Annotated in this window: 56 protein-coding genes, 3 tRNA genes, 1 rRNA gene, 1 CRISPR repeat array, 1 riboswitch and 1 other annotated feature (1 of these 63 running past the window's edge); of the genes, 25 read left to right on the top strand and 35 right to left on the bottom strand. The window is 34.8% G+C overall.

The genetic code is table 11. From position 1 onward, the window contains the following. Window positions 1-141, top strand: the final stretch of a protein-coding gene (cls, locus tag F5ESL0233_RS00615) for a cardiolipin synthase (protein ID WP_122058248.1). The gene continues 1,317 nt to the left of window position 1, outside the view; the window shows 141 of its 1,458 coding nt (coding positions 1,318-1,458); its start codon lies beyond the left edge, outside the window; its stop codon occupies window positions 139-141. Window positions 142-173: 32 nt separating this feature from the next. Here cls and F5ESL0233_RS00610 read toward each other — a convergent pair whose 3' ends face one another. Beyond that, window positions 174-650: a hypothetical protein gene (locus F5ESL0233_RS00610; RefSeq protein WP_090093957.1), complete on the bottom strand. Its 477-nt coding sequence runs from the start codon at window positions 648-650 to the stop codon at window positions 174-176. 128 nt (window positions 651-778) lie between these two features. Further along, window positions 779-1,017, top strand: a binding site (T-box leader). 57 nt (window positions 1,018-1,074) lie between these two features. Between F5ESL0233_RS00610 and asnA the strand changes: the two genes are divergently transcribed. From asnA to F5ESL0233_RS00580, 6 genes are all read left to right on the top strand, one after another. Beyond that, window positions 1,075-2,088 carry an aspartate--ammonia ligase gene (asnA, locus tag F5ESL0233_RS00605; RefSeq protein ID WP_090093958.1) on the top strand — a complete coding sequence of 338 codons (1,014 nt, stop codon included), beginning with the start codon at window positions 1,075-1,077 and terminating at the stop codon, window positions 2,086-2,088. A 113-nt stretch (window positions 2,089-2,201) separates the two neighbouring features. Next, window positions 2,202-2,906: an NAD-dependent protein deacylase gene (locus F5ESL0233_RS00600; protein WP_122058246.1), complete on the top strand. Its 705-nt coding sequence runs from the start codon at window positions 2,202-2,204 to the stop codon at window positions 2,904-2,906. 124 nt (window positions 2,907-3,030) lie between these two features. Beyond that, a complete protein-coding gene (locus F5ESL0233_RS00595; protein ID WP_090093961.1) occupies window positions 3,031-3,795 on the top strand; it encodes a TerC family protein in 765 nt (254 codons plus the stop codon). Window positions 3,796-3,928: 133 nt separating this feature from the next. Further along, window positions 3,929-4,570: a DNA-3-methyladenine glycosylase gene (locus F5ESL0233_RS00590; RefSeq protein ID WP_090093963.1), complete on the top strand. Its 642-nt coding sequence runs from the start codon at window positions 3,929-3,931 to the stop codon at window positions 4,568-4,570. A 373-nt stretch (window positions 4,571-4,943) separates the two neighbouring features. Then, on the top strand, window positions 4,944-6,563 hold the full coding sequence (locus F5ESL0233_RS00585; protein WP_118895786.1) for an ABC transporter substrate-binding protein/permease: 1,620 nt from the start codon (window positions 4,944-4,946) through the stop codon (window positions 6,561-6,563). Continuing rightward, entirely contained in the window at window positions 6,563-7,312 is a 750-nt protein-coding gene (locus F5ESL0233_RS00580; RefSeq protein ID WP_090093966.1) for an amino acid ABC transporter ATP-binding protein, read from the top strand. Before F5ESL0233_RS00585 ends, F5ESL0233_RS00580 begins: the two co-directional genes overlap by 1 nt. A 105-nt stretch (window positions 7,313-7,417) precedes the next feature. Here F5ESL0233_RS00580 and F5ESL0233_RS00575 read toward each other — a convergent pair whose 3' ends face one another. Further along, window positions 7,418-7,792, bottom strand: a complete 375-nt coding sequence (locus tag F5ESL0233_RS00575) for a hypothetical protein (RefSeq protein WP_122058245.1) — start codon at window positions 7,790-7,792, stop codon at window positions 7,418-7,420. A gap of 217 nt (window positions 7,793-8,009) precedes the next feature. Between F5ESL0233_RS00575 and F5ESL0233_RS08210 the strand changes: the two genes are divergently transcribed. Then, window positions 8,010-8,210 carry a helix-turn-helix domain-containing protein gene (locus tag F5ESL0233_RS08210; protein ID WP_199692566.1) on the top strand — a complete coding sequence of 67 codons (201 nt, stop codon included), beginning with the start codon at window positions 8,010-8,012 and terminating at the stop codon, window positions 8,208-8,210. Window positions 8,211-8,568: 358 nt separating this feature from the next. Here F5ESL0233_RS08210 and F5ESL0233_RS00560 read toward each other — a convergent pair whose 3' ends face one another. The 4 genes from F5ESL0233_RS00560 to F5ESL0233_RS00550 form a co-directional block, all read right to left on the bottom strand. Then, on the bottom strand, window positions 8,569-8,832 hold the full coding sequence (locus tag F5ESL0233_RS00560) for a hypothetical protein (RefSeq protein WP_122058242.1): 264 nt from the start codon (window positions 8,830-8,832) through the stop codon (window positions 8,569-8,571). Window positions 8,833-8,934: 102 nt separating this feature from the next. Next, complete coding sequence (locus F5ESL0233_RS08205; RefSeq protein ID WP_158593110.1) at window positions 8,935-9,087, bottom strand: hypothetical protein; 153 nt, start codon at window positions 9,085-9,087, stop codon at window positions 8,935-8,937. A gap of 268 nt (window positions 9,088-9,355) precedes the next feature. Beyond that, a complete protein-coding gene (locus F5ESL0233_RS00555; protein WP_122058241.1) occupies window positions 9,356-10,219 on the bottom strand; it encodes an Rgg/GadR/MutR family transcriptional regulator in 864 nt (287 codons plus the stop codon). A gap of 815 nt (window positions 10,220-11,034) precedes the next feature. Beyond that, the gene (locus F5ESL0233_RS00550; RefSeq protein WP_122058239.1) at window positions 11,035-11,529 is read right to left on the bottom strand and encodes a thioredoxin family protein; all 495 of its coding nucleotides are present in this window, start codon (window positions 11,527-11,529) and stop codon (window positions 11,035-11,037) included. Window positions 11,530-11,639: 110 nt separating this feature from the next. Between F5ESL0233_RS00550 and F5ESL0233_RS00545 the strand changes: the two genes are divergently transcribed. From F5ESL0233_RS00545 to F5ESL0233_RS08160, 3 genes are all read left to right on the top strand, one after another. Then, window positions 11,640-12,149, top strand: coding sequence for a hypothetical protein (locus F5ESL0233_RS00545; RefSeq protein ID WP_122058237.1), 510 nt, complete (start codon window positions 11,640-11,642; stop codon window positions 12,147-12,149). A gap of 15 nt (window positions 12,150-12,164) precedes the next feature. Beyond that, window positions 12,165-12,455 carry a hypothetical protein gene (locus F5ESL0233_RS00540; RefSeq protein ID WP_122058236.1) on the top strand — a complete coding sequence of 97 codons (291 nt, stop codon included), beginning with the start codon at window positions 12,165-12,167 and terminating at the stop codon, window positions 12,453-12,455. Window positions 12,456-13,208: 753 nt separating this feature from the next. Continuing rightward, complete coding sequence (locus tag F5ESL0233_RS08160; RefSeq protein ID WP_133158296.1) at window positions 13,209-13,388, top strand: hypothetical protein; 180 nt, start codon at window positions 13,209-13,211, stop codon at window positions 13,386-13,388. A gap of 123 nt (window positions 13,389-13,511) precedes the next feature. Next, window positions 13,512-13,966: direct repeats of the CRISPR family, unit length 28 nt; unit sequence GGATCACCCCCACATACGTGGGGAACAC. Between the two features lie 29 nt (window positions 13,967-13,995). On the opposite strand, the gene cas2e is transcribed toward F5ESL0233_RS08160, so the two are convergent. From cas2e to cas3, 8 genes are read right to left on the bottom strand one after another with little or no spacing between them, the layout of a single operon-like run. Next, on the bottom strand, window positions 13,996-14,892 hold the full coding sequence (cas2e, locus tag F5ESL0233_RS00535) for a type I-E CRISPR-associated endoribonuclease Cas2e (RefSeq protein WP_122058234.1): 897 nt from the start codon (window positions 14,890-14,892) through the stop codon (window positions 13,996-13,998). Continuing rightward, window positions 14,889-15,842, bottom strand: a complete 954-nt coding sequence (gene cas1e, locus F5ESL0233_RS00530; RefSeq protein ID WP_122058233.1) for a type I-E CRISPR-associated endonuclease Cas1e — start codon at window positions 15,840-15,842, stop codon at window positions 14,889-14,891. The genes cas2e and cas1e overlap by 4 nt, the downstream gene beginning before the upstream one ends. Continuing rightward, window positions 15,835-16,491: a type I-E CRISPR-associated protein Cas6/Cse3/CasE gene (gene cas6e, locus F5ESL0233_RS00525; RefSeq protein WP_122058231.1), complete on the bottom strand. Its 657-nt coding sequence runs from the start codon at window positions 16,489-16,491 to the stop codon at window positions 15,835-15,837. Before cas6e ends, cas1e begins: the two co-directional genes overlap by 8 nt. Window positions 16,492-16,503: 12 nt before the next feature. Continuing rightward, window positions 16,504-17,205: a type I-E CRISPR-associated protein Cas5/CasD gene (gene cas5e / locus F5ESL0233_RS00520; protein WP_122058230.1), complete on the bottom strand. Its 702-nt coding sequence runs from the start codon at window positions 17,203-17,205 to the stop codon at window positions 16,504-16,506. Beyond that, window positions 17,186-18,292 (bottom strand): type I-E CRISPR-associated protein Cas7/Cse4/CasC, encoded by a 1,107-nt coding sequence (gene cas7e, locus F5ESL0233_RS00515; protein WP_122058228.1) that lies wholly within the window; start codon window positions 18,290-18,292, stop codon window positions 17,186-17,188. The genes cas5e and cas7e overlap by 20 nt, the downstream gene beginning before the upstream one ends. Window positions 18,293-18,297: 5 nt before the next feature. Further along, complete coding sequence (gene casB / locus F5ESL0233_RS00510) at window positions 18,298-18,915, bottom strand: type I-E CRISPR-associated protein Cse2/CasB (protein ID WP_122058227.1); 618 nt, start codon at window positions 18,913-18,915, stop codon at window positions 18,298-18,300. A gap of 8 nt (window positions 18,916-18,923) precedes the next feature. After that, window positions 18,924-20,636 (bottom strand): type I-E CRISPR-associated protein Cse1/CasA, encoded by a 1,713-nt coding sequence (locus F5ESL0233_RS00505; RefSeq protein ID WP_122058225.1) that lies wholly within the window; start codon window positions 20,634-20,636, stop codon window positions 18,924-18,926. Then, entirely contained in the window at window positions 20,629-23,376 is a 2,748-nt protein-coding gene (cas3, locus tag F5ESL0233_RS00500; protein WP_122058224.1) for a CRISPR-associated helicase Cas3', read from the bottom strand. The genes F5ESL0233_RS00505 and cas3 overlap by 8 nt, the downstream gene beginning before the upstream one ends. 591 nt (window positions 23,377-23,967) lie before the next feature. On the opposite strand from cas3, the gene F5ESL0233_RS00495 reads away from it, so the two are divergent. Continuing rightward, complete coding sequence (locus F5ESL0233_RS00495) at window positions 23,968-25,458, top strand: SLAP domain-containing protein (protein ID WP_122058222.1); 1,491 nt, start codon at window positions 23,968-23,970, stop codon at window positions 25,456-25,458. Between the two features lie 58 nt (window positions 25,459-25,516). Here F5ESL0233_RS00495 and F5ESL0233_RS00490 read toward each other — a convergent pair whose 3' ends face one another. The 4 genes from F5ESL0233_RS00490 to F5ESL0233_RS00475 form a co-directional block, all read right to left on the bottom strand. Continuing rightward, window positions 25,517-27,343 (bottom strand): BspA family leucine-rich repeat surface protein, encoded by a 1,827-nt coding sequence (locus F5ESL0233_RS00490; RefSeq protein ID WP_122058221.1) that lies wholly within the window; start codon window positions 27,341-27,343, stop codon window positions 25,517-25,519. 45 nt (window positions 27,344-27,388) lie between these two features. Next, window positions 27,389-28,306: an HNH endonuclease gene (locus tag F5ESL0233_RS00485; RefSeq protein WP_122058219.1), complete on the bottom strand. Its 918-nt coding sequence runs from the start codon at window positions 28,304-28,306 to the stop codon at window positions 27,389-27,391. 123 nt (window positions 28,307-28,429) lie between these two features. Next, on the bottom strand, window positions 28,430-28,570 hold the full coding sequence (locus F5ESL0233_RS00480; protein ID WP_090094091.1) for a hypothetical protein: 141 nt from the start codon (window positions 28,568-28,570) through the stop codon (window positions 28,430-28,432). Window positions 28,571-28,727: 157 nt separating this feature from the next. Then, window positions 28,728-29,090: an iron-sulfur cluster biosynthesis family protein gene (locus F5ESL0233_RS00475; RefSeq protein ID WP_118895811.1), complete on the bottom strand. Its 363-nt coding sequence runs from the start codon at window positions 29,088-29,090 to the stop codon at window positions 28,728-28,730. A gap of 184 nt (window positions 29,091-29,274) precedes the next feature. On the opposite strand from F5ESL0233_RS00475, the gene F5ESL0233_RS00470 reads away from it, so the two are divergent. The 3 genes from F5ESL0233_RS00470 to htpX all read left to right on the top strand — a co-directional run bounded on the left by F5ESL0233_RS00470 (window position 29,275) and on the right by htpX (window position 31,941). After that, a complete protein-coding gene (locus F5ESL0233_RS00470; protein ID WP_122058218.1) occupies window positions 29,275-30,375 on the top strand; it encodes an SLC13 family permease in 1,101 nt (366 codons plus the stop codon). A 92-nt stretch (window positions 30,376-30,467) separates the two neighbouring features. After that, entirely contained in the window at window positions 30,468-31,028 is a 561-nt protein-coding gene (locus tag F5ESL0233_RS00465) for a LemA family protein (protein ID WP_090094095.1), read from the top strand. 16 nt (window positions 31,029-31,044) lie between these two features. Next, window positions 31,045-31,941 carry a zinc metalloprotease HtpX gene (htpX, locus tag F5ESL0233_RS00460; RefSeq protein ID WP_122058216.1) on the top strand — a complete coding sequence of 299 codons (897 nt, stop codon included), beginning with the start codon at window positions 31,045-31,047 and terminating at the stop codon, window positions 31,939-31,941. 49 nt (window positions 31,942-31,990) lie between these two features. Here htpX and F5ESL0233_RS00455 read toward each other — a convergent pair whose 3' ends face one another. Both F5ESL0233_RS00455 and F5ESL0233_RS00450 read right to left on the bottom strand, forming a co-directional pair. Further along, complete coding sequence (locus F5ESL0233_RS00455) at window positions 31,991-32,914, bottom strand: MucBP domain-containing protein (RefSeq protein WP_199692564.1); 924 nt, start codon at window positions 32,912-32,914, stop codon at window positions 31,991-31,993. Between the two features lie 166 nt (window positions 32,915-33,080). Next, the gene (locus F5ESL0233_RS00450) at window positions 33,081-34,010 is read right to left on the bottom strand and encodes a helix-turn-helix transcriptional regulator (RefSeq protein ID WP_090094098.1); all 930 of its coding nucleotides are present in this window, start codon (window positions 34,008-34,010) and stop codon (window positions 33,081-33,083) included. 138 nt (window positions 34,011-34,148) lie between these two features. Next, a riboswitch (TPP riboswitch) is annotated at window positions 34,149-34,238 on the top strand. Window positions 34,239-34,289: 51 nt separating this feature from the next. Here F5ESL0233_RS00450 and F5ESL0233_RS00445 point away from each other — a divergent pair. Together F5ESL0233_RS00445 and F5ESL0233_RS00440 are read left to right on the top strand one after the other, a co-directional pair. After that, window positions 34,290-35,645, top strand: a complete 1,356-nt coding sequence (locus F5ESL0233_RS00445) for an ATP-binding cassette domain-containing protein (protein ID WP_122058213.1) — start codon at window positions 34,290-34,292, stop codon at window positions 35,643-35,645. Between the two features lie 10 nt (window positions 35,646-35,655). Continuing rightward, window positions 35,656-36,309, top strand: coding sequence for an energy-coupling factor transporter transmembrane protein EcfT (locus F5ESL0233_RS00440; protein ID WP_122058211.1), 654 nt, complete (start codon window positions 35,656-35,658; stop codon window positions 36,307-36,309). Between the two features lie 71 nt (window positions 36,310-36,380). Here F5ESL0233_RS00440 and F5ESL0233_RS00435 read toward each other — a convergent pair whose 3' ends face one another. The 8 genes from F5ESL0233_RS00435 to yycF all read right to left on the bottom strand — a co-directional run bounded on the left by F5ESL0233_RS00435 (window position 36,381) and on the right by yycF (window position 44,568). After that, a complete protein-coding gene (locus F5ESL0233_RS00435; protein ID WP_158593109.1) occupies window positions 36,381-36,515 on the bottom strand; it encodes an IS3 family transposase in 135 nt (44 codons plus the stop codon). A 257-nt stretch (window positions 36,516-36,772) separates the two neighbouring features. Next, the gene (gene rlmH / locus F5ESL0233_RS00430; protein ID WP_122058210.1) at window positions 36,773-37,252 is read right to left on the bottom strand and encodes a 23S rRNA (pseudouridine(1915)-N(3))-methyltransferase RlmH; all 480 of its coding nucleotides are present in this window, start codon (window positions 37,250-37,252) and stop codon (window positions 36,773-36,775) included. 486 nt (window positions 37,253-37,738) lie between these two features. Then, window positions 37,739-38,923, bottom strand: a complete 1,185-nt coding sequence (locus F5ESL0233_RS00425; RefSeq protein ID WP_118897563.1) for a S1C family serine protease — start codon at window positions 38,921-38,923, stop codon at window positions 37,739-37,741. A 68-nt stretch (window positions 38,924-38,991) separates the two neighbouring features. Beyond that, window positions 38,992-39,789 carry an MBL fold metallo-hydrolase gene (locus F5ESL0233_RS00420; protein WP_090094113.1) on the bottom strand — a complete coding sequence of 266 codons (798 nt, stop codon included), beginning with the start codon at window positions 39,787-39,789 and terminating at the stop codon, window positions 38,992-38,994. 13 nt (window positions 39,790-39,802) lie between these two features. Beyond that, window positions 39,803-40,621 (bottom strand): two-component system regulatory protein YycI, encoded by an 819-nt coding sequence (locus F5ESL0233_RS00415; protein WP_090094107.1) that lies wholly within the window; start codon window positions 40,619-40,621, stop codon window positions 39,803-39,805. Between the two features lies 1 nt (window position 40,622). After that, window positions 40,623-41,945, bottom strand: a complete 1,323-nt coding sequence (locus F5ESL0233_RS00410) for a hypothetical protein (protein WP_122058208.1) — start codon at window positions 41,943-41,945, stop codon at window positions 40,623-40,625. Further along, a complete protein-coding gene (walK, locus tag F5ESL0233_RS00405; RefSeq protein WP_122058293.1) occupies window positions 41,935-43,791 on the bottom strand; it encodes a cell wall metabolism sensor histidine kinase WalK in 1,857 nt (618 codons plus the stop codon). Before walK ends, F5ESL0233_RS00410 begins: the two co-directional genes overlap by 11 nt. Before the next feature lie 60 nt (window positions 43,792-43,851). Next, window positions 43,852-44,568 carry a response regulator YycF gene (yycF, locus tag F5ESL0233_RS00400; protein ID WP_090094111.1) on the bottom strand — a complete coding sequence of 239 codons (717 nt, stop codon included), beginning with the start codon at window positions 44,566-44,568 and terminating at the stop codon, window positions 43,852-43,854. Between the two features lie 141 nt (window positions 44,569-44,709). Here yycF and F5ESL0233_RS00395 point away from each other — a divergent pair. The 5 genes from F5ESL0233_RS00395 to F5ESL0233_RS00375 all read left to right on the top strand — a co-directional run bounded on the left by F5ESL0233_RS00395 (window position 44,710) and on the right by F5ESL0233_RS00375 (window position 47,515). Then, a tRNA-Lys gene (locus F5ESL0233_RS00395) sits at window positions 44,710-44,782 on the top strand. 147 nt (window positions 44,783-44,929) lie between these two features. Beyond that, window positions 44,930-45,002, top strand: a tRNA-Lys gene (locus F5ESL0233_RS00390). Window positions 45,003-45,361: 359 nt separating this feature from the next. Continuing rightward, complete coding sequence (locus F5ESL0233_RS00385; protein ID WP_122058206.1) at window positions 45,362-46,228, top strand: DUF4097 family beta strand repeat-containing protein; 867 nt, start codon at window positions 45,362-45,364, stop codon at window positions 46,226-46,228. A 14-nt stretch (window positions 46,229-46,242) separates the two neighbouring features. Beyond that, complete coding sequence (locus tag F5ESL0233_RS00380) at window positions 46,243-47,112, top strand: DUF4097 family beta strand repeat-containing protein (RefSeq protein WP_122058205.1); 870 nt, start codon at window positions 46,243-46,245, stop codon at window positions 47,110-47,112. A 172-nt stretch (window positions 47,113-47,284) separates the two neighbouring features. Next, entirely contained in the window at window positions 47,285-47,515 is a 231-nt protein-coding gene (locus tag F5ESL0233_RS00375) for a cytochrome b5 domain-containing protein (RefSeq protein WP_122058203.1), read from the top strand. Window positions 47,516-47,573: 58 nt separating this feature from the next. Here F5ESL0233_RS00375 and aroD read toward each other — a convergent pair whose 3' ends face one another. The 4 genes from aroD to F5ESL0233_RS00355 are packed head-to-tail and all read right to left on the bottom strand — an operon-like array spanning window position 47,574 to window position 52,283. After that, a complete protein-coding gene (aroD, locus tag F5ESL0233_RS00370; protein ID WP_122058202.1) occupies window positions 47,574-48,335 on the bottom strand; it encodes a type I 3-dehydroquinate dehydratase in 762 nt (253 codons plus the stop codon). A gap of 18 nt (window positions 48,336-48,353) precedes the next feature. Continuing rightward, window positions 48,354-49,262, bottom strand: coding sequence for a shikimate dehydrogenase (locus F5ESL0233_RS00365; RefSeq protein ID WP_122058200.1), 909 nt, complete (start codon window positions 49,260-49,262; stop codon window positions 48,354-48,356). Window positions 49,263-49,301: 39 nt separating this feature from the next. Then, complete coding sequence (locus F5ESL0233_RS00360) at window positions 49,302-51,068, bottom strand: FAD-dependent oxidoreductase (protein WP_122058199.1); 1,767 nt, start codon at window positions 51,066-51,068, stop codon at window positions 49,302-49,304. A gap of 18 nt (window positions 51,069-51,086) precedes the next feature. Then, the gene (locus F5ESL0233_RS00355) at window positions 51,087-52,283 is read right to left on the bottom strand and encodes an MFS transporter (protein ID WP_122058197.1); all 1,197 of its coding nucleotides are present in this window, start codon (window positions 52,281-52,283) and stop codon (window positions 51,087-51,089) included. A 408-nt stretch (window positions 52,284-52,691) separates the two neighbouring features. On the opposite strand from F5ESL0233_RS00355, the gene F5ESL0233_RS00350 reads away from it, so the two are divergent. Beyond that, on the top strand, window positions 52,692-53,606 hold the full coding sequence (locus tag F5ESL0233_RS00350; RefSeq protein WP_090094234.1) for a LysR family transcriptional regulator: 915 nt from the start codon (window positions 52,692-52,694) through the stop codon (window positions 53,604-53,606). Between the two features lie 20 nt (window positions 53,607-53,626). Further along, complete coding sequence (locus F5ESL0233_RS00345) at window positions 53,627-54,448, top strand: triphosphoribosyl-dephospho-CoA synthase (protein ID WP_122058195.1); 822 nt, start codon at window positions 53,627-53,629, stop codon at window positions 54,446-54,448. Between the two features lie 37 nt (window positions 54,449-54,485). Here the strand turns inward: F5ESL0233_RS00345 and F5ESL0233_RS00340 are convergent, their stop codons facing one another. Continuing rightward, window positions 54,486-56,360 (bottom strand): flavocytochrome c, encoded by a 1,875-nt coding sequence (locus tag F5ESL0233_RS00340; protein WP_122058292.1) that lies wholly within the window; start codon window positions 56,358-56,360, stop codon window positions 54,486-54,488. A 119-nt stretch (window positions 56,361-56,479) separates the two neighbouring features. Between F5ESL0233_RS00340 and F5ESL0233_RS00335 the strand changes: the two genes are divergently transcribed. Next, window positions 56,480-57,406, top strand: coding sequence for a LysR family transcriptional regulator (locus tag F5ESL0233_RS00335; RefSeq protein ID WP_122058194.1), 927 nt, complete (start codon window positions 56,480-56,482; stop codon window positions 57,404-57,406). A gap of 55 nt (window positions 57,407-57,461) precedes the next feature. Here the strand turns inward: F5ESL0233_RS00335 and F5ESL0233_RS00330 are convergent. After that, window positions 57,462-57,534, bottom strand: a tRNA-Asn gene (locus F5ESL0233_RS00330). A 12-nt stretch (window positions 57,535-57,546) separates the two neighbouring features. Beyond that, window positions 57,547-57,663: ribosomal RNA gene (gene rrf, locus F5ESL0233_RS00325) — 5S ribosomal RNA — on the bottom strand. Window positions 57,664-57,671: the final 8 nt, after the last annotated feature.

Genomic DNA, 57,671 nt, shown 5'->3' with positions numbered 1-57,671 from the left:
AATTTTGCCCATGAAATAGCTCAATCATTTATATCGGACATGGAGCATTCTACCCTACTTACGCCACAAATAATTGCTAAGCAGGGGCGCTTACTGCGAACACTACAGTATTTTTCACGAATGCTTTCACCAATTTTATAGATACCCTGAAATATTAATCACATTAAATGTTCTTAAATTATATCTTGTATTTCAATTCTAATATCATGGTTGACATGACTCTTAATTGTACCCACTATTTTCGCTATGCTCTGGGCAAAACGTAAATAATATTGACGATTTTGATTTGTAGTAAGAATACAAATCACTTGTTTTTTCTTGGGATTAGGTACCCTAATTAGGGTAATCAAATCAATATCAGCATATGAAATTGTTCGTTTAAAATAACCCGCTACTACAACTTTCTTTGCGCCAAAGCCAGTAAAGCCATCAATGATACCTATCAAGATAAAACTGGCCAAAAAAACAGTCAGACCCTGATCATTTTTTTCAATTAATTGCCAAGAAAAGCCAAGCCAAATAAAAATTAGCGACCAGATAATTGAAGAGAATCGATATTGTCCCTTTAAATCAATATTTGCTTGCCAATACCAGCTATAACAAGCATAGCCCAGCATAATCGCTTCTAAAATTAAGTAAAAACCAGCCATAAAAACTCTCCTCAAAATATTTACTCTTCGTCTATTATAACAGACTACGATTTTTTAGTAGTTTTAGCAGACAATTTTGAACTATTGGCTTGCATTTTATTTAAAAATATTATTAAATAGGCATTAAATTAAATGCGATGAAAAAGACGAGTAAATAATTTATTTCTCACAGTGAGTTGGTATTAGTGCAAAGCCAGCAGACCCTGAATTATTGAAAAACCCTTTTAGCAGCACACTGAACAACTCAAGTAGGTGGTGCCGTCTCCAGTACGTTATCAAGCTGGTGAAGCATGATTGTGCTTCATGAGTGGTTCGCAAATAGCGGACAATTTAGGTGGTACCGCGGAAAAAGCCTTTCGTCCTTGTTTTTATTAGCTGAGGCAGAGGGCTTTTTCTTTGACCTCAAATCAGGAGGTTAACAATTATGACTTTAATTATTCCCCAAAATTATCAGCCTACTTTAACAATTCGTGATACTGAGGCGGCAATTGTTTTTATCCGTGAACGTTTTCAAGTTTTACTAGGGCAAAAACTTAATTTACAGAGAATGTCCGCACCTTTGTTTGTTGAAAAAAATACCGGACTCAATGATAACTTAAATGGAATCGAACGTCCGGTTGATTTTGACGTAAAAGCTTTTCCTAAAGACGATACCATTGAAATCGTCCATTCTTTAGCTAAATGGAAACGACTGGCCCTTAAAAAATATCATTTTGGTATGCATGAAGGCCTCTATACAAACATGAACGCCATTCGGCGCGATGAAGACCTTGATAACTTTCATTCGATCTACGTTGATCAATGGGATTGGGAAAAAATTATTGCCGAAGATGAACGAACAATTACAACTTTGACTGAAACAGTTGCGCAAATTTTTAGTGCAATTAAGCAAGTTGAAACTGAATGTGCTGCACGCTATCCTGCTTCAACTTATCATTTGCCAGATGATGTATTTTTTATCACTACTCAAGAACTAGAGGATAGATGGCCAGACTTGAGTCCAGAAGAACGAGAGAATAAGATTGCTGAGCAAAAGAAGGCCGTCTTTCTTATGAAAATTGGTGACAACCTGGCTCGTAGTGGTAAGCCTCATGATGGTCGCGCCCCTGATTATGACGACTGGCAATTAAATGGTGACTTGATTTTTTGGTATGAACCCCTCAAGCAAAAACTAGAAATTTCTTCAATGGGAATTAGGGTTAGCCCGCAAAGCTTACACAAACAGCTCATCCAAGCTAATTGCCTTGCACGTGAGCAATTGAACTTTCATCAAATGTTGCTCAACGGCGAGCTACCATTTACCATTGGTGGCGGAATTGGTCAATCACGCCTTTGTATGCTTTTATTGGGTAAAGCTCACATTGGCGAAGTACAAGCCAGTATTTGGCCAAAGGAAATGCTAGAAAAATGTCAAGCCCATAACATTCAAATTCTTTAACTATCAACCGACCTCCAACTTAGCTAATGCTACAGGAGGTCTATTTTAGTAACACGATAATTAAGCTATTAGCATAAATTATCTACTGCATAAATATTGCCCAGGGGAAAATTATGATTGTAACTAAGCAAATAAAAACTTTAAAAACCGAAATTGAACAAGCAAATTATGTTACCTTTTTGACTGGTGCCGGTGTATCTACACCCTCTGGCATTCCAGATTATCGCTCTAAAAATGGTATTTATAATGATAGCATTGAAAAGCCAGAAACTATTTTAAGTGCTGAAACACTGTATCACCGCCCAGAATTGTTCTATCATTTTGTCTTAAATAACATGTATTTTCCCGACGCTAAACCAAATATTATTCATCAAAAAATTGCCGAAATTTGTAATAATAAAGGCCATTTAATTACCCAAAATGTCGATAGTCTAGATTTAAAAGCTGGCAATCAACAGGTCACCCAGTTTCATGGTAATCTCTATCAGTTATATTGCACAAAATGCCAACAAGCTGTTAAGTATTCTACCTATGCTCAATCATATCTGCACCATAACTGTGGTGGTATTATTCGCCCCCAAATTGTGTTATATGGTGAAAATATCAATTCTCAAAACTTAACTACTTCTATTCAAGCTATCCAAAAGGCTGATCTAGTAATTATTTGCGGTACTAGCTTTGTGGTCTATCCTTTCGCTAAATTATTAGCTTACTGTCAAACCAATGCTAAAATATGGGCAATTAATAAAACAGCAATTCCGTTAGCTGGGATTGCGGCTATTACTGGCGATGCACTAGATGTTTTCAAACAAATTTAAACAGACATATTTCTTATGGTAAAATATTAGGCAATAGCTTGATTAATGGATTATTATAAGTTATTGCTTAACTCAATTTATTATTCAAAAGCTGCTAGTACTTTCAGAAAAGAGATTTTTACAAATGTCAATTATTAAAATGTATGCGCCATTCTTTGATGCCAATAACTGGCTTCACGTTTTAACTAATGTCAATGACTGGCTAGTCATTCTTACCCTAATTTTGATGGAATGTTTATTATCAGTTGATAATGCTGTTGTACTTGCAGCCCAAACCAAATCTTTACCAGACAAAAAGCAACAAGAAAAGTCTTTATTTTATGGTATGTGGGGCGCTTATATTTTTCGCTTTATTGTCATTGGAATTGGCACGTACCTAATTAATTTTTGGGAAATTAAATTAGCTGGTAGTATTTATCTTTTTTACCTTTGCTTCAAGTTCTTCTATGATCGACGCCACCATTCAGCAGATAAAGAAGGCGGTCAAGTGCCAAAAACTACCCAGCATCATCAAAGTAATAAGCGTTTCCTGTCACCTTTTTGGCGAGCAGTTATATCAATCGAAGCAATGGATATCGTCTTTTCAATAGATTCAGTTCTAGCAGCCCTTGCTGTTTCAAGTAATCCTGTAGTTGTTTTAATTGGTGGGATGATTGGTATTTTATGCATGCGAGGTGTAGCTGAAGTTATTATTAAGTTAATGGATATAATTCCTGAGTTGCAACCAATGGCATATATTTTAATTGGCATTATTGCTTTAAAATTACTTGTCTCACTTCCACCACTTCATTATGAGTTACCAAACTCTATTTTCGCCGCTTTAGTCTTTGGCATTTTGTTAATTACCATTGCTTTTCATTTTTTGCACTCCAATAACCATTCTCATTAAGCATAATTTATAAGTTACCATTCTTTTTTAGGCACAATTCAATAATTGTGTCTTTTATCTTCTATGCAACAAGTAAGCTTTATAATTACTTACATAAATTATAATTTTACTTAATAACTATTCGAGAGTAATCATGGACTATTCAACTTATTTTACTAAATCAACAACTGAAAAAATAAGTATCGATTTGCTTGGTCGACCCTTAATCTTTGATAATGGGCAACAAATTTTAGGTGGTTATATTGTGGAAACTGAAGCTTATTTAGGAAAAAGAGATCGTGCTGCTCATTCATACCAAGGCCGCAGAACTGCTGCTAATGAAGGATTATATCGCAGAGGAGGCACAATTTATATCTATGCCCAACGCCAATATTTCTTCTTCGACATTGCTACCCAAAAAGCTGGTGAACCTCAAGGCATCTTAATTAGAGCTATCGAACCTGCTTGGGGTATCAAGCAAATGATAACTAATCGCTCAGGTAAAAGTGGCCCCTTATTAACTAATGGGCCGGCTAAAATGATGCAAGCCTTCGGTATTCATAATAAAGACTGGAACTTACACTTTCTAAGCAAGTCTCCTTTTACTATTGATTTAAATGACAACCACAAAAATTACGCCCGTAAGATTATTGCCAGTCCGCGCATTGGTATTAACCAATCAAGCCCTGCTTGGGCCAGCAAACCTTTGAGATACTACGTTAGCGGTAATCCTTATGTTTCTAGAATGAAAATAAAAGATTATCAGCCAAACAATGGCTGGAAATTATTATCTTAATATAAAAAATTGTTATAGACATTTTAAACACAACTATTGACAAAGTCCTATTTTTAGCCTATCATCGCATATAAAGTTAAATAATTTCCAATGCAATAGAGGTTGCGATAATTACAAACTTAGCTGGAGTGAACGAACACTAAGAAAGCTATCGTAAGAATTATCGCCGAAACAAAAATTTTGTTCGTTTCAATTTTTTTGTTGGGCTGCAAGATAATATCTTGCAGACTGTCCTAGTTAATTACTAGGGAGCGCTATATGATTTGTCTAAATAAAATTAGATTAGACCTCGTTGTTGAAGTACAACGAGGTTTTTAATTACGCTTTTTATTGTATTGGCTTTATTTGAGAAAAGTTTTCGGAGGTTTTCAAAATGAAGTCAAGATATAAATGGATTACTGCTGTTATGATAGCAATAATCAGCATGACCTTTGGTTTGAATTGTAATTCAAATAGCGTCAATGCTAAAAAAGATAGTAATGTGCTTAAAGTAGCAATGGAAGCTAACTATCAACCTTATAATTGGACCCAAACTAATGCTGCAAATGGTGCTGTCCCAATTGATGGATCGCAACATACTTTTGCTAATGGTTATGACGTTAAAATTGCCAAAATTATTGGTAAAAAAATGCATCGAAAAGTGGTTGTGCTTAAAACTGAATGGGATGGACTGCTACCAGCTTTAACCAGTGGTAAGGCGGATTTAATCATTGCTGGTATGAGTCCAACTGCTGAAAGGGCTAAAGCCATTAACTTTTCTCAACCATATCGCCGCGGAACATTTGTTGTTATTACCAAACCAAATAGTAAGTTTGCCCACGCTAAAAAGCTAACTGATTTTAAAGGCGCAAAGTTAACTGCTCAACAAGGAACATCCCATTACGGGTTAATTAAAGAATTACCTGGTGCCAAAAGACAAACCGCAATGCGCGACTTTGCCGCAATGCGCCAAAGCCTAATTTCAGGAACAATTGATGGGTACTTAGCAGAAGATACCGAAGCAATTTCTTTTAAATTAGTTGATCCAGATGTCACTGCTGTTGCAATTAGTAAGATGGCTGGTTTCCATGTCTCAAAAGAAGAGTCAGAAACAGCCATTGGTATTGCGAAACCTAACAAGTCTTTGCTTAAACAAGTCAATCAAATATTAGCTACCATTCCAACCGCTACAAGAAACAAAATGATGACCGCTGCCATTAAAGAACAGCCTAAGGCTGATGACAACAAAAAAGGTCAATCAGAAAACTGGTTTATTTCCATGTGGAAACAATATGGTAGTATGCTAGTAAGTGGTATTGGCATGACCTTGCTTCTTGCATCTGTTGGTACAATTGCAGGTTTCTTTATTGGTCTAGCTGTTGGTATTATTAGAACTATTCCTACCCCAACTACAACTGGAAAAAAATTATTACTTAAAGTTAGCAACTGGCTATTATCAGTTTATATTGAAGTGTTCCGCGGGACACCAATGATGGTGCAAGCTGCGGTAATCTACTACGGTATTGCTCAATTTTGGCATCTTAATATCAATCGGACCATTGCGGCTTTAATTATTGTTTCAATTAATACTGGCGCCTATTTAGCAGAAATTATTCGCGGAGGGATTATTTCCACACCAACTGGACAGTTTGAAGCTGCCAGTGCTTTGGGCATGACCCATAACCAACGAATGTGGCATATTATTTTACCGCAAGCAATTAAAAATTGTTTACCATCAATTACTAATGAATTTATCGTCAACATTAAAGACACTTCAGTTTTGAGTATCATTTCGGTCTCAGAATTGTTCTTTGTGGGAACAACTGTTGCTAGCCAGACTTTTAAGTTTTTCCCAACTTACCTCACAATTTCTGCTATTTACCTAATTTTGACTTTCACTATTACCAGAATCTTCAATTTAATTGAGAAACATTTACAAGGTAATAAAAATTACAATTTAATGGCCAATCAAGTACAAGTTGGTACAACCAATGACATGGAGGTTAAAAAATAATGACCGCAACAAGTGAAACAATTTTGAGTCTAAGACATTTGCAAAAATCTTTTGGTGAACACCAAGTTTTACGTGACATTTCTCTTGATATAAAAAAAGGTGAAATTGCTACGATCATCGGCCCTTCTGGCGGTGGTAAATCAACTACTTTACGTTGTATTAACCTCTTAGAAGAACCAACGTCTGGTGAAATTACTTTTCACGGTGAAAATGTTCTTGCTTCTTCTTATAACCGCAACATCTATCGTGCTAAGGTAGGGATGGTATTTCAGCAATTTGACTTATTTGAAAATAAAAATGTCCTTGCTAACTGCATGGTTGGTCAAGAATTAGTTCTTAAACGCGCTAAAGAAGAAGCACGTCAAATTGCCCTGCAGAACTTGGAAAAAGTTGGTATGGCTCAATATATTAATGCTCGCCCGAGTCAACTTTCAGGGGGACAACAACAACGTGTAGCTATTGCCCGGGCAATATCGATGGATCCAGAAATCTTGTTATTTGATGAACCGACTAGTGCACTTGACCCAGAAATGGTCGGTGAAGTTCTAAGTGTAATGCAAAATTTAGCCAATACGGGATTAACAATGATTATTGTAACCCATGAGATGGCATTCGCGCGGGACATATCTGATCAGATTTTCTTTATTAGTGACGGTATTATTGCCGAGCAAGGCAAGCCAGATCAATTATTTAATCATCCACAAAATGAAAAAACCACGAAGTTTTTAAGTAACTTCCAGAATAATTAAATCAGTGACCAAAAAATCATGTTTTAGCAAAAAAACATGATTTTTTTATTCAGTTTACAACCTTGGGCCTTTGAATTCGACAACTAAATTTTCCTCTAAAATTAATTATTTTCTTTTACTTTTTAATAACTCTAAAACAATTATTATTACTTGTTGAATAAGCCAAAGTAATAACGAATAAATAGATATAACACCCAGTAAAATATTTTTCCCATCTAAGTAATATAAAACTATAAAGACGAAGAACATCGTTAAATAAATACGTTCCGAATAAATTACAACTTTGTGATCAACTAAGTAATCTGTTGCAGAAGAAGTTGATTTTTGGTTTTTACTTGTGGAACATAATGCTACTGCTAATGTTAATAGTCCTATTATTATTTCCCTTGGACTGCGCCAAGGAGAAAAATCTTTTATCGCAATTATTAATAATATAATACCTATTAAAAAAGGAAAAATTTTACTAAGTTTTATCTTCATAATCTATACCTATAGAATTAACGATAAGAATTGGTAATCGACCCAATATGTCTGCTATTTTTATTTGCATTTAATAAAACAATCATAGCATAAAGCGCTTTTAATGTTGAGAACACCATTCTAGCGTTTTTAAATTTACAGCAGTCAATTAGTTTATCAACTTCTGGTAATCTATACCTAAATGATTGCCAGTGATTACAAAGATGAGGAATGTATAGTGGCGAAAACAATCAAGCAATTAGCAGATGAATTAGGTGTCTCTAAACAAACTAGCCATTATCAGATAAAGTCTTTACCAGTAAACAAAAAAGATCAAGAAATAGTGTGCCTGCACGATACCCTTGCCCAGACCCAGAAATTGCTTAATCAATCGCAACAATTACAATTAATTGCCGAAAAAAAGTTGATGAACTTTTAAAAATTTCAGCCAGTTCTGCAAAAACAGAAAAAGACCACCAAAAATCATGGTGGTCAAAACTATTTTAAAAATATAAATATTTAAGATTTGTATTTTCAGTCTTTTTTACTTTTTAACGATTTTGGTGCTAGCCAATACATAAATATCCCGAATAAAATAACTATTATTATTTTCGTTACTAGTGGTAGCGGATGTACAACATTTTGAATAGATCTCGATATATTAGGATTTATAAAATATCTAATAAAACGTTCAATAAATATACTAATACTAATTATCCAAAAAATAACTTCTTTAGTAGTTTTCATTTAAAACCTTAAAAATCATAATTAATTACTCTTTTTATAACAACCATTTATTATAGCAAAACAAATAATATAGATTTTACAGTCCAATATGCTACATCTTTATTCCAATGATATTTAGTAACTAACCAATTCGTGGCTGCAGCCTGAAGATCATCGTCCCATGAAGTTAAAAAGATTAATACATCTTTCAAATCTTTATTAGTGATACGCTTTCCTACCGCTTCAAGAAGCTTTTTTGCCAGTTTTTTAGTTAGAGCAGTCTTTGCACCTCTAGTTAAAACAATCCCATCTTCTTGCTCATCATGTGAATTCATGACTTCTAAACGTTCATCTAATAACTGATTGAGCTCTTGCTCTGTAAAGTAACCAGAATTCTTAATTTCGGTAAATTCTTGCTTTTTATCAGCAGATAAATTCTACTCTTTAATTGCAGTAGTTTTCTGTACATCTGTAATTGTATCTGCATGTACAACTTGGGTTGCTGACAGCAACCCATTCCCAAAAGTTGTTGCTACTGGACTTAATGCTAAAGTGGTTAATCCAGTAATTATTGTTTTCTTTAATTTCATGATTATTACTCTTTTTAAAATTTAATTATTTTTGCCTAAACTTTATAAGCAATCCATCTAAATACCTTACATACTTATTAGTATCATTAATTCGCATAATATGATTTCTTTTACGGAAAAATAATAATGATTGGTAAGCGACGTAACAAATCATCCATGATCGGTAACCTCCTAATTCAATTGCACATTTCTATTCGTTTATGAATTTTATGAATTTAGTATATGTTTAAAAAACAAGTAAAATAAAAAATGGCGTATTCGACAATTTTCAGTCAAATAGGCCATTTTTAGTTTTTTGTATAAATTCTTTTAATTGTTCACTATATTCTTCCATACCAATCAAATTAAAAAAATCAATTATAATCTGACAATCTTCCTTCCCATTTTTTTGTGGCTGATAATGACTAGTAATTAAGCTCTTAAAAAAAGCTATCGCACCTCGGTAAAATGTTAAATCGGGATTTATATCAATTTGCTGAGCAGCTTCAATAAAAAATATTGTTTCATCATATCTGTCTGCTTTAATGCAAAACATTAGTAAATTACTGATAATACTCAAAATCGCCTTTTGAACGGCTATGTCACTATCATTTTTAAAATGATTAATTAATCTTTTTGAAAGCATTAAATTGCTATCGAGATCATAAAAACTCATGAAATTGCAGTAAAGATACAAATTATCTCGATCAAAGTCTGAAATATTAAACAGGCGATTCTTAATTTGGGCTTTAGTTTGCTCATCTAAACCTGTAAAATCGTCATCTAGCAGTTCTATATAACCTGTAATAAAAGCAAGTTGCTCATCCTTATCAGGCAAGTCACTGCTGCTTATTGTTTGACGGACTTGTTTCAGTTCTACCTTTGAATGATGATAGAATGCTTCTATTATTTGACCAATTATTTCTTTTTTGAATTCATAATTAGTTTTATCTTTTTTATCCAGCTTATTAAAAAAATCTATTGCTAATATTTTATTGTAATGAAGTAACGCAAGTAAATCTTCTACAGTTATCCGATGGATATTTTTTTCAACTTTGGCATAAAAGGAAGGACTTATTATATTTCCTACCCACTGCTTCTGTGTTTTCATTTGTGCTACCCGATACTTTTTCAGCAGTTCACCAATACTCATTTTTATTACCTCTTTATGATTGCTATCTCAAATATATTTTACTCCGCTTTAATCCACCATACCAAAGCAACTTAACCTAATGGGCATTAAGCGCAGTAGCGCCAAAAGGCGGTTGCAGAGGACTGAAAAATGCGCGTTAAAATACCTTGTGAATTTTAATAGCAAAAAGAAAGACTGAATTAATAGTCTTCCTTTTTTCCTGGCGAGCTAATTTCACAATTAGACCAATTCAAAAACAGCTCAGAAATTCCGAGCTGCCTCTGCTATTTTACTTGAGTAACTTATCAAGTATGACAATAATGTCGCTTAATACTTGCTCTGTCTTAGTTAAGACTAAGTAAAATAATACTAAGGTAAATATGTCTAACACGCTTTTTCACCTCCTTTACGGAAAGCCAGTCAACTTTCCCAGATGGTGCACATAACGTGCTTATTCATTTTACCAAAATTGGCAATCATGTTATACTTAGGTCACTAAGGTAGTATGTTTAACATGCAACATGACGTGCAAAGCAAGTTCAGTCACTTGCAAGCCGTCTGAGCGATCCCAAAAGGATCGCTTTTTTGTTTCTTTTTTTAAAAGAAAATCGTGGCCAAAAAGGCCACGACCAGACGATAAAAAATAGGCATTAGTCTCGCCGACTCTTGCTTATTTTTATCGTTGCTAATTTCAATTAAATATCCAACAATCTAAGCTTTAGCTTGTATCAAAAACGGTATCGCTTATACGGCCGTATAAGCAATCATGATTTTACCTAAGGCTAAAGTCAGAAGGCTGTATATCTAGTCAAAAATGGGGTAAAAAAGCACATGTATCAATAATACTTTGTCAAAAATTGGTTTAAAGTCCCTTTCATACGATTCAGTACTTTAAAGTGCTCTTTATCTTTAATTTTTATTAATGTCGGAACACTTTCAACCTTATATTTTTTTCGTTCCTTTTTTAAAAAATTATCACTATCGGTATTTTCAGTATTAATGTAATAAATATTTATCTTCCTTTTTTTACTGAGCTCTGCTAATCCTGGGACGAAAGCTCTGCAATAAGGACAAGAAGCTTTTCCCCAAAATACATAAATGAATTTTTTACCAAGTAATTTATTTATTTTTTTAGGGGAAATTTTAATAAAAGTTTTGGTCTCTCTTTGATACTCTGCCTTTTGATATTGCAATACTGAATCACTATTATCTCTATACTCAATGTACTCAGTATCATTTAATCCTGCAGCTTTTACATTTTGAAAATTAGAACTAAACATAGATAGACCTAATTGTATCAAAACAACTACATTGATAACTGCCTTTTTCATAATTATTCCCCCTTTATATAATTATTTTATGTGATTTGAGTTGACTTTATTATAAACTTGTGATATTACTTAATTGATAAAAAGTTTAAAACTTTCATTTAGTAACTTTAATGTCATCAGCTGTTATGTCTATCTCAATGTTTGCAGCACCAGCTGCCCAAGTATCTGCAGCAACAACTACCCCTGCTCAATCAACAGCAACGAGCAATCAGCTATCTAAAGCAGAAACTGAAACTCTTAATGCTGCTATTAAAGGGTCTCTAATTACTTATCCAGATTCATCCGGCGTTGCCCAAGTCAAAATTGTAGATAAAAATTATTTAGCACAATCCTTAAAGCAAACAAATCTTAAAGTGACTGTAGAAGATGTACAATCTGCATTAGATAAAGTTAATGAATATGCTAAAAATCATCCAGACGAATTTACTTATGAAAATCCACTTTTAAGAAAGAAAGTTAAGCATCATACAGCTTGTTCAAACACAATGTTTCTTGGAGGAACAGGTACTAGTGTAGCGTGGGCGGTTGGAGCTGCCGCTGCAGGAGCTACCGGTCTTGGAGCAGCATTAGTTGGTGTTGGACTAAGTACCATTTGGGGAATTGGAGGACTGTTCTGCTAAAGAGAGGAACACGTAATGAAAAAACTAGCTAATAAATATTATTTAACAATTATGTTCTTTCTAATATCTTCAATAAATACTAGTTTGAGTCCCATCTTTTCACATTCTAGATTTGGTAGAATCTGGGGGCTATGGTTTGTTATATTTTCTACATTTACAATGTTTGCTAACGAATATTTAGCTAATCATGCTAAAGTTAACATTAGTAAAAGAAAGTTGAAAGCTACAGCTGGTATTGTATCGTTAATTATTATTTTGGCAGTTTTTTTATTCTTTGGATTTTGGACTGATTGGAGTTACCTTTAAAGTTGTCTAAAAGCATACAAAAAAAGCACTGGGATTAATTCCTAGTGCTTTTTTATATAATACTTTAAGTTCTATTTTTCGAAAATTGCTACTAAAAACAGTATGGGGAAAGCTAATAAAATGAAAAAACAAATAACTTCTATACCAAATACGAAGCTTATCACCATCTCTACACTACTTAACATTTTACCGGTTTCGCGTTTCGGTCTTATTTTAATCATAATCTGGAGCTATAATTAATCACACTCTTTTGAATTAATAGAAAAAAGCATTGAACTTATGATTCAAGGCTTTTCGTGCATCTTACTTAAACAATTTTAATAACTTATCCAAAATATCACTTAACATATTCAGGACGTGTTCTGTCTTGTTTAAAATTAGATACAACATGATGAAGATTACAAGTTACGGCTTGTACGAAAAACAGAGTGTGCATGCAAGTTAGCTACTTGCAAGACGTCTGGGGCGATCCAAAAGGATCGCTTTTTTGTTTCTTTTTTAAAAGAAAATTGGGTCCCAAAGGACACGACCAGACTATAAAAAATAAGCATTAGTCCCGCCGACTCTTGTTTATTTTTTTCGTCATGAAATTTTAGACATTACGCAGTTTTGCCAAAATTGAATTAAGCAGAAATTGCGCCAGCTTTTTCTGCTTCGCCCCCTGTGGCGCATTTAAGAGACGCACAGCTGGAAGTAACCGTAAGCCACCCCCTCCTTCTCTTGCCCTAACTGAACTAGCGCATAAATACGGCATTGAACGTGAACCAGGGCTTAACCAATCAATTAAAAAAAGCCCACAAAGACCAGCAGGTTATGCGTGACGTTGACCAAATTCAAACCTTAACTCTGCAACAAAAAAATAAAAGAGTTGCATTAGCAGTTGAATTAAGTGATCAAAAAATCGTTAGCCAAGAATTAGACCACCAAATCTAGCACATGCTCAAAAATACTTAATCTAAAGTTGTAGAGCATATTAGGCACATTTTTACCAACAAAAACCCGATTCAAGTCACTTTGAACACCACTAAGTTCATCAATACGTTTTGACCATTGTCGGGATTACCCCCACATACGTGGGGAACACAGCGGGCTAAAATAGCTTGTGCCATCGTCCATAGGATCACCCCCACATACGTGGGGAACACCCGTTTCTCAAGTACCATTCGCATTTTAATTTGGGATCACCCCCACATACGTGGGGAACACTCAATATCTTCACGCTTATAAAAATTCGTGCTAGGATCACCCCCACATACGTGGGGAACACATTTTGTCTTATTTAAGTCTAAAACAACGTTAGCCATCACCCCCACATACGTGGGGAACACATATACTTATTGGCTTCATTATCAAACACAACGGGATCACCCCCACATACGTGGGGAACACGGTAATGAATAATGCCAAAATTACCAGAGACTAGGATCACCCCCACATATGTGGGGAACACCTAGCAAATATGGTAACTCTGATAGTCAAGTCAGGATCACCCCCACATATGTGGGGAACACAGTAAAAGATCCTTATTATACCCTTATTTTTAAACTTTGATATTGCCATTTTCCATTAGTTTATATAACAACTGCAACGTAGCCTTAGCATCAGATAGTGCATTATGTGGCTTGGAATTCTTAATATTATAAAAATCTAAAATAGTTGCCAAACGATAATTATCAATAAATTTTTCTGCTTTTTTAACTACAGGTAATAAATCTAAAGTTTCATTATCCGGTTCTTTTATATTTACAGATCTATAGCCGGACATGAGAAAGGATAAATCAAACTGTAAATTATAGCCAATAATCGTGGCAGAACTAATAAACTCAGTTAGTTCTCTAAGAGCTCTATCTAAAGTAACCCCCTCTTTTTTCAATAATTCTAATGTTATGTCGGTTAATTCAGTTATCGTCTTTGGCACCGCAGTATCAACTTTAATTAATCTATAAAAACTATCATACTTTTTATCATTAATTTTTTTAACTGCTCCAATAGAAATAATTTGATTTTTATCTGGGTTTAGACCTGTTGTTTCGACATCAAGGGAGACAAAGTGTTTATTGGTTTTAGTTACTCTTGGCTTTTCAGACTTTTGTGCCACCATTCTAGCACGATGAAATTTAGCCGCATTGCTAAACCCATGTTTTTCAAAACCTGATACAGCAGTAGAATTAAGATGCATCATTAATGGAATGCCATCGAAATCAACAACTTTATACATTTTTCGTGTTGTCTTAATCTGATAACCTAATTCATTATTTGTATTATAAACCATTGTAGCTTCGCCATTGCCTATATTTTGAACTACTCTGTCCCATAGTAAATCACGAATTCTTGCACTCACATTGCCCACATAAACTCCAGTTTGAATTTCTTGATACCACTTAGTTAAATCTCCTCTCAAGGATGCTGGTACTTTGGTTAAAGTAATCACTATCATGTGTCATCTTCCTGATCTAGTTCATGATATTGAACCCCGAATTTTTGTAAGCCTAATTTGTCATCCCAAAGATTTATAACATCAATATTATTAATCTCATCAGTTACATTCAAAATATTCTGTAAATCTTTTACCATTCTTACCAGTAATTTACCATCTGTAAATGCATCCCGCATTGCCAATCTTATTTTTGTAGCAATATCTTTATCATTGCCATATTTGGCCGTAATTTTAAACGCTACTGGAATTGAAAAATCTGCCTTGTACAGATCAGCAAAGTCATACACAAATGCTAGGTCGTGTCCCGTATGCACAAAACCTAACCCAGCAGAAGCACCCATTGCTACAATAACACTATAGCTTAAACCATACAAAGCCTGGTGCGCTTCTGTTAAAGCTTTATTAATTGGTGTCCCAGCTTCAAAATTATCAGGATTATATTCTCTTCTGGTCCATAACACTCCCGTTGCCTGGGATTGCTCACGATAAATTTTTCGCACTCTACTGCCCTCTTTACCTCGCAATTCCTGCATCGTTAATCCTGATACATCTTCATTAGGGAAACGCATTTGATACATTTTTCGAGCTACCGCAATTCTTGATCGTGTATTAGAAACTAATTTTGCTTGTGCTTCAAGAAGTCTTGATGAATGATTCAAAGAACGCCCGTGAGCATATTGTCTTACACCTCGTTCTCCTACCCAAACAACAGCCATACCAGCAGTACCAATTAATTCCATGGCACGGTGTGTAATATCTACCCCAGGTCCGAGCATTAAGACACTCACGATTGCTGCGGGAACAAAAGCTGTTCCGCGACTATCAGTTATCATGAGTGCACTATCCTGCCGATTCAGCTTTGCATGTTCAAAATAAAGAAAAGTTAATCGATCCTTTACTCTCGCTAGCTCAGGTAAATCAGGTTTTCTGGCACCAAACTTTTCAGTCATTATTCTTCCCAGGTATCACTGTCATCAGACCCATACCAAATGCTTTTTCACGGCCAATGCCCTTTATTAATGCTTGTTTAAATTGATCTGCATCTTCTACACGTAACCGACCTTCAAAAGTTACTCTGCTAAGTCGCAGTCTACGTCCACTTCTATAAGATAATAATGGCCAATCGCGACTAACAATATCAAAAGTCGATTTATCAGTTGTAGTTCCCAATTGAAAACCTAATTTTTGAGAACGCTCAATTAACCATTTTCGTTGGTAATCTACCGTAATATGCGGAACAACTCGTCCCTGCTTTATACCTGGTTGAAGCACAGTATGAGTAGGATTAGCCGTTAATCTAAATTGCAGTAGTTGTCCCTGTTTTATGCTATTAAGCAGGCGATCATAGCTCTTAATCATGACTGTATCATGAACACCATAGCGTAAAAGTTGTCGTTTGTCAGGCATATTTTCACTTAATAATAATAGGTACTTTTTGCCTTGTAGCTGATCAATTCGCCATAAATGCCGTAATTTTTTGCCATTGTTAATTTCATCAGGAAAACTTTGCTCTACCCAATTGTGAAAAGCAGAAAGTTGCGTTAAATCTTTCGTTTTTTGCCGATTAGCAATATCAATTTCAACTCTTGATAAATACATTTCTGCTCCTTTCTATAACGGCGACATCGCATCATGCTGCGTATTTTGCTTAAAAAGCGGATTACGTAATTCAACCCAAGTGGTATTAATTGGGCGAAATTTATATTGCCGATTTCTTGAATCAAATGAACCTACTTGATCTTTGACTAAATGTGTTTCTTTACTAGTAAGTAAATTGGCATCAGCAATAATTTGAATTTTTATCAATTTATCAGCACTATGTCTTTTTTGATACCAAGTTGAAGCCTGCCAAGGTAAAGCTTTTAATGCCGTAACCGAATCTTTATCAGGAAATTCAGTTATCTGTAATACTCCAGCTGGTGAATTAGCTCGACGTCCTAAAAATAAGGCATAACGAGGATGATTTAACGCATATTTAATATGGTTAATATCAGCTATTTTTCCGCCAATTGCAACGACAAAAACAGCATCTTGGAGATATTCACGATAAGTTAGTTTTGGTGGTTTATTAGATTCTAATTCAACTGTTTGGAAATCAGTTAATATTTTACCTGGTTGATCAATGCGCACGGCAAACTGTAATTTATTTAATTCTTGAATTTGTTCGTCCTCACGACTGTATCCTAAAGCGGCAGCAATCATACCAATTACTGCACTTTTTGACGGATAATCACCCGATGTACGTCTATTAAAATTTGCTTCATTGCCATAAGATTGCAATGGCGCTGTGAATCTAATTGTTAATGTTTTCATCTGCTATTGCCTTTGTTAAAGTGGTAGTTATTTTATCAATTAATTCCGTTAAATTATCAGTTTGGTTGAATTCTTTATCTTTTGCTAAGTCAACTTGCGATAATGTTAAATTAAGTAAAGGTTTTTCAACTAATTTGCCAGTAGCTTTATACGCATTTTGTAATTTTTCAATTGACTTTTTGACATAACCATTTTGCGTAGTTACCGGTTCTTCAAATGCTGATACTAAGTTTACAGGCGTATCAGTACGTAAAGTCAACATAATATAATTTGGCAAGGTCTTGTTAGCAAAGGTATTTTGCTTTCCCGTTGGCATTGACAAAATGAAGGCTTTAATAAACGCTACAATGCTTTCAAGAGCAGCTTTTTGACCAAGATTCTTAATCAAGTCTTTAACGTTAATATTGGCATAGCGATACAAAGTAGCCGAATTGTATTCGGTTGTGCCTAGCATTGCTGCACCATTTGCATCATCTGTTTGTAAGTCATCAAGGGCAGTAAAGTAGTCATATTCAGGTACGATTTCATGAGTTGAGATTACATGGGCTATTTGAGCTGATGCATCAACATTTAGCTCTGGATTTTCAGCTACCATACGACCAAACAAGGCTAAATCTAATGGATTATCTTCTTTTAAAATCTTTTTGATTTCTTTTTTATCATATTTATCATTAATGTTATCATTAGCAATAGCATATTCTGCTAATTTATTAATCTGTCCAGGACTAGTAAATAACAAAGCACCGGTTTCATATTTATCTTTATTTTTTTTGACTTTAATTTTAACAGCTTTGAATAACGCAATAACTTTATCCATTGCGGCTTTTTCATCTAGACTAGGGTCTAATTGTTGGATTTGCTTTGCTAAGTAGATTGGAATTTCTTTGGTTCTTGTCCCAATTGCGACATTTTCTTCTTCTTTAAAGTAATTGCGCATTGCTCTTTTCCAGCTTTGAGATGAAACACGGGCACGGGTAACTCCACCATAAAACGCTGTTTTAGGAGAACCGGTATCATCACGGTTAATATTGGATGATGGTACTGTCTGGATTACGTTTAAATCTAAATATAAATTTTTTTCATTCATTATAATTATTTCCCTTCGCTTACATCTTTATTATTTATAACATTAATATCATTTTGGTTAAAATAATCTTCGCCCCATGCTAGTCTGACCTCATTTGCGCAATGATAATTCCATTGAAATTTATATAAATCTTGCGCGAGCAAGGGAAAATCAATTTCTAATGCCTTATTATCATTACTCTTTAGTATTTCTACTAGATGAACTAAAGAATTTATTACACTGTTAACATTGGTTGTTGCTAGTAGTGCTTGTACACGCCGATCTAATGCTTGCTTTAATTTCTCGTCTTGTCTTAATCTGGCAAGCGCCCTAAAGAAGCTAACACCAGTTTGTGAGTTTTCTTTGTTCACTGAAACAAACTTATCTTGTCCTTGTTGAAAAATTGCATAAAAACGTATAGTCGCATAAATTGCAGTTTCAGCTGCTGTTGGATTACCATTTTTACTTAAGTAACTATTTGGTAAATAATTAATTATAATCGGCCAGGCTTTTTGTGCCTTAGGACTAGTAAATTGAGAAGTTCCCCTTAATGTCGCTAAAGTTGCTTTATCAAGATTGCCATTATTATAAAGCCGTTCAATAATTTTATTAGTTACTGCTTTAATTTTATAATCATCTGCCATAAATTATTTTACCTACTTTTTTTAAAATCTAAATTCACATTATATTTAAATTGATTCATTATTGTAAAAATGTTTTGTAAACCATGTTCGGTAATGATACCTTTAACATCACGAGAGGAACTGCTATCAACTACTTTTTGTCCTTCATTAAAAGCATAACTTCTAAGCTGCTTTTTCCAAATATTTATTTGTTGGTCACGCTCGTATTCATCAGTTAGGCTGGCTAGCCAATTTTTAAATGGTTCATTCAAACCATAATAAAATTGTGCGCTTAATTGGTTAGCAAATCCTGTAAGACTATCTTTTTGAAAGCCACGTAGTATGCCAAGATTACGGGCAAATATCCAAAAATCCTGCCCAATTTTCTGGGTAAGATCAATTACTTGTTCGATCCTGGCTGGCCAATAGTAAACGTTATTGGTATCAAATAAAACATCGATATTAATACTCATATCATCATAAAGTTCCACAGTTGGCAATTGTGAATTGGGATTGTCATCATCCACTAAGTTAATCGCTATTAAAGTTAATAGTCTATTGCGGGTAATTAGCTGATTTTCTTTAAGTAGCCGCAGCCACTTAATAATTCCTGGTTCATGAGTATCATTAGCGGTCTGAACATTGACATAATTACCAAAATTACGCCACATGGCTTTATCGACATTATATGAGTTTTTGCTATCTGGTCGATATTTACCCGTTTTGTTATCTTGACGCCAGACAGTCATTGGTTCAATAAAAGCATTGGTACTGTCAATTTTGGGTAATTTTGCACTAAAAAGTGCTGGTTGGCCATCTTTATTCCATTCAAGATGAAGAAGCCTGGACCAGCTCGTATAAAGTTCTGCAAGATTATCTGGCAAATCCCCTGTTTTACGTTTGTCAATATACGCTTTGGCACTGGCAAATTCCCAAATAGGTTTTTCTAAGGCAAATTTTTGTTCACCTTGATTATAAAGAACCAAGTTAAGCATTAATGTTTCAAATATATTTTTGCCCTTAACAATCACAGGATTTAATTTATAAAGCCAACCAGACGACACAGAAAATTTTTCATTAGTGGCAATCTTAGTCTTATCAATTACGGCTGTATAATTTTGATAAGTAATAAGCCACCGAACTAATTCATCGATGGACATTTCATTTTTATGTTTACCAACTTTAGCTGGAAATACTACCGATGAATGATTACTTTCAGAAATCCGTCTGTTAATTTGTTTAATGGGTACTGTACCTATACCTTTAGCAACTACTTTATCTGCAGGTACTAAGCTATCGTATTCTTCTTTGGTTGCTTGGTAAAAAGGATGCTTACCAAAAAAATCAAACCGATTTGAACAATATTTTAAATACTCAATTATCAAATCAGAAAATTGTCCCTTTTGGTATAATTCGTGCCAAGTTGTTAATGTATCTTCCTCGATGTCTTCTTCATCATAATCTTCATCAAATTTAGCGTCAGAGCCAAATTGATCAGTACCTTCTATTAGCCAATCATATAGCTGGCCAGCTGCATCAAAACGCGAATAAACGGTTGTTAAAATTGCTAATAATAAGCGCATAATTGCTAAATTTTGGACACGCATCTCTCCTGCTAATTGCCGATATTGATGTGCATTTTTAAATAAATCTATTAACGAAACTTTTAATTCTTGATTGGTGTCGCTGACAATTACCTTAATCCAAGGATCAGTAGTCAAATTAAATTTTCTTTCAATCATGGTCGTCCCCCTTTGTATAACTTAAGCCCAACTTTTTAGAATACTGTATATTCCACTTACCAACCTTAGCCGACAGCTTACCATCTAATGGGAGTACTAAGGTTCCATTTAGCCAAACACTGTTATTCCAATTATCATGATACGGCTTAGTTCTGTTCTCAAGTTCATTAATTATTTGCTCAGTTTCTTTTGGGTATGTCGTTAAGGCTGACGGTAATTTGATTACTTGTTCAGCAATTTCATAATCTGGTACTGCATCTAACTTACGCCCATCTAATAGGAAATCGCCCTGAGAGGTATGTTTAATTAAGACTACCTCAATTGTTTCTTGAATATCACGGACAGTAGCACTTGCCTTTTGCTCATCCTTATCAACATTTCCTTGTTTGCGATCAAGCCAACCACGAATTCCGTTACGCGCTTTTTTTCGCGGATTACCAATTTGAAAATCCCCGGCACTATTTTTTTTAGTTTCATTATAATTATCAAAATCGGCTTTATATTTTTGAATTCCGTTAATTTCAGCATCTGTTTCAGCGTCATAAACTTTTTGGACGAGATCAGATATATCATTAGGTAAAGTAATCCGGTTCTTTAAAAAATAATCGGTCTTCAGCAATAAATACTGCTGATATATACTTTGATTAGCCTTGCCATAATCACCCAAACAATTAATTCCCATCACAAATAACTGTGGCGTTGCTAGTAACTTGGGCCGTTTAATGTTGTGCCGGTGCAACCGTCCTGCACGTTGCAAAAGTAAGTCCATCGGGGCAATATCGGTATAAAGAACATCAAAGTCAATATCAAGTGATTGCTCTAACACCTGTGTTCCGATTACAACCAATTTTTTAGGGCGCACAGCATTTTTCCCAATTGCTTGTTGCAATCTTTCTTCCTGCTTGCCCCGCTCGGCTGCTAAAAATGCAGAATGAAGCACGAAGTATTTGGTTCCCTTTTGCTCCAATACTTTAGCAAGTGCTTGCGCCCGCTTAACCGTATTTACAATTATTCCGGCAACTCCGCCGCCGTTTATTTTGTCTAGAACATGATCGATCAGTTCTTCATCAGCTAAATTAAGTCTGGTCACCTGCAATTTTTGCTGCTTCTGATCACTTTGCCCGGGAAAATCAGAAAATTGCTTTAATTGCCCATTATCTAAAATGCTAAGCAGCGGATAAGCTTGCGTTTTTTCCCAATCGGCTGGCCCTTTAAAATTATGCTTATATTTTTTACCATACTTTCCGCCTAAATAGGCTTTAATTAATTTTTGTCTTTTTTCTTGCGGGAGCGTTGCCGACAAAATCACCAGTGGTACATGATAAGCCCCCAGCCAAGTAATCGCCTTAAGTAAATACTGGCTCATATAAGTATCATAAGCATGGACTTCATCAATAATCACCACTTTACCGCTAAAACCCAGATGCTTTAAGAAAAGGTGGCGCTGCTTTAGCGCCATTGACAGCAAGTTATCAATTGTTCCAACTGTAAACTTAGTTAAAATTGATTTTTTTCCTGAAAACCACGAATTAATTGTTACAGCCCCTGCTGTGTCAACATTTTCCGCATCAGGTAATTGTTTATAAACTTTATTGAATTGGGCCTTACTATGCATTAATTTAATCGGAAAATTTTCTTTTTGCTTTTCAGCTAATTTTTCTATCCATTGATCAACCCGGTTAAACATAGCATTACTTGTAGCTTGTGTTGGCAAGCCGATAAAGACGCCATCTTCTTTACAAAGATAGGCTAATTGTTCCGCCGCCACTAAGGCCAGTTCTGTTTTACCCAAACCCATTGGAGCTTCAACAATGATCATTTCTGGATCTATAGTTTCACCAATTGCTTTTGTTGCTACTTTTTGGACAGGACGTGCGTTAAACCCCCAGCGTTCTTGATATGGATCCGTCATTTTATTTATTTTTTGCGGTTGCCATGTACCATTTAATAACCAATTATGCATTGCCTTCGTAAACCGCTGCTCCATATCCAAATCAGCCCATGATTGTTCCAGACTGATTAAGGGAAAGAGTTCCTTCCCATTTCTGGTATATTCACTTGAAGCTAACCAATCGGCTGTAATAAGCAAGCCCTCTAAAATAACTGCTTCTGGCTGAGTAATCGTAGGAATCTCGCTAACATCACTGTAACCGGAACTTACTAAAGCATAATCAAATAACTCTCGTTGTACCTGCTTCCACGGTTGTTTCAAAGTTTCATCTTGATCGCTTTGATAATAATTTGATGTATTGATAGTCAAATCATCACTTGGCGAATCAGTTTCAGGCTTTCCATGATGACCACCAATTAAAGCTGCAACCGTATCAGGAACTTGAAACTCCAATAAAAGGGCTTCTCCAGCCCTATTATGAGGTGATAGATTGCGTGAAGCCAATTCCAACTGATCCAATTTGAAAAAACCATTTCTAATTAAATTTTCGATTATATCGTTATCTAAAGTCTGAGCTCTATCATATGATTCTTTAGTTTGAAAAGCCGGTGTAGCCTTGCCAATGTCGTGGGTAAATCCCAGAAACTTAATCAATTTATGAATTTCCTCATCAGTCAAGTTTTGGGTTAAAAATTCTTGTTGTCCTTGGCTAAGCCATTGATTATAGAGAAAATTAATAACCTTTTGGGTATCAGTTAAATGGGCAACTAAGGGCAACCACAACGGCTGACCATTTTCAACCTTCTTCTTACCCCATAAAGATAAACACCTTTTAGATAACTTTATCATTTCACTTAATCCATTTCTTATTTTTAATCATTTCACTTATTTGTATAAAAATAGAGTATGATATAAATATCAGTATAAAATAATTTTATTCTTAACTAGAAAGCGTTGTCAACGTTGTTTATGAAATGATTATTAATTTACCTAACAGCCGTATTCCATAAACAATACCATTAAAAGAATTTAACTAGATTATGAAGAAGCAATCAGAAAATATAGTAACTTTTATAATAACAAAAGACTCAAATGAAACTTAAAAGGACTGACCTCGATTGCATATCGAAAATCAGTCCTAAATTAAAATTTAATAATTGATTCTAATTTTGGCCTCCATATCATTTGATAGCAATGACCTTTTGTCTTTTTAAATTTCATTAGCTCTGCAGCAAAAACAGCAATTACATAATGGCTGAGATAAGAGCTGATTAGCTTAAAAAGATTTCTGATACTGCTAACGAAAAAAATCACCAGAAAACCTGGTGGTCAAAGTTATTCCTACAGATAATATAATATTTTCAAGCTTGTTTATGCATTAAATATACTATAATACAATTAAATACATCAATTTAATTATCATTTGAAAAGAGGTTACTAATGAAAATTACGAAAAAATTTAGTATTGGACTTGCTGTCGTTGCTTTGATTGCAAGTCACTTTTTAGTAAATATTAATCAACCACAAGCCGTACAAGCAGCAAAACAAGTATCTAAAGGAAAAATCACTTTTATCAAAAATGATTATCTTTATGACAAATTTGGCCATAAAATTAAAGTTAAAAGGAATACATCACCTGATCCTTTTATGACCGATCAGCAAGGTTACAAAATAATTTATACCTATGAAGATTCAGACTTTAATTACTATGCAATAAACAAAATTAACGGTCAAAAATATTATGATCTTGGCGGTGGCAATTACGTCAACGCTGCAGTTGTTAAGGACGTCAACCAAAAAGATACTAAAAAAGGTAAGCTTGTATTGGCAAACAAGTCATTAATTTATACTGCCAAGGGTAAACCTACCGGACAGAGTCTTGCGCAAAATGCAATTGTTACTTATTATGGCAAAGTCAGACCAACCACAACGATGCCTAAATATTTCTTTTATGATGAAGATCTTAATAAGCAAAAACAAATATTTTATTTACCGACTAAAACGATTAATAATAAGCAATATTATGCTTTAGGACAAAATCGTTATCTTCGTGCAGATAATATTGCTAGTATCGATGGTCATATTGCTCGGTATAACGGGGTTAGCTCAGCGACTCTCCTTGCGACAGCCAAAACAAGTACGCTTTCTCAACATCAAACCAATCATCTCCTTAAAAAAGGACAAAAAATCAAAATTGATCTTGCTGTTATTCCTCGCTATTTAGACGGCTTTGAGGGATATAGCTATCGGCTACACGATTATCCCGACGAATACATTGATGAAGCAGATATTACTTTTCGAAATGACTTACCAATTGTTGACTATACAGCATTAGCTTTTAACCCCGTTACCCCAGTAACAGGAAATTCTATTAAGCTCTTTGATTTTACAGGTAATCCTAGTGGTATAAGCATTCAAACTACAAACAATAACTCAATTTTAATAGATGGTCTCTTTTATCTCTGGCTACCTAGTGAACACAAAGCTACATTATTTTACCATTTCCTTAACTATGACAATCCCAAATTAATTAATGACCAAACACAACAACCACTGAAACAGAATGATTTACCAAATAATGTAGCAGCGGCTAACTATAGTAACTATTTTATCAAAGCCAGTGATGTTCAGTTTAATAATCAAAATAAACTACAAGTTCAAAACACAAAACAGCAAGCTCAAAATGATCAAGTTATTGCAACCAACGCTGATAAAAGTGAACTACAAAAATTATTTATGAGTTTTGAAAATACTAATAAGGTAATTACCCAATATAGTGATTTAAAAGCTAATTATCGTAATGCTTTAACTAATTCTTCCCAAGTTTTACGTTCAAACAAGGCAACAATTGCCCAAGTTAATGAAGCAACTTGGCTGTTAGAAACGACTAGTAAGCAATTAATTTCATTGGATTTCCCATTAGGTGATTAGGATTACTTAAATAACAAAAATAGGTTAACTTCTAGTAAGTTAACCTATTTTTCTTTAATTATTTAATTCCTAGGTGTTTAGCAAAACTTGGTTTTTTACCGTTATACATCACATAGATTGCCACTGGACTTTTTTGAGCCGAATGATTATACAACCTAAAAAGTTGCTCTGCTGTATATTTTTTCCCCTGAGGGTGATTGAGCTTTCCTTTACCTACTGCTTGAATATGCTTAAAACTTTGTCCCACACCTGAACTCTTACGCAAACGATAATGACCCAATTTAACTGCAAAGCCATTTGGATTCCCTGCATGATCTAAAATGTTACTATTATGGATGTTAAAGTGACTCAAATCAATACCAGCTAACTTATAGTCATACTGAAACATTAGTGTAGAGTCTTTTAATTTGGGAGTATGAAAACCACTGAGATCAACGTAAACTAACTGGGGACAATGCCTAAACATACTGCTCATTGTGGTTACCTTTCGGGTATTCCACCCCCTTAAATTTACACTTTCAAGCTTAGAATCATATTCAAATAAATCATCCATGATTTGGACTTGATTGGTCTTAAAGTTGTGCAAGTCTAAGTCAACCAGATTTGTATCTTTTCTAAACATTGCCTGCATATTAATTAATCTACTAGTATCAAAATGGTTTAAATCTAAGCTAGTTAAAGCCGGATTAGCTTCAAACATATAATGCATATCAGTTACTTTAGACGTATCTAAGCCGCTGAGATTTAAGTGATTCAAAGCGGTATCATTTGTAAACATATAGGACATATCAGTAACGTTAGATGTATCTAAATGGTTTAAGTCAAGGCTAGTTAAGTTTGTATTATATGAAAACATCCCTGACATATTAGTAACGTGACTAGTATCAAGGTGGCTCAAATCAAGACTATTTACGCAAGAATGTGCAAACATATCGCGCATATTAGTCACATGACTAGTATCAAGATTATTTAAAACAATCTGTGCATATTTAGTAGCAGCAAATAATTCCGACATATCAGTTACTTTACTAGTATTAAAGTGACTACTTAAAGTGAATTTTTCACCTAAAGCTCCAGTGCCTTGAAACATACCTCTCATACTTGTTAAGCTATTAGTATCAAAATGGCTTAAATCAAGATTAGCAATTCTACTAGAGGCAAACATATTGCTCATATTGGTTACATTTCTGGTATCAAAATGACTTAGATCAAGGTTAGTAATTCCACTATAGGAAAACATATTGCTCATATTGGTTACATTTCTGGTATCTAAATGACTTAGATCAAGATTATTCAGTCTTCTAGTTTGAAGAAACATACCAGACATATCTGTAACATTTTTGGTATCTAAATGACTTAGATCAAGATTAGTAATTCCACTATAGGAAAACATATTGCTCATATTGGTTACATTTTTAGTATCAAAATGACTCAAGTCAAGACTAGTTAAATTTAGATCATTACCGAAAAGACTTGCCATATTGGTTGTCGCATTTGTATCCACTTTATTTAATCCGCTAATGGCCTTTAGACTAGTTAAATTAGCAAATTTGTTTGCCACATTAGCAGGTAACCCTATCTGACCGTCAAAATTAAGATACTCAATTTCATTTGCCCACGACAACTCTTTGGTAAGCGGAATAGATGATAATTGACCATTTTCAATAGTCAATGTTTTGGTAACTACATCATAATCCCAGTTGCAGTCACCATCTTTGCCAGTCCAAATTCCCAATCCTAAGCTCGGATTACTTACTACTGTTTCTAGTGTTTTAGCTGATCCTTGAACAGTTACAGCAGACTCCACGATACTAGCTAATAAAGCAAACATTATTCCTAACTTAACTAGTTTTGAAAAATGACCTCTTATCTTTTTAAATTTCATTATTAAACTCCCCCTTCTTATATCTCAATTATAATATTTGATCACTTAAATGATATCCTCTTTAGCATTCTCCTTTAATAACTTCCAGCCAACATTAAAGTGTTGCTCACGCAATTTTCGCAATTCATCATAATCACTACTTAAACTATCAATCGCATCTTGTAATTTTTTGTTTTGCTTTCGCATTTGCGTTAATTCCGAATCGTTAACAACACCTTTAAGGTGCATTGTGGCAGCTATACTGCGCCTTCTTTGTTCAAATTCACCGCTAAAGGTTGCTAGAGCATTTTCATACTTAACTAATTTTTGATTAAGTTGGGCAATTTGTGCATTTAACTTGATAAAAAGTTCATAGGGCATATTAGATTTAATTCGATTGCATTCCTGACAAGACAAGATCAAATTGTCAAAATCATTATTATGTGATAAAGATACCGGATGCTTGTGGTCCACGCTATGCCCTCGCCGGCCGCAATATTGACAGCGATAATGGTATTTAGCTCGGATACGTTCACGATCAATAAAGTCGACTTCATTTAACCTAAAATCAACATTTAGTCCTAATTTATTTAAATTTTCAGCAAAAGTAAGATTTAATTGTGGAATAAATTCAATTTTCCCCACCTCACTAGCGATGAGCGCTTGATTAAACTCTTGTCGGTTAAGTTGTTGCTGTGCTAATTCATTACTATCATAATCTTGAATAAAAGACTCGTAACGCTTACGCTTATCTTTTGAATGCACTAAAAAATTCAGTTCTTGATCTTCATTATCTCGACCAACAAACCCATAGAGCAAACCCTGCGCAAAAATAGCAATTGGTACATTACCAAAGTCCGCAGCTTTTGCTCCACGTTGAAGACATTGATCACAAATACTAGTTAATTGCAGCTTCTTTGCTTCTTGGTACTTGAAATGATTGGAATTAAGTCGCAAACCGCAGGCGCTACATTGAAATTTCACTTTAAGATATCTCCTTTAAGGCAAATAATGTCATTAATCTTAGCTCCATTTTAACCAACTTATGGCTATAAAAAAAGGGGGGATTACAAATGTAATCCACCCTTTTAGTTTATTTAATGCACACTACTTATTTTCGTCTGCCTTAGCCTTGTTCAAGAAAGCAACAACTGCTGCCACATGAGCAACGCGCTTTTTACCATTCTTCTTGTTTTTAGGTCTTTGGTTTGGTTCACAACCAGTGTTGTAATTTTCACCTTTACGCATAGTACTATACTTCCTTTCAGATTTCCGAAAATCTTTTACAGTTTACCACGAAAAGCCTAATCAAGCAAGGTTTGTCGCCAAGTATACTATGGATCAGTGTGTGACTAGTTAGTTATATATAAAAAAGCAGCCAGTGACTGCTCCTTTATATTACTTATTAGTTATTTTTACTTACATTAATTGTAACAGCACCATCGATTACACCACTATCATCAGCCAAACTTAATGCTGCATCCTTTTGACTGACAATTAATCCTCCATCCAAATATTGCAACTCAGCTGAACTAGTATACATATCTAAGTCAGCATTATTGTCTACTTTAATTGGAAAATCTGGATCTGGTTGATTTAAAATTACAAATTGAAAATTTGCACCGATTGTACAACTACCGCCAATATCCGAATATTTATTGGAGCCGTCATTAAGTGCTAAAAGCACCACCTGCCCAGCAGCTTGTGCCTTTATTTTATCAGCTGCTTCAGGCTTAATATTGATTTTAATTGATTTAGAGTTATTCATATTATCTTCCTCCTAATCCTTAATCATTTTCCCAAGTATAGGCTATCTTTTAACTGGAAGTCAAAGTTTATGTTTATGTACACCCATTTACTAATGAAAAGTTTTTATTGCGAACAAAGAAAAAAAGGCTCAAAATGTATATAGCAATATGATAGATGATTATAACTGTGAAAGGGGACATTTTATGTCCATCTTAAAAAAGATTTTTAGTGATAGAATCTTACAAATTACTATCGTGGTAACGATTATAAGTCTTTTCTTTGCTAGACCACGTTTAGAAGATATTAATTTACATACCATATTTTCTATCGCTACAATGCTAATCATCATTCAAATTTACGCTTACTTACATGTACTCGACGTCTTAGCGTATAAGTTGACTAGCATAACTGACAACATGAAAAAGTTAAACACATTGTTTACACTGCTTTCGATTATTTCTGGTATGTTTTTGGGTAACGATATTACTGCATTAACTCTAATTCCGTTATACTTAAATATTGCTAAAAGATGTGATTTACCGCAGATTTTACCAGTAACCCTAATCGGAATGGGCGCAAATATTGGAGCTGCTTTTACTCCTTGGGGTAACCCCCATAATATTTTTTTAGTTAGTAAATATTCGGTTAATGCAATTGAGTTCTTTTCTTGGTCATTACCTTATCTACTAGCTGCGTTAATAATTACCTTTGTTATTCTATATTTTATTCCCAAAACAAAAATACCAACGCAAAGTGCTAAACAAATTAATATTAGTATTCGGCCAACTGTAATTACTACAGCTGTATTTGCGCTATTCTTTTTAGGTGTTTTTAAAGTTATTAACATTATTATTCCGATGATTGTCGCAATTATACTTGCTTTAATAATTAATCCAAAAATCCTACTAAAACTTGATTATGCACTACTTTTAACTTTTACGTGCTTTTTTATTTTTATCAGTGACATCCAACAAATTCCTTTAGTTGTTACCTTAATTCACACAATGATTAATTCAGAAAGTTCAACTTACTTTATATCAATTTTATCTAGTCAAATAATCAGTAACGTCCCAGCTACTATATTAGTTGGTAAATTCACACCATATGCTAAAGCATTATTTTTAGGATCAAATATTGGGGGCTTTGGGTCACCAATTGGCTCTATGGCAAATATGCTAGTTTTGAAAACATTTACACAAAACGCAACTGTTTCTCGCAGTGAATTTTTCAAAAAATGGTCTATTATGCAATTTATTAGTTTAATTATTCTTACAATTGTTGGTTGGATACTACTAATAGTTTAAGAAAATCTTCTTAACCCTTGGATTTAACTTATTATTATTAAAATCAGGTATAGTAAGTTATAATTAATAATAACTTATTAGGAGGAAAAATAATGTTCAATTTAACTTTAATTGCTATTATTGTCATCATATTACTAATTGCAATTTATATTACACTTTATAACGGCTTACAAAAAGCCAAAGTCTATACTGAAGAATCCTGGAGTCAAATTGATGTCCAATTAAAACGGCGTAATGACTTAATCCCTAACTTAGTCGAAACAACTAAGGGGTACGCTAAACATGAACAAGAAACATTAGAACGCGTTGTTCAGTTGCGAAATCAATTAACTAATATACCGAGTGATGATCACGCTCAAACAATGAAGGTTTCAAATCAAATTTCAGATTCGTTAAAAACAATTTTTGCATTATCCGAAAACTATCCTGACCTAAAGGCAAATCAAAATTTCTTGAAGTTACAGGAAGAATTAACTAATACTGAAAATAAAATTTCTTATTCCAGACAACTTTATAATTCATCTGCTGCATCATATGACCAAAAACTCTTGACTTTCCCATCAAATATTGTTGCAAAAATACATGGATTCCAAAAAGTTGCTTACTTGCAAACAAATGAAACTGAAAAAGAAGTACCTAAAGTAAAATTTTAAACGATAGGTTAGTGTTATGCTATTTGAACAAATCGCTCGCAACAAACGAAAAACAATAGTTATTATGACTTTGTTTATAATTATTTTAGCTTTAGTAGGCGCTGGTTTAGGCTATATTTTCGGTAATCGCCCGATTTTAGGTTTGATTGTTGCCATTATCTTTAGCGTTATTTATATGCTAATTGTCTTACCTAATCCAGCCAATATGGTTATGAGCCTCAACCATGCACAAGAAATAGATGAACAAAGTAATCCCCAATTATGGCATATTGTTCAAGATATGGCTTTAGTTGGTCGTGTACCAATGCCACGTGTTTTTATTATAAATGATCAAAGTCCTAATGCCTTTGCGACAGGCCGTGATCCCAATCATTCAGCAGTTGCAGTTACACAAGGGCTACTGGATATGATGAATCGTGAAGAACTAGAAGGCGTTTTAGGTCACGAAATTTCGCATATTCGAAATTACGATATCATGGTTTCTACTATTGCAGCTGTCTTAGTTGGTGTTATCTCTTTTCTATCAGGAATAGCCAGTAGATACATCTGGTGGATTGATGACGATGACCATGATAATAACGATAGCAACAATAGTTTGAACTTGATTTTTAAAGTTATTGCTATCTTGTTTGTCTTAATCCTCGGACCCATTTGTGCGAGTTTAGCCCAAATGGCATTGTCGCGAAACCGTGAATATTTAGCTGATGCTTCATCAGTAGAATTAACGCGGAATCCACAAGGTTTAATTTCTGCACTTAAAAAAATTGAAAATTCAGAGCCTATGAAAAAAGCAGATCCAAGTAGTGCCGGAATGTATATTGAAAATCCTCTGCATCAACAGCATGGATTGACACATTTATTTGACACTCATCCCCCAACAGCAGATCGAATTGTTCGTTTAGAAAAAATGTAATTATAAAAAGGCACCTTTTTAAAAGGGTGCCTTTTAAATAACTATAAAGTTAATTTTTCTTCTTAGACTTAAGACTAGTTAAACTAATCCCAGTTAGTAATAAAACAATTCCCGCTACTAAAAGTGATAACTGGGATTGCTTATTTATACCAGTTTGCGGCAACTTGCCTGCAGAGTGATCGTTATTGGGATCATTAAGTCCCTTACCCCTAGTAGAATTGCTTGTAATCTTAGTCTTACTATCAGTCGGTTTTTTACCAGTCGGTAAACAATTTTGAGAATGTCCCTGCTGCTTATTACTCGACTTATCGTCTTTTGGGGGAACTACAGATTCATTATCCGTAGAATTAGTTTGTCCGTTCTTAGTATAAATATAAGTTACAATCTGTTCTACACTATCAAAAAATCCAACGGCATTAGTCGGTCGTGTCTTAAGTGTATAACCTGGAATTTCTTTAGCAGTTGAAATATAACCATCACCCAGATTTCCACTTAAAACTTCTTCAGTGGCAAGTGTGTTGCCATCTTCAGCTTGATATTTTACTATGACATTTGCACCTTTAATTGGTTCGCGTTTATCAACTACCGTATCTTTAGTATAAGTTAAAATTAAAATTCCATCTGCAACAGGAGTTGTAATTTCAATTAAATTATCTTTAGAATCGATTGGCTTATCAGCATATTGAGCTGACTTAAATGTATAACCTGGAATTTGGGGTACTTTAATTTTAGATGTTGAAATTACCTCATCCTTGAACGATTCAATTGGATTACCCTTATCGTCTTGATATTTTACCTTAACTGAATTAGTAGCAGTAACACCATCGTATACAGCTACAGCCTGTTTGGGGCTAGATGGCAAGGAAGCTGCTGCAACTTTAGTATTAGCAGTTAAAAAACTTAGCATTATAAAGGTAACAGCTCCCAATATTATTTTTTTACCATCTTTAAAAATGCCTTTTCTTTTGCTCATATCTTGTGTCCTTTCGGCTACACCTATGTGATTTAAATTTAAAGTCATTAACAAACAATTATGCTATAAATATAACTTTGAAAGCGATTGTAGCATATGTATCCAGCAAGCAGAAGTTTATATATATATATCATAACAATAGTTATATAATAAAATTAACATCCCGCTATTTTAAGTTGATATTCGCCTGTCTAAATAATTCCGTCCGCATTTGAACTGGCGTTTCATGATAATACTCGTTAAATTTTTTATAAAAAAAAGATTTACCACTATATCCTACTTGAGCAATAATATCTCTAACCGAAATATCGGGGCGTGCTAGTAAAGTACGTGCTTCCTGCATGCGTCTTTCATCAACATGCTCAACAAAACTTTTTCCAGTCTTTTGCTTAACTAAAGTTGAAAAATAATTAGGATTTAAACCAAAATGCTTTGCAGTTTGTTCCAAAGTAATATGAGCAAAGTTTTCATCAATATATTGATCTAGAGCTGTCTCAGCAAATTCATAGTTAACCAGTGGTAGAGCTGATAGCTTTTGATTTCTAATCGTTGTTAAAAATGCCATCATTAATTCTGCACTAATCATTTCACTAGTAAACAAATTTTGGTTTAAATATTCATCAACGATTCTTCTCATCAGTTGGGTGGGTTTGGCTAATTTTGAATTTTTTAAATATAACAACCGCTCCGTCTTAAGAGATAACTTTATTTGGCTAACTATTGTCTGCTCGTCATCATTAAATTTAGCTATAGCATTGAGAAAATTTAAATGATTAGTAAATTCAAATTTAACGATTATATCTTCTTTAGTTTGCCGAGGAACATCATATTCACATTTTGGTTCTAAAAAAACGCTATTTCCTGTTGCTAAACGAATATTTTTTCCATTGATTTTTATGTTTATTGTTCCTGCCACCATAAAAATAATAGTTTGACGAGCAGTTTGATAGCGATGTAGACCAGTATTATGATTTTCAAGATAAATCGTAAATAGATCAAAAGTGCTATTAACTGGTTTGAGACATACCTCATTTGTATCAGTACTTGTTGCTTGTAAAACACTCGCTAAATATTGTTCCAGCCTAGCTGCTGTCATACCTTCACCTTCTCAATGATTTTATATTATACTTTAATTATATATCAAAAGATTTGTTACTTATAAATTTTTAAAGCAAAAAAGTTTACTTTAATATCATGATCAAGATAGACAGCAAACCATCTTTTAGGTATAATGACACTGATATTGGGGTGCCGATAAGGCTGAGAACATACCCACTGAACCTGCATGGATAATGCCAACGAAGGGAAAATCACTTGAATTTTACGTCATCTGGTATGAAACCATGATGACTTTTTTTATACTTAGGAAATAAAATTGATTACTATTAAAAATTTAACTTTTACATATGACCTGCAGAATAAAATTTTAGATAACCTTAGTTTAACCATACCTACAAAAGAATTTTCATTATTAGTAGGACCTTCAGGCTGCGGCAAATCTACCCTACTAAAAATACTTGTAGCACTTTATCCCAAATATGCTGGTCAACTCACTGGGGAAGTTGATTTAAATGGCTTACGAGCTGCGATGCTGTTCCAAAATGCTAGTGAACAATTTACAATGTCTACTCCGCGAGAAGAAATTATCTTCGCTTTAGAAAACCTCCAAGTTGACCGTGAACAATATGCCCAACGTCTTAAATTGGCCGTTAAATTTGCCCAGATTGACCACCTACTTGATCAAAAAATTAATACAATGTCTGGTGGTGAACAGCAACGAGTCGCACTAGCTGTTCTAGTAGCAATGGATGTAGATCTTTATTTACTTGATGAGCCATTTGCCAATTGTGATCCAGATGCTCGACGCTTTTTAATTAACAAATTAGCAGCTTTAAAAAAACAAGGGAAAACTATTCTCATTAGTGATCATCTTTTAAGCAATTATCAAAATATTTGTGACAATATATTTCAATTTCAAAAAAAAGTAATCACTAAGCTAAGTGCAGCAGCCAAAGATAACTTATTGCAAAAAAATAAAGATAAAAAAAATTATCATTTTGCTCTCCCTCAAAGTGAGCAGCCCTGTTTTACTTTAACTAATACAAAAATTAGTGAAAATCGATTACTTTTAAACCAAAAGCACTTACAAATTATGGCTGGTAAAACCACCCTCATTACGGGAGCTAATGGCATTGGTAAAACTTCACTTTTTAATGCCCTTAGTAAAATGTTATCCTACGATGGCAGCTTGACTTATTATGACCATGAAATTAGCCAATTATCCACGCGTAAATATTTGCGGCAAGTTGGGCAAGTTTTCCAAAAAGCTAGTGACCAATTTATTAATATTTCAGTTGCAGATGAGCTTAACTTGAGTAAAAAAAGTCCTAATAACCATTTCTTTACTGACCCAGAAATTAATAAAGCTTTAATTGCCTTGGAATTAGATCAAACCTTAGATCAAGTTGTCTATTCCCTTTCTGGTGGCCAACAAAAGAAATTACAAATTTTATTGATGATCATTGCTAGTCAAGCTGTGCTCTTACTTGATGAACCACTAAGTGGCTTAGATAATCATTCTGCTAAACAAATCATAAATTTATTAAAGGAGAACCAAGCTCGACAAGGGCAAACACTAGTAATTATTACCCACGACCTTACTAACATTGCGGAGTGGTGTGATTATCATCTTGTTTTTAAAAACCAACAATTAACCTATGTAACGAAATGAGGTGTTCGCATTGAATCCTAGTTTTAAATTCTTTTTAGCAGTAATAGTTTCTTTAGAGATATCATTGACAACCAGCTTACCTACAAATTTAATCATTATTGGAATAGCAGTAGTTTATTTACTTTTTAATCATGTCAAAATCAAAAATTTACTTTTAACATTACTTTTACCATTAGTAGCAGCAACGACCATCTTTGCTACTTTGTACTGGTTTACACCTGAACCCAATTTACAGAACGCTCTTTGTTTAGCTAGTAGAATTTATGTCTACACTCTGACCATCTACTGCGTTTTTATTGGAACTACGACCACAGAATTTGCTCGTTGCTTTGAACAAAATTTTCATCTACCAAGTAAATTCGCATATGGCATTTTAGCAGCACTTAATCTTGTTCCCCAAATGAAACAAGCAATTAAAAAAGTCCAAACCGCTGCAATGATGCGGGGAGTTTATTTAAGTTTTTGGTCACCTACACTCTACTTCAAAGCAATCTTAATTGCCCTCAATTCAGCCGAAAATTTAGCCCAAGCAATGGAGTCACATGGCTATGTTGAAGATGCGCCACGGACAACGATCGTGGCAATTCCAATAAAAATAAGTGATTGGATATATAGCGGTATTATTCTATTATTTGTTAACCTTGCACTACTTACTTTAAATTAAATAAAAAATAGCCATATAGATGATGCGAACCCAAAATTAGTTCGCTTTATTAATTATTAACTGAGGACTAATTACCGGTATTTAATCGGAGTTGGTCCTTTTAGTTTGCTTTTAATTCTTTTCTGGTTGTAATACTCAATGTAGTCTCTGATTGCATCTTCTAGTTCATTAAGATTTTTAACTTGCTTTTCAAAGCCGTAAAACATTACCCACTTGAGGGTTAAAGTCATTACTATAAATAGTGTAAAGTTAAGCCAAAATAGTTAGGCCGTGACGTGCAAGAAACGCCAGCAAGTAATCAATATTAGATCTAACCTGATAACGCCAACTTAATTCAGGAAGAACAATTTAATATTCATGCCAAGCCGATAGCTTGTAATTTTATCTTATTTAGATAATTTAGCCATAAAAATAACCCCCCAATTTGGGGGCACTTCATAGTTGATTGTTTTTTATTATCTTCTTATTTATGGTAAGGACTACCATTATTAATCATAAAACCGCGATAAATTTGTTCGATTAGCACCACCCGCATCAATTGATGCGGTAAAGTTAATTTGCCGAAGCTAAGTAAATCATCTGCCCGCTGATTTACAGCAGAACTAGTGCCCAGACTACCACCAATTACGAAAGTAAGATCTGAATGACCATAAGTCCCCAGTTTTTCTAGTTCTAAAGCAAATTCCTCACTACTACGTTCCTTACCCTTAATCGCTGTAACATACACATATTCTTTACTTTTAATTTTAGCTAAAATCCTTTGTCCTTCAATTTCCTTAACTTGATTTTGTTCAGCTAAACTTAATTTTTCAGGCGCTTGCTCATCAGCTACTTGGATTAATTCTATTTTAGTAAATCGACTAAGTCGTTTCTGATACTCCGCAATTGCGTCCTTAAAATATTTTTCTTTTAACTTGCCCACACAAATAATTTTTATCTTCATAATTTTTACTTTATCCCCAAATACCCATTCTTTCCACTGACTTTGTCCACAGCTGTGTACAAGCAAAATCTATATTTTGTGGTTATCAGACTAACTTTTATCATAACTTGTGTTAGCTGCTTTTTTTTTATTTTTTATTTTTAAATTACGCACATCTATTCATGGATAGTTGAAATTTACAAACTTTCTAGATAAGAATGGCGCTATCATCGTTTTTTTAGCTTTATTAGCCAAAAAATAAAATATAATATTTACACACAATTCACAAGTTTTCCACAAAGCTTATACGAAATTTTTGCTAATTTATGCACAATCCACAAAGTTTTCCACAGTTATCAACAAGATTTTAGTTCCCATTTAAAACTTGACAAAGATAAAAGACGAATATTACGATGTTCCGCATATTGATTATTAACAAAAAAGCTGTATTACCATCCAAATCAGTGTAGTACAGCTTTTAATAACTAATACATTTATTTTTCGAACTTAATCAGCCTGCAACTTTATATTTAACTTCATTTCATTACCATTACGATTAATCGTTACACTAACACGATCACCAACTTTATGATTATACAAAATACTGTGTAACGAAGCGACATCTGAAATAGATTGGTTGTCAACCTTAATAATAACATCACCAACTTTGATACCAGCTACACTAGCTGCACCTCTTTTAGTAACTTCTGCAATGTAAATTCCATCTTTTAAGTTAGACTTAATATTAAGCTGTTTACGATAGCTAGCTGGCATCCCTTGTAACGCAATAACTTTGACTCCTAATTGTGGTCGTACAATTTTACCCTTCTTAACTAGCTGATTAACAATTGTAACTACCTCATTTGAAGGAATGGCAAAACCCATTCCTTCAACAGATGTCCCATCACCAGATTGTGATAACTTCATTGAATTAATACCAATAACCTGACCCGCAGAATTAACCAAGGCTCCACCAGAGTTACCTGGATTGATGGCTGCATCAGTTTGAATGACTGTCTGTTGATTAGCTGAAGAGGTGGTAATGCTTCGCGCTGGTGCGGAAATTATTCCTTGGGTGACAGTTGAAGCATATTCACTACCAAGAGGTGAGCCAACGGCTATTACCGTTTGCCCTGCCTGCAGACTCTTAGAATCGCCAAATTCAGCAATTTGTGTAGCGTAGCTAGCATCAATTGACAAAACTGCTAAATCAGTTGTTGCATCAGTACCAACAATGCGGGCATTAACTGTTTTTCCATTTGAGAGCATTACCTGCACTTTATCACTCCCAGAAACAACATGGTTGTTAGTTACGATATAACCTTTATTTCCCGACTTGGTGTAGATAACCCCTGACCCCTCACTATAAGTCTGCAGTTTACCCTTATCCTTATTAGGATTATCGTCACCAAAAATATCAAACAAAGAATTACTACGTGTATTTTGTCGTTTCATATTAATTACCGAAACAACCGCTCCTCTAACACTGTTGTAGGCGGGAGTCATTGCACCACTATTTCGGGCACTATTTTTTGAAGTTTTAGCACTACTGGAACTAATACTAGTTTGCGCATTATTGTTATAATTAGCATTATTAATTTGGTCAAGTGCTACATATGAAGCACCTCCCCCAATTAAACCCGCTACTATCCCAACAATAGCAGTTTTAAAAATACTATTTTGTTTTTCCATTATTTAGTTCTCCTTTAGTTATGTTTTAAATAATACTAATAAAGCTTGAACAAATATAAATAATTTAATTAAATTTGTATTAAGCTTGTTGGTGCACTCGCATTGGTCATAACAATTTTAACATCACTTGGTAAATTTGCATCACCGTTAATCATTATCTCTTTTGCTGCATCATAAGCTAATTTAGCTGTATTATTGTGCTGACTTAGGTGGGCCAAAAAGATATGCTTAGTTCTACTAGTAACCACGTCTAATAACGCTTGACCCGCATCAAGATTAGATAGGTGTCCAACGTCTGATAAAATTCTTTGCTTTAATGACCAAGAATAAGGACCGTTACGTAGCATCAGATCATCATAATTAAATTCCATTAAGTAAGCATCACAATCAGCAATTACCGCTTTTACTCGCTGCGAAACATAACCTGTATCGGTTAAAAAGGCAATCCTTTTGCCGCCACTAGTAAAAACGTAATATTGTGGTTTAGCTGCATCATGACTAGTAGCAAAAGCTGTGATATCAAGATCACCAAACGTTTTAGTTTGACCAGATTCAATTACATTAATCTGGTCAACTGGTAGCTTACCGATTTTTTGACTTTCATTCAAATATTTCCATGTCCCATCATTTGCAAAAGCAGCTAATTTAGGATAGCGGCGCATCAATACGCCTAATCCTTTACTATGATCTGAATGATCATGGCTTAAAAAGACCATATCAATGTCATGGATATCAACTCCTATATCTTTTAATAGTTGCTTTGTTTTTTTCCCTGACAAGCCTGCATCCATTAATATTTTATGCTGCTTGGTCTCAATTAGACTAGTATTTCCCGTAGATCCGCTAGCTAAAACAGAAACACGCACATTAATTTCCTTCCTAATTTTTCTGAACATTGTACGAGCTACTTTGTAAAATTTGGGCAGTAAATGCATTAACTCGTTTTACAGTTATATTTTTAGTTGTTTTATTTTCTACTAGAATAAGCCATGTGGGTAACATAATCGTGTTGCCCCGAACTTCAGTCAATTTCGAGTATCCTAAATTAACCTTTAACACACGTGAATTATTAGCAATTTCACGATCAGTATACATTGCTTTAACCGCATGCCAGGCACTAATAATTAACTGCGGTTCTCTTACTGCACTAATTGGTCCCATATAAGAAATTGTATAATCAATAATTTGATTATTCCGTACATTAATTGTTAATTGAGCATCATTATCATAGACTTGACCGTAATCCGTTTTTTGTACATAACAATAAGCATTTTCGCCAGACATACTTGGCTCATATTTAAAATTTTTACCATATGGTACACAAGTAGGATCATTCTTAAAATCATCTAGTTGCTCAAGCATTTTTTTCCGATTACCTGAAAGTAAAATTGCCGATTGCGGTGTTGCAGATAGGCTGTTATCACTTTTTGAATAGTGAGTTGTCACTTGCGTTAAGGTACTTTCTTTATGCGAAAGATAATCGCGATTTTTAGCCGCCAAATAATAACCAGATTGTTGCTTACGCGAAATATGTAATGGAATATCAATTCCATCTGCCCGCATTTCAGACCGAATACTAGTTGTCGTTCCGGCCGTATTGCTTAGACTAATTGGTGAGCGCCACATTTCAATTCCAAGATACAAATCAATTAACAAAAATATAATTAAGATTAACCATTCAATTCTTTTTCGATCCATCCTAATTCCCCTTCACTAACTGGTTTTGGCTAACTCCACTTGAGCCATATTTTTCCCACTCTGCGGCACTTCTCCACTGGTTATATGCTTTAACATAATATACTGGGATTAAATTAATTAAATTGTCATGGCTATGATCTTTTTCTACACGATACGCCACAATTACCCGTTGGATTGCCGTTTTCTTTAGTCCCGCATTAACTAAATTATGCACTACGGTCTCACTTGGAGGCAAAGTTCGCGTTTGTCCATCAAACGGAATTGGAATTTGTAAATCAGTATTATTAAACGCAATCTCTATTGCATCTTGCGCAAAACGCGTCGTTATTTGCGGGTTTTTACTACTCAAAAAAACTGGTAAGCCTTCAATATAATTAGCGTAACTAACTGATCCATTACTATAATCAAAATAACGCAAATCTTGTTCACTTAGACCTAACTTATGAACATATTCAACACTATCGAGTAAGCGCTCATTAGTAGACATAACTTTACTCTTTTCATAGCGAGAATATAAAAAATCTGCTTCTTTTAGTTCAGTATTTGGTGCTCGCAATTTTGTGTAGTAATTCAGCGAATAAGTGGTCCAGCCCTTTTTACTTGAACGAGCAGTTACATTGGCTGTACCAAGAAGTCGGGTAACGAAGTAAGAATCTGGCTGACTATTAGTTAAATAACTATAAACCCGCCAATGTTCTGTTTGGGTATAAAATACTTCATAGCTATCATTTAATCGGACAAATTTAACCGGCTGACGTCCATGGGCATTCCGAGCATAACTGCGTAAACGCGAAAAGTCAGCCTTAATTAATCCCACACGATAAATTGTTGTACTCTTATCACTACCTAAATAAAAATAAAAATTGCTCGGCGATATAAAAATACGGCGAAATTTCTGGTCATTTTTAGTGACATCCTTTTTAGTAAGCAAATTTACACTTACTTCATTAGGAAAGGTTAATTGCACATATGCAGAATTATTAAGCATTTGCTCATACTTGTGCCGACTTGAGCTAATTTTTTCGATGTTACCATATTTGACATCCTTAAGTTCATTACTAAATTCTAACGGCAAATTCTTTTTAGCATCATATAAGTTATATAATTGACCATTCTGAAAGCCATAAGAACTCGTTGGTACAAATAGATTTGAAATAATTCGGTTGCGACTATGTGACTGCTCAGTTACATTACTAGTTTGATTAATGTGGCTAAAGTATTGATTATTCGTCATAATAAAAATCCACAGAATAATCGACAAAATAACTGCTGCTAATGTTCCAATTAGTAATAATATATCGCCTAATTTAAATTTAAGCTTCATCCCACTCATCTCCCTCGCTCATTGGTTCATAAGGTAAGGCAATATAAAAAGTTGAGCCTCTATTTTCACTACTAGTAGCCCAAATTTGACCGCGATGTTGCTCTACAATTTCTTTAGCAATTGCTAGCCCTAGGCCAGTCCCACCTTGAGCACGCGAGCGTGCCTTATCAACCCGATAAAAGCGATCAAAAATTTTACTTAAATCTTCTCGAGGAATTCCTAAACCTTGGTCAGCAATACTTAAAATAATGCGATGATCATCATGAGTTAAACTTGTAGTAATCACTCCACCATTAGGTGAATATTTAATAGCATTATTCATAATATTATCAATTACTTGCGCTATTTTATCAGTATCAATTTCAACCCATAAGGCCTGTGTACCTAATTGTCGCTTAATTGTATACTTCTTTTTACCCTCTTTTTGATTATTTTTTACAATCATATCGAAGCGGTCTAAGATATGGGCAACAAAATCATTAAAATTAACCCACTCAAAATTGATTTTGACTGCACCCCGATCCATCCTGGACAAACTTAATAATTCACTAATCATACGGATCATTCGTTCAGTTTCTTCTTGGGTAACTTGTAAAAATTTAGGAGCTACATTGGGATCTTTCCAAGCCCCTTCATTTAAGGTTTCAATATAGGCGTGCATACTTGTAAGCGGGGTACGCAATTCATGGGAAACATTTGAAACAAACTGTTTTTGAGAGTTTTCATTTTTTTGTTGCTCAGTAATATCGTGTAACACACACACACTACCTGAAACAAAACCGGTCACTCTTTTAATTAGTGAAAAACTAGCATGTAAAATAACTTCATCACGACTACCTTCGTTAACTGTAAGTACAATTCCTTTCTGATTAGCAATCAAGTCTTGGGAAGATTCTTTTAAACCTAAAATTGTCGCAATTGGCTTATTGGTGATTTTCTCTTCAGTTGTATTCAAAAAGTTAAGTGCCATTTGATTAACCACATTAACATTACCATGCCGGTCCGTTGCCAGAACCCCATCACTCATATGTGACAAAATGCTATCTAATCTTCGCTGCTCACTTTCAGATTCTTCTTGTGAACGTTCAATTCTAACTGACAAAGTATTAAATGCTTGGCCTAGTTGACCTAATTCATCATTAGAATAAATTTTTACTTGACTAGAATAATCTCCGTCAGCAATATTTAGAGCTTGACTTTGCATTTCCTCAATAGGTTTAGTAATTGCATGTGAAACTACTAATGATAAAATAGCACCCATTACTGCTGCCACTAACGAGGTCACTAAAAACATTAAAGAAATATTTCGTAAATCATTAAAAACACCCTGCATTGATGCTTTAACGTAAATTGCGCCCACAATATTGGTAGAACCATTGCCTGCATTCAGAGGTGTCACCTGAATCATATAGTCACCATGATCATTAACTACCTTTGTAGCTTGTCTACCCGTTGAAGTTACTTGCTTAACAATAGTGTTATTGACTCTTTGTCCAATACGATTTTTATCATTTAACCTAGAAACAGCCCGAATGATATCCTTATTATCAACAACAATAATTTCACTAATCGTACCAATTCCGTTACTATAATCGTTGACTATACGATTCAAGTTACTGTTAGTGTGCTTATTATCCCTGACTAACTGCAGCGATAACTGGTTGGTTACAATTGGTAGTACTTGAATTGACGATTGAAAATTATCAATGCTATTTTGTTCTAATTGTCTAGTGAAATATACCCCAATGACCTCAATGGTCGCAATAATCATTGCCATAAAAACAGTTGCTAATGTAGTGTTAATTGAAATAGTTAAATGCTTAAATTTATTTTTTATTCTATTCATAATTATCCAAATATATAAAAAGAAAGCCACACAAAAAATCATTCTGCAGGCTTTCTTTAATTAGTCTTCTGTTGGCTGTTTCACATAATAGCCAACACCGCGACGAGTTACTAAAATCTGCGGCTGAATCGGATTATCCTCGATTTTTTCCCGCAAACGATGGACTGTTACATCAACGGTACGAACATCGCCAAAATAATCATAGCCCCAAACTGTTTGCAATAAATGTTCCCTAGTCATTACTTGTTCCATATGTTGCGCTAAATAATAAAGCAACTCAAATTCACGATGAGTGAGTTCGATTTTTTTACCTTCTTTTTCAACAATATAAGCATCAGGCATGATCACCAGATTACCAATAGTTATATTCTTGGTTGAAGTATCATCACTATCACTTTCCACTTTTTTAGCAATACTACGGCGCCGTAAATTAGCTTTAACTCGCGCTACAAGTTCACGATTAGAAAATGGCTTAGTAACATAATCATCCGCTCCCATTTCCAGCCCGAGTACTTTATCAATTTCCGTATCTTTAGCTGTTACCATAATAATCGGTAAATCATGAGTTTGTCTAACTTCACGTGCCACTTCTAAACCATCTTTTTTGGGTAACATCAAGTCCAAAATCATCAAATCTGGATTATATTCATCAACTTTTTTAATAGCTTCTTCCCCATCATAGGCAGTGTCGACGTCGAAGCCTTCCTTCGTCAAATTAAATTTGATAATATCAGAAATTGGTTTTTCGTCATCGACAACGAGAATCTTCTTTGGCATCGAAAGCCCCCCTTTGCTTACCATTATACTGGTTTTTAACTATTTAGCCAAAAAAAGCACAAAAATTTAACAAAAAAGCTTGCATTTCATTTAAAATAATAGCATAATAAGTTTTGTTGGTTATTTAAGATAACATTTTTTGGGTGGCTAGCTCAGCTGGCAGAGCAACGGACTCTTAATCCGTGGGTCCAGGGTTCGAACCCCTGGCCACCCATTAAAAAGAAGCACTGCGAGAAGGCGGTGCTTTTTTGCTAGTTAATAGTTAAAGACGCCATAACTAACTATCCTAATTTTTTTGCAAAAATGACTTGCCAAAACTAGAAATACTTGCTAATATATTTAACTGTCAACAGAAATAAATGGGTGGCTAGCTCAGCTGGCAGAGCAACGGACTCTTAATCCGTGGGTCCAGGGTTCGAACCCCTGGCCACCCATCATAAATAAAAAGCACTGTAAGTAACAGTGCTTTTTGTTATCTCAAAAATTCATCTTTCCTAGCTATGTTTTTATCTGAATAATAATTTGCTAATTCCCCCATATTATTTTTTTAATAAAAAGGCATTAATTTAATCTTGTTAATTATAAACATCTAAATTAAAATGTTATATATTAGGAGCAAAAAACACGACAATATCTCCCCACTATTGCCAGGGAAAATTTCCATTTGTCTTGGTAGTGTTTTATTTTTCTCGTCCAACTTTTTAATCGCTACATATGCCAACTTTACTTTTGGCATATACTACAAGAAAAACTACTCGCAAATCAATTTAAACAAGCTGAAGGATTATTATAAATGAAAAAGTTTTATAAAATATGTGCTCTAGTACTTGCCGTCTTCTTTTTGGCTATCGGTCTAAATATCTACCATGACATACATACAATATCTCAAACAATGAGTCATTTTAACAAACCAAACCAGTTCAGCAACCAAACTAAAAGAAAAACAATTGTTTTTAAAAAATTTACCAAAATCAAACTTGACACCTACCTCCCAGACATCCAAGTTATTCCTGGTAAGAAATATCAAGTAACTATTATAGGCAATTATGGCGCCGATATTAGTAAAATTAAAACTTCCATTAAAGATAACCAGTTAACCATTTTTGACAAGCCTGAACCCCATTATAATAATGGAAACTATCACGTTGAAATTAGGGTCCCAAAGAGCCACTCCCTATTAGAAATATCTGGTTCATGTTATGCGTGCACCCTACTTTTAAAAAACTTAATTATTCCAAGAATAAACATTAAAGTCGATGATAGTGATGCTATTTTAAAAAATACCACCGTTAAAAAATCGAATTTAATCTTAAGTGATGGCGAGTTTAAAGTCAGCAATTCGACTTTATCAAGTGCAAAATTAGCTTTAAGTGATAGCGACTGTAAAATTACAGACAGTCAGTGCAAAATTACCGCAACCTTAAATGATGGTGATGCGTTAATCAAAAATTCTAAAATTACTGGCAATAGTTCGTTCAACCTAAGTGACGGTGATTTTATAATGAACAAGGCACCTAAAATTAGTTACGACCTTACAGCTGATTCAGAGGATACCATTAAATTTGACAATACTTATCACACTAGCCACCTAGTTAAAAGGCTTAATGGCACGCCTCTTCTTAAAGTAGTCAGTGCCGACGGCGATATTGCAATCAATTAAAGGAACATTTAACAATGAAAAAGTTCTATCAAATCATTGGTATCATTGCAGTTATTGGTCTTGTTTTATTACTAATTATTAAATTTAATAATAGCAAACAAAATATGCAAGAAATGCATCATGAAATAACTAATAGTAGCTTTTTTAGTGACCATGAGCACAAGCATTCTGTAAGTAGTAAAACAAACAACCTGAAGAAATTTTCCAAAATTAAAATCAAGGTTAACGAAGCCGACATTAACATTGCTAAGGGTGATCAATTTCAAGTAAAAGTTACAAGTCGCAACATTAAAGCGGTCAAAATTGGAGTAGCAAATCAAGAACTGACGCTTGCTAATGACCACCAAGCATCTAACGATGATTGCAAACTTTTAATTACTGTTCCTGATAAAAACGCTGTAAGCAACATTTCAGGATCGGTCAATGAAGGAGACGTTAGTTTAAATGACTTAACTATCGCTGACATTGACCTGCAACTGGATGATGGTGACCTTAGTATCAACAATATCAAGGCCTTGAAGACGTCCTTCACCTTAGATGAAGGTGACATTAAGGTAGCAAATTCCACCCTAAAAGCAGACACTTCTAACTGCAATGATGGAGATTTAACAATTTTTGCCAGCCAATTTAAAGCCTCTGTTTCTCTTACTGATGGTGATGTTTCAATCAGCAATTCTAAAATTCTTAGTAGCAGTTCATTCAATTTACATGATGGTAGTTTTCAAATGAGCGAGGCACCGATGATTAGTTACTTACTTTCAACTCATTCTGGTAATGAAATTAACTTCCGCCATAACAATTATTCTGGTCATTTTTCTAAAGTCAGGCAACATACACCTCTTCTAAGAGTTACTTGTGGCAATGGCGATATTAATATTAACTAGATAAATTGGCTTAAAGTTGCAGGCATAAATATAAAAGTTAGTCATTCAATAAAAAAGTTTAGTTTTACCACCATAAAATTTTTTAAAGCGTATAATTAGACATCTAACCTTTTTAGGATTATGTTATATTTTAGATAGGTTTTATTCTATTTATTGAAAGGAGTGTGCTTCAATGGAGAAGTTCACAAAAGAATCTTTAGCAAAATATGATGGTAAAAATGGAAATCCAGCTTATGTAGCAATTGATGGCGATGTTTACGATGTTACTGGCAATGCTCACTGGACTGATGGCGAACACCATGGTAATTTAGCTGGACAAGACTCGACAGTTGCAATTGGTCAATCACCTCACGGTAAAAGTGTTTTAGGCAACTTGAAAAAAGTTGGTACTTACGAAGCTTAGTTACTATTTGACAACAAAAAACAGGTACACAATGTGTACCTGTTTTTTGATTGCTAAATTAGTCATGTAAAGCCAAATAATTTTCTGCATTGCGTAAATCTTTAAGTGAAAGCTGTCCTGGTGCCGAAGTTTGACTTACCGCCCCAAAAGATAAGCTTGAACCAAAAATCTGACCAGCAATTCGCGTAACTTTACCCAAATCACCCATTGCCATTGTAATTAAAGGATTAGGAATTGCTTTATGCACTACCTGAGTAGCTTCTAATAAGGTTAAAACATCCTGCGGAGTATGCGGCATGCAAGCTAATTTAGGGATATCTGCCCCCAATTGTGCCATCTTTTTAAGGCGAAATTCAATGACATCTTGGGCGGGTACCTTATCAAAATCATGGTTACTCATAATTACTACGATATTGTAATCATGGGCTAAGGAAACGAGCTGCTTAATCCGCTCTTCATCATGAAACAGTTCTATATCAACTGCATCGCCTAAGCGCTTGGTAATAATTAATTCCACTAAGTCCAAATAAGCATCATCTGCTAATGCAGCAACGCCACCTTCATTTTGCGTTCTAAAGGTTACTAAAATCGGCAAGTCGCCCACCGTTTGTCGTAATTTTTGGGCAGTTGCAATTAAGGCGTCCTTATCAGCAATTCCAGCTGCATAGTAATCGAGCCGCCATTCCATTAAATCTGGCTGGGCAGCAACAATTGTTTTCGCTGCAGTTAAAATTTCTGTTTCCGTTCGTCCAACATTTGGGACAGCAATTTTAGGTAGCCCTGTTCCCAAAACAATATTTCTAATCTTAACAGTTGCCATTGTCTACCTCAACTTTTCTTACTTATCGGTAAACATAATTTCCCGAATATAGTCAGTTGGCATATCTTGACCCGTCCAGAGTTTAAATGAGGCGGCCCCTTGTTCAATCATCATGCCAATTCCGTTAAAAACATGTTCAACCCCTGCTGCTTGAGCTACTTCCATTAGTTTAGTAGTTCTAGGAGCATAAACTGTATCAAAAACGACCATCTCTTTATGGAACCAGGATGGATCTGAAACCAAAGTTTTATCTTCTAACGGTTTCATGCCGACACTCGTAGCATCACAGTAAATATCACTCTCAGCAATTGCCTGTTTAAATGCAGCTTGATTGCTTAAATCGGTTAATGAAACTTTGCAAGCCGTCTTTTCTTGAATTGTTTGCACATTTTTTTCAGCTTGAACCCATTTATCATCTTGAATGTTGAACATTTTTATTTCCTTAGCACCATCCAAAGCCGACTGAACTGCAATCGGAGTCGCAGCACCACCAGCTCCAGTTAGAGTAATTATCTTATCTTTGATTTCGATGCCTTCAGCTTTAAGTGCCTGAACAAAGCCAATGCCATCTGTCGTATAACCAGTCAAAACACCCTGATCATTAACAATGGTATTAACAGCATCACACATTTCTGAAGCTGGTGATAGTTTATCAAGATATTTAATCACTTCTTTTTTATTTGGCATCGATACATTTGAACCGCGCATATCTAAAGTCCGAATAGCATCAACTGCGCTAGCAAGTTTATCGTTACCAATTTCAAAGCAGAGATAAGTATAATTTAGACCTAATTTGGCAAAAGCGTTATTGTGCATTGTAGGTGACATTGAATGCCGAATCGGATAAGCCATTAAACCAATTAAATAAGTGTGGCCATCCAGCCAACCAGTAATTGGACCATTCACGCCTGTAATTTGATTTGTCATTATTTTAGCTCCTTACTTTTAAAAAAATAATATCTATACTTATTTAGTAGATGCACCCGATACCACATTTACTGTTTCACGTGAAACCAAATGTGATTGGCTAAAATTAGCATTATCAGCAGCTTCAGTTCCTGCTATAAAGCCAGAAGCATAACTCCATGAATTCATCATACTTGGCATTGAATCATGACCATTGGCACCACCAATTATTTCACCTGCAGCATAAAAATTAGGAACGGGATTAAAATCAGTGGTCAAAAGCTGTAAATGCTTGTTAGTCTCATATCCACCCAAAGTAGTGCAAAAACGTAATTTTTGTTCAATTACATAGTAAGTATCGCCTTCATATTTATGCATAAATTGTGCTGGACGTTCAAATTCAGAGTCTTTGCCAACTTTAACTGCTTCTTCATACTCTGCTAACGTCTTTTGTAAATTAGCATAATTAATACCCGCTTTTTGAGCAACCACTTTGAGATTACCAGAAACCAAAATTGGACTCTTCTTACCATCCAAATCAAAGAAGCCTTGCACTTCATCTTGAGTGAAACCATACTTGAGTAACAATTCAAAGAATCTATCCCACATTCTTTGATCCATTATTACAAAAGCAAGCTTATCCTTTTGAGCCGCAATTGCATCACGGAAGTGGGTATATGGCGCCGATTCATTAACAATTCGCTGACCATTCGTATTAACAAAAATTGCCCCCATATCGCTGGCTTCCTTAGTGGAATAAGTCGTCAATTTGGCAATACCTGGTTCAACTTCAAGTCCATGTGGATAAACTTTATACCAATCAAGATTGCGTGCAACTAAATCCATATTTTTGGCAAAATCAAAGTAGTCACCAGTTGAAGTCATTGGACCATAATATGGTATCGTAGTTTTATATTCCTGATAGTCACGTGCCCCCCAACCTCCAGCTGCTAGCACTAATGACTTGAAGTTAACTTTAGTAGTCTGATACTTACTTTCCGCAATTAATGAAACTAGCTCACCTTTTTCATTCTTATTTAGCTTTTCTACCCGAGTTTCCTGTAGAATTTGCCCTCCTTTTTGGGTAAAGGCCTCAGCAACCTTGGTAATCAATTCATATGAACTGGCGGTTGGCATTTCAATTTGGCGGTCAACTGAATGTTCAATCGTTTGCGTTTCTGCTTTTTGATAAGTCAAAGTAGCAAACTCGGTAATAAAATCAACTGCCTTACCAATATTTTCAGCTAATAGATTAGACAACTCAGCATCGTTAGTGCCTCGACATTCACGCCTAATGTCTTGCGCCAGTAATTCAGGTGTATCCCTTTTAGCTTCTTCACCAAATATACTAGCTGATAATTTTGATCCTGTACCCACTACATTGGACCCATTCAAAATTGTTGCGCCACCAAGATAACCATTTTTCTCAAGTACAAGTACCTTTTTGCCTAAAGAAAGCGCCCGACAAGCAGCCATTAGTCCGGCCATGCCAGAACCAATAACAGCTACATCAACATCAAGGGTAACGTTTTGATGCTCTTTGGCTTTGCTAGTAGTTGTAGTAGCTACTCCATTTTCTGTGAGTGCCTTTTTACCAGCATCCAGCATGGCTTGCGTCATAATTGAAGCACCTGAAATTGCATCAACATCAAAGCTTTGCTCATTAATAACTTGAGTTTTTAATTTATCAACAACTTGGTTAAAAATTCCAGGTGTTTCCACATTTTTAGTTACCTCTAAGTCATCAATATGGTTACCCGTTAACTTAATTTCAAAATCAATCTGTCCATTACGCCCAGTAGCTTGGGTCTTTATTATTTGAGTCATAAATTTGCCTTTCTCTAACTAATCTGCAATATCAAAATTCTTACTGCGCACAATCAAAATTGCGGCAAGAATAGTTGAAGTTATTGCAAAAATTGCCGTAATCCAGAAAACCATTAAGGTACTTGTACCATTAGCTTTTAAGACAAAAGCTGCTACTAATGGTGCAACAAAGTAAACCATGGCAGGGGCAAAGCTATAATATGATGTGATCTTGCCATGACTTTGTGGAAAATAAGAAGTCAAAACAGATAAGCCAACTTGCCATACGCCACCAGCGGTGAAGAACCCGACTGCTAACGCGCCAGTTTCACCCGCTAATGGTGAAGGAGACAAAACCATGAATAAAAGTCCCACTGCAGTAATAGCTGAATAAACCATAATCAAGGTCAAACGCTTTACTTTTGTTACTAAAACTGAAGTCACAAAGACCGAGACTAATGACGCAATTGAATACCACGAAACTAGTTGATTAGCATTAGCAGCAGGTTCATTGAGTACATATTGACCATAATAGGGCGCATATAAGGAAAAAATATAAAAAGTAAAACAAAGTGTAAATCCTAAAGCAATAATCATTAACCCATCAACTGCTAGTTTTGGCTGATTGCTACTAGTTTGTATTGTAGCCGTTTCCTGCTCAATTTTAGTCTCTTGGGTTTGCGCTTGCGGTGCATAAGCTGTTTTTATAGTTAAAAAAACATCAATTAAAATCAACGCAACTAAAATGCAAGCAGTAATTCGCGGATTACTGATCAATTTGACACAAAATGGAAACAGCATCTGCATTACCTGCATGGCTGCTTTCACAAAAGAATTCATCGTGGCCGTTTTAGTCGGAAAGGCATCGGCTAGAGCCGGATAACCAGCTGTATCACCAAAAGAGTTAGTAGCGCCAAAAAACATCGCTGCTATCCCAGCCACCCAAATATTATTAGCAAAAGCTGCTCCCAACAAAAAAATAGCATCACTAGTAAGTGCAATCAACAAGGCCTTCTTGCGACCAATCTTATCTGAAATCGCACCTGCAAACAAAATAGTAATAATCCGCCCGAGGCCAACCATCGCCATCACCAACGAGATTTGAGTTTCAGTTGCATGCCATGACTGTGCTAAAACTTGGCGATACTGACTAATAAACAGTGTCGCCGCCCCCACAACCGCAAAGTGCATATAAACGGAGGTAGCAACACCTGCATAATTGTTCTTTCTTTCCATCTCTTCACCTTTCAAAATTATTGGTAATTAATTACCCAATAATATAACCCATTTAATTAAATAAAAATAATGATTTATTATGGCACAAGTATGGGTATTAGCTATAATAAGGCAAACTACTGTGTCTATAGGAAATAAAGATAGTAAAACAATTTAGTCAACTTTAAAAATTGAAATTGAAATTTTTTTAGTTAGTCGATAACTTCTAAAATTAGTTAAGATTATAGTTTTTATTTTTATTTTTATAAAAAAATGCAATAATTAAATATTTCGCTATAATGTAAAGATGAATACAAATATTACTATCACTTTAATTAGCTGCTAAACAAAATATAGTTATTTATTTAATATTTTAAGCGGTTGCAATATTAAAACTTTAAATAAAAATAGTTTTCTGAGGTATCCAACATGAATTTAAATCAACTTTACTATTTTCAAGAGTTGGCAGACCAAAAACAATATACAAAAGCTGCCGAAAATCTTTTTATCAGTCAACCCACCTTATCAGTTTCCATTAAGCAACTAGAGACCGAATTGCATTGTAAACTGTTCAAACATAATGGGCGCTATGTCCAGTTAACCGAATATGGCCGTATTTTTTATGATACGGTTACCAAAACGTTAGCTTCATTGGAACATGGCAAAAAAAAGATTGCTCAAAAAATTAGTCAAGATCAAGGCAATATTCATATTGCTGGCATCCCTACTGCAATTGGTATCTTTTTGCCTTATTTAACCAAAAAATACCAACAAGAAAGTGCGATTTCCCCGCATTTTATTTATCATGATAATCCCTCTTATCAAATATGTGAGGGCATTAAAAATGGGTGGTATGACATCGGTATCTGCTCTTACGTACCCGAATTTAATTACCTAACTTATATTCCACTTTATACCGAAGAAATTATTGCAATTGTTGCACCCGATAATAATTTAGCTCAAATTAACCGCATGTCGCCCAGTGAATTACAAGGCGAATCCATCATGACTTACTCCACTAAAATTCAAATTGGTCGCGATATCACAAACGCTTTGCTTGCAGTTGCTTCTGATTTGCATATCATCAATCGTTTACATGATGAATTGGCAATTGCTGGTCAGGTACTGACCAACGACATTGTGGGCGTTGTTGCCAAAACCATTTATCTCAGTGGCTTTGATATTCATCAAATTCAACTTGATTTACCTAAAAATATCCGGCAAGTTTATCTTGTTTATGATCCTAACCAGCATTTTTCAGCTGGAATTATCGACTTTATTGACTTTATTAAAAGTAACAAACAAGAAATTCAAACTTTAGTCGACAATTTAGCAATTAAGTAGTAATCACAATTAAGGAACTTATGACTAATTCAATCACTCAAAATGCGCTACGCGCTCTTTTATATGAAGTCACTACCTTGCCCAAACCTGGCTTAGTTGATCCAGCTAATCCCGGACCACATCCTGATATGAATATTTATACCTTTATTGACAGTAGTTTAAGCTTAGAGCATTACTTCAATAAAGCTACACAAATTGGGCAAACCTTCACTGGAGCAGACCTCCCCGCCATGTTCACTCAATTAAGACAAGAAGGTCTACTAGCTGAAGAAGAAATGCTAACAGCTACAAATGGAGTCAATACCCATAAGGGGGCAATTTTTGCTCTAGGTATTTTTGTTTGCGCTCAAAGTTATTGTAAAAAAAATCAGGCAGAGTTGTTTGCAACTATCGCTAAAATGTGCCATGGTTTAGTTGAACATGACCTAGAAAAAAATAACCAATTACAAACAGCTGGTGAACGTGAATTTCAACAATACAGCATTGGTGGCGCACGTGCACAAGCCGAACAAGGTTATCCCATTGTAAAAAAATATGCCCTGCCTTTCTTAAAGCAGAGCACCGGTACGCTCCAGTGCCGATTACTAGATACCTTAATGAAAATTGCTACAGTAACGGTTGACAGTAATCTTATTAAGCGCGCAGGTAATTATGATGTAATTAATTGGTTGCATAGCTGTGCTAGCCAATATCTGGCTCTAGGCGGCTATACTACAGTCTCAGGAAAAAAATATCTCCTCAAGCTTAACCAAATATGTCTAGACCATAATTATAGTTTGGGGGGCTGTGCCGATTTATTAATCGTCACCATTTTTGTAGCTTTAGAACAAGGGCAATTATAAAAAATAGCCTGAAGACTGGCTATTTTTTGATTAATCTTTAATTTTGTGATGAGCTATTGGTAGTATCTGATATAAGCTGACTACAAGCAGTATCTGCAGCAATTCTGCCAAAAGTAAAAATATCAGCTAATGAATTGCCGCCTAGGCGGTTTCCAGCATGAAGACCACCCGCAACTTCACCAGCAGCAAATAGACCAGTAATAACTTGATCATCTTGATTAAGCACTTGCCCCTTAGAATTAATTTTCAACCCACCCATAGTATGGTGAATTGCTGGCTTACGTGGTGTTGCATAAAATGGGGCAACTTCACATTTTAAATTAAAGGCACTCTTATTAAATTCAGGGTCATAGCCGTCATCTACATACGAATTGTATTTATTAATTGTATTAACTAAAGTAGCTGGCTCTGCCCCTATTTTTTCAGCTAGTTCTGCTAAAGTATCGGCCTTAAACAGTGTCCCAGCCTTAACTTGCGCTGCCAAAGATTCTTCAGTTGTGTTATAGGCTGTTGCTTTTATTTTATTATCAGCAATTAAATAAAATAAAGTACCATTAGCAATTGCTGCTTTAGCCAAAGTATCCCGTTCTGCAAATTCATTGACAAAACGTTCTCCTTTTTGATTAACCATGATGAAGTTTTCAGGTGGTGTCTGAATGCCTGTAAATAATTCACCCGTTTCTGGATCAGATACTGGCATTAGTTGAATAAAACCCATACCCACTAAAGCAGCGCCAGCTTCTTGTCCCAAAGCAATTCCATCACCGGTTATTGCTGGTGAATTAGTAGTTGCAATATTATCAGCAATCTGTGCCCAATAAGTATTATACTTTTGGACCATCTTTGTGTTCGCACCAAACCCACCTGAAGTTAAAATGACTTTTGGTGCGTGGACAGTCACTTGTTTGCCATTATTTTCGGCAAGCACACCTTTCACTTGCCCATTTTCAATAATTAAATGTTTTGCTCGGGTTTCAGTTAAAATAGTTGCGCCATGATCTCTGAGCCATTCACCCAAAACTTTGATAAAAGCATAGCCCATTGGCTCAACTGGTTTATGGCCTCTACGCCACAAAGCACCAACAGGCATTGCTACATCATCACGATTAAACTCTACACCTAAATTAGTCAACCATTGCACTGAAGCGAATGCGTTATTAACAAGCTTATTGACTAACTCATAGTTACCATGAATTTCATTTCCATTTAAATCAATTCTCTTACCACCCAAGTAAGTTTGAATTTCATGTAGTAAGGTGGAGTCAAATAAATAATTTGCCCCCGATTCAAGGTATGCATTAATCTGTTTTTGTAATTTTTGAAAATCAAGCCGATATTCTAAATCAATTTGATCAATTGGTAGCGCAGCTAATTTTGCCAAACTTTCTTTTTCACCTGCTAAGGCCTTAAATTTGCCCTGCCATTCTGGTTCAGCCGCATTTAAAGGTCCACCAGCCCGCGCAGTGTTGCCACCAATTTGTGGATATTTTTCTAAAACTATCACTTTTTTATCATTTTGGATTGTTCTAGTTGCTGCAGCAAGCCCAGCACCTCCAGCACCAATTACAACCACATCTACATTATATTCTTCATCTTTATCGCTTTTAGCAATGGGTTTAGCCCGCTGTTTCCATTTATTTACCTCACCGCCAGCCTCATCGATGGCTTGAGCAACTCCATCGATAACTCCGCGACTAGAGATTGTAGCACCACTAATCACATCAACATTTAGTGTTTGATTAGCAATAATCTGCTGGGGTAGCCGCCTAAAAACTTCATCAGCAATCCCTTTAGTTTCAGCACTAGAATCAATGCTTATATTTTCAATATCGGTCGCAGAAAGAGTAACCTTCATTGGCATAAAACTTGAGCCATGCCCTTTTGCTTTTACATTATATGTACCTGGCTTCATCATTGAAATAATTCCTCTCTGTAAAATCTTTAATAACTAAATTTTACTAACTTTATTTAACAAAATGAAATAGTTTTCGAGCAAATAAGCTATAATAAAAGTGTTATTGGAGGAAACAGATGAAAGATCCAGAAATACTCTTACACTACATTGACATTTTACTAAAAGAAAGCAATTTTACCCGAGCTGCCCAAGAACTATATATCTCACAGCCTTATTTAACTCAACTACTTAAACGCATCGAACATAAATTAGGGACCAAAATAATTAATCGAAAAACTACTCCGTTTACATTAACTAAAGCCGGCGTAATATATTATAAATACCTCGAAACAACTATTGCCAATAACCAAAATTTAGCCAAAAAGTTGATTCGATACGCCTCACCAAAAAAAGAAATAATTAGAATTGGAGTCTTAGAAAGCCTCGGAACTTTTTTATTACCAGAATTACTACCCGATTTTCTGGCTGAAAATCCAAATATTGAGATTCAATTATCTGAAACCTTTCCTAGAAATAGCGAAACGCAGCTTTTGAATGAACAAATTGATTGTTACATTGGACAAACACCTGAATCGCTCAATACTGAGCTCGATTTTTTCGTTAATGGGGAAGAAAACTACTATGTGATTATTTCACCTCAATCATCATATTTTAAAAAAGACCGGTTTATTCTTAATCAAGATGAATACAATCTTAAGGAAATATTGCAACAACCATTTGTAGTTAGTTTTAGCAATTCCGCTATTCGTCATCAAGTTAATGGTATATTTCATAAATTCAACGTCCAGCCCAACATTGTTCTTGAAAGTAAAAGTATATTAACTGCAACAAATTTAGCAATTAAGGGAGTGGGATTAACCATTTCAGCTGCTAGTATTATCAAAAGAATAAATCGAACTCCAATTAATCTTCTTCCACTTGATCACACTTTAATTCAAATTAAGTATTTTATTGCAGTTAAACACAAGAAAAGGCTTGATCCTGGTCTTAAAAAACTAATTACAAAATTCACACAACTAAGAATACAGCCCAGCATTAAATAAAATAAATTTTCATAAACAAAAAAAGAAGGTCATTAGACCTTCTTTTTTAACCTTGCTCCGGCTGTCAGACTCGAACTGACGACATCTTGATTAACAGTCAAGCGCTCTACCAACTGAGCTAAGCCGGAATATTAAAAAAAGCACGGCAACGTCCTACCCTCGCAGGCAGTCTCCCACCAACTACTCTCGGCGTTAAGAAGCTTAACTTCTGTGTTCGGCATGGTTACAGGTGTTTCCTTCTTGCTCTTGCCACCGTACTTCTTTT

It is taken from the genome of Lactobacillus sp. ESL0233 (assembly GCF_003692995.1).
GTDB classification, from domain to species: Bacteria; Bacillota; Bacilli; order Lactobacillales; family Lactobacillaceae; genus Lactobacillus; species Lactobacillus bombicola.
This window is presented reverse-complemented; position numbering and strand designations above follow the sequence as displayed.

Coding starts and splice junctions, on each gene's coding strand:
- asnA (WP_090093958.1), top strand. CDS start 1,075: ATGACTTTAATTATTCCCCAAAATTATCAGCCTACTTTAACAATTCGT.
- F5ESL0233_RS00505 (WP_122058225.1), bottom strand. CDS start 20,636: ATGATTGAAAGAAAATTTAATTTGACTACTGATCCTTGGATTAAGGTA.
- F5ESL0233_RS00355 (WP_122058197.1), bottom strand. CDS start 52,283: ATGGAAAGAAAGAACAATTATGCAGGTGTTGCTACCTCCGTTTATATG.
- F5ESL0233_RS00595 (WP_090093961.1), top strand. CDS start 3,031: ATGTCAATTATTAAAATGTATGCGCCATTCTTTGATGCCAATAACTGG.
- htpX (WP_122058216.1), top strand. CDS start 31,045: ATGCTATTTGAACAAATCGCTCGCAACAAACGAAAAACAATAGTTATT.
- F5ESL0233_RS00385 (WP_122058206.1), top strand. CDS start 45,362: ATGAAAAAGTTTTATAAAATATGTGCTCTAGTACTTGCCGTCTTCTTT.
- F5ESL0233_RS00600 (WP_122058246.1), top strand. CDS start 2,202: ATGATTGTAACTAAGCAAATAAAAACTTTAAAAACCGAAATTGAACAA.
- F5ESL0233_RS00410 (WP_122058208.1), bottom strand. CDS start 41,945: ATGAAGCTTAAATTTAAATTAGGCGATATATTATTACTAATTGGAACA.
- F5ESL0233_RS00580 (WP_090093966.1), top strand. CDS start 6,563: ATGACCGCAACAAGTGAAACAATTTTGAGTCTAAGACATTTGCAAAAA.
- F5ESL0233_RS00375 (WP_122058203.1), top strand. CDS start 47,285: ATGGAGAAGTTCACAAAAGAATCTTTAGCAAAATATGATGGTAAAAAT.
- F5ESL0233_RS00360 (WP_122058199.1), bottom strand. CDS start 51,068: ATGACTCAAATAATAAAGACCCAAGCTACTGGGCGTAATGGACAGATT.
- F5ESL0233_RS00495 (WP_122058222.1), top strand. CDS start 23,968: ATGAAAATTACGAAAAAATTTAGTATTGGACTTGCTGTCGTTGCTTTG.
- F5ESL0233_RS00365 (WP_122058200.1), bottom strand. CDS start 49,262: ATGACAAATCAAATTACAGGCGTGAATGGTCCAATTACTGGTTGGCTG.
- F5ESL0233_RS00610 (WP_090093957.1), bottom strand. CDS start 650: ATGGCTGGTTTTTACTTAATTTTAGAAGCGATTATGCTGGGCTATGCT.
- F5ESL0233_RS00465 (WP_090094095.1), top strand. CDS start 30,468: ATGTTCAATTTAACTTTAATTGCTATTATTGTCATCATATTACTAATT.
- F5ESL0233_RS00380 (WP_122058205.1), top strand. CDS start 46,243: ATGAAAAAGTTCTATCAAATCATTGGTATCATTGCAGTTATTGGTCTT.
- cas3 (WP_122058224.1), bottom strand. CDS start 23,376: ATGATAAAGTTATCTAAAAGGTGTTTATCTTTATGGGGTAAGAAGAAG.
- yycF (WP_090094111.1), bottom strand. CDS start 44,568: ATGCCAAAGAAGATTCTCGTTGTCGATGACGAAAAACCAATTTCTGAT.
- F5ESL0233_RS00490 (WP_122058221.1), bottom strand. CDS start 27,343: ATGAAATTTAAAAAGATAAGAGGTCATTTTTCAAAACTAGTTAAGTTA.
- F5ESL0233_RS00415 (WP_090094107.1), bottom strand. CDS start 40,621: ATGGATCGAAAAAGAATTGAATGGTTAATCTTAATTATATTTTTGTTA.
- cas6e (WP_122058231.1), bottom strand. CDS start 16,491: ATGTATTTATCAAGAGTTGAAATTGATATTGCTAATCGGCAAAAAACG.
- F5ESL0233_RS00345 (WP_122058195.1), top strand. CDS start 53,627: ATGACTAATTCAATCACTCAAAATGCGCTACGCGCTCTTTTATATGAA.
- F5ESL0233_RS00480 (WP_090094091.1), bottom strand. CDS start 28,570: ATGCGTAAAGGTGAAAATTACAACACTGGTTGTGAACCAAACCAAAGA.
- F5ESL0233_RS00470 (WP_122058218.1), top strand. CDS start 29,275: ATGTCCATCTTAAAAAAGATTTTTAGTGATAGAATCTTACAAATTACT.
- F5ESL0233_RS08205 (WP_158593110.1), bottom strand. CDS start 9,087: ATGAAATTAAAGAAAACAATAATTACTGGATTAACCACTTTAGCATTA.
- cas1e (WP_122058233.1), bottom strand. CDS start 15,842: ATGACTGAAAAGTTTGGTGCCAGAAAACCTGATTTACCTGAGCTAGCG.
- F5ESL0233_RS00435 (WP_158593109.1), bottom strand. CDS start 36,515: ATGTTTTACGGCTTTGAAAAGCAAGTTAAAAATCTTAATGAACTAGAA.
- cas5e (WP_122058230.1), bottom strand. CDS start 17,205: ATGAAAACATTAACAATTAGATTCACAGCGCCATTGCAATCTTATGGC.
- F5ESL0233_RS00450 (WP_090094098.1), bottom strand. CDS start 34,010: ATGACAGCAGCTAGGCTGGAACAATATTTAGCGAGTGTTTTACAAGCA.
- walK (WP_122058293.1), bottom strand. CDS start 43,791: ATGAATAGAATAAAAAATAAATTTAAGCATTTAACTATTTCAATTAAC.
- cas7e (WP_122058228.1), bottom strand. CDS start 18,292: ATGAATGAAAAAAATTTATATTTAGATTTAAACGTAATCCAGACAGTA.
- F5ESL0233_RS00335 (WP_122058194.1), top strand. CDS start 56,480: ATGAAAGATCCAGAAATACTCTTACACTACATTGACATTTTACTAAAA.
- F5ESL0233_RS00560 (WP_122058242.1), bottom strand. CDS start 8,832: ATGAATTCACATGATGAGCAAGAAGATGGGATTGTTTTAACTAGAGGT.
- F5ESL0233_RS00540 (WP_122058236.1), top strand. CDS start 12,165: ATGAAAAAACTAGCTAATAAATATTATTTAACAATTATGTTCTTTCTA.
- F5ESL0233_RS00350 (WP_090094234.1), top strand. CDS start 52,692: ATGAATTTAAATCAACTTTACTATTTTCAAGAGTTGGCAGACCAAAAA.
- F5ESL0233_RS00545 (WP_122058237.1), top strand. CDS start 11,640: ATGTCATCAGCTGTTATGTCTATCTCAATGTTTGCAGCACCAGCTGCC.
- F5ESL0233_RS00590 (WP_090093963.1), top strand. CDS start 3,929: ATGGACTATTCAACTTATTTTACTAAATCAACAACTGAAAAAATAAGT.
- F5ESL0233_RS00555 (WP_122058241.1), bottom strand. CDS start 10,219: ATGAGTATTGGTGAACTGCTGAAAAAGTATCGGGTAGCACAAATGAAA.
- cas2e (WP_122058234.1), bottom strand. CDS start 14,892: ATGATAGTGATTACTTTAACCAAAGTACCAGCATCCTTGAGAGGAGAT.
- aroD (WP_122058202.1), bottom strand. CDS start 48,335: ATGGCAACTGTTAAGATTAGAAATATTGTTTTGGGAACAGGGCTACCT.
- rlmH (WP_122058210.1), bottom strand. CDS start 37,252: ATGAAGATAAAAATTATTTGTGTGGGCAAGTTAAAAGAAAAATATTTT.
- casB (WP_122058227.1), bottom strand. CDS start 18,915: ATGGCAGATGATTATAAAATTAAAGCAGTAACTAATAAAATTATTGAA.
- F5ESL0233_RS00455 (WP_199692564.1), bottom strand. CDS start 32,914: ATGAGCAAAAGAAAAGGCATTTTTAAAGATGGTAAAAAAATAATATTG.
- F5ESL0233_RS00550 (WP_122058239.1), bottom strand. CDS start 11,529: ATGAAAAAGGCAGTTATCAATGTAGTTGTTTTGATACAATTAGGTCTA.
- F5ESL0233_RS00585 (WP_118895786.1), top strand. CDS start 4,944: ATGAAGTCAAGATATAAATGGATTACTGCTGTTATGATAGCAATAATC.
- F5ESL0233_RS00475 (WP_118895811.1), bottom strand. CDS start 29,090: ATGAATAACTCTAAATCAATTAAAATCAATATTAAGCCTGAAGCAGCT.
- F5ESL0233_RS00425 (WP_118897563.1), bottom strand. CDS start 38,923: ATGGAAAAACAAAATAGTATTTTTAAAACTGCTATTGTTGGGATAGTA.
- F5ESL0233_RS00575 (WP_122058245.1), bottom strand. CDS start 7,792: ATGAAGATAAAACTTAGTAAAATTTTTCCTTTTTTAATAGGTATTATA.
- F5ESL0233_RS00340 (WP_122058292.1), bottom strand. CDS start 56,360: ATGAAGCCAGGTACATATAATGTAAAAGCAAAAGGGCATGGCTCAAGT.